Consider the following 57,671-nt stretch of genomic DNA (forward strand, 5'->3'; position numbering starts at 1 on the left):
TATTTGTTGGTTACAGCTTATTAAGAAAGTTTATCAATTTAATACAAAACACCACAGTAAAAAAATTTTCATTTTCTTGCTGTGGTGTTTTGTAATATTCTTATATGTCAGTTTTTACGTGATTATTCGAAAATCGGTGTATCTGTTGTCTCTACATATTTAGCAGAGATTGGTGTCGTATAAATTTGTTCACCGCTTTTGTTGACGAAAATCCCAAGTTCGGCTAGATCTGCCATCGTCTTTTGAATGACTTCTTTGTTCAGATCGTTATTCGCATAACTAAGACGAAAGTGATTCTTTGTTTTACCAGATTGACTGCCAAAAACCATGTCTAATTGCTTCATTTGAACTCCCCCTAATTTTTATTTAGTATCTGTAAAGCTATTTTGCAACTGTTTCAACAGTGGTGAGCTTTGTTTCTGAGATCTCATCAGCTAACAAAGTATTCAAGATTGCGGTGAAAGTGATAACATCGGCTTCTGTTAAACCTTCTTTAAGGTTGTTGAAAGAATGCTTAATTTCTGAGCCATCTGCACTAATACCTGTTGTTGCGATACTTGATTTAACCCATGCTCTACTCATGTAAAACACCTCCATTTTTATTTTGCAAGTGCTGCAGCAGCTTACACTTATACAAACGAAATGAAAAGTAAAAATGTCAACTTAATTTTATTTTTTTGTAAAGTTTAATATTTTTTATATCAAGTCTTGTTAGAAGTTCATCCCAAAATATTGAAAAAAGTAACCTAATTCTAGTTCAAAAAAATAAAGTTAATTTTCCCGAAATCAAAAAAGTGTTGCGCTTACATTAAGAAAACATATAAAAAGGGGACATTTAACTTTTGAAAACAAGATAAAAATCGTAAATCGGCAACACTATGTCATAAAATCCTACATGAATGATAGTAGTAAAATTGACATTCTAAGAATATGATTATAAAATCATTAATACATCAAATGAAAGGTGATGTTTGTATGAGTAGTATTTTTAGAAAGAAGAGTGTAGCAGAGCTCACAAGTGGTGCGACCCCACTTAGACGTACACTGCGCACTATGGATCTGACTTTTCTAGGAATTGGTGCTATTATCGGTACTGGGATTTTTGTTTTAACAGGTAAAGGTGCTTTGACAGCAGGTCCTGCATTATCTCTATCATTCTTAATTGCTGCTATCTGTTGTGGATTTGCCGGTTTATGTTACGCAGAGTTTGCATCTATTGCTCCTGTTGCTGGATCAGCCTATACATATTCCTACGTAGCATTTGGTGAAGTTATTGCTTTTATTATTGGTTGGGATTTAATTTTGGAATATGCATTAGGTGCCGCAACGGTTTCAGTTGGATGGTCTGGTTATTTCGTTAACCTCCTAGATAACATGGGAATTCATATACCAACTGTTCTTACTGCAGCAGCTGGAACAACACCTGGTGTCAGCACAGTGTTCAATTTACCAGCGTTCTTAATCGTTATCGTAATTACATGGATTATCTCAATCGGGATCAATTCAACTAAACGTGTTAACGATACAATGGTTATTTTGAAGCTTGCTGTTATCGTATTATTCATCATATGTACAGTTTGGTTTATCAAGCCGCATAACTGGGTTCCATTCTCACCATATGGTTGGTTCTCAACACATGCCGGTGCCAAAGCAGGAATTATTCCAGCGGCTTCAATCGTGTTCTTCGCATTTATTGGTTTTGACTCTGTTGCTTCAAGTGCTGAGGAAACAATCAATCCAAGTAAGACTTTACCGCGTGGTATTCTGATTTCACTTTTGATTTCTACAGTGCTTTATATCATTATGACATTGATCATGACAGGTGTTGTTAAGTATACTGTGTTCAACAAGTTCCTTAATGCTCCTATCTTGGCTGTCCTTGCTTCGACAGGTCAGACATGGTTATCAGTAATCGTAAGTATCGGTGCTATTTTAGGTATGACAACTGTTATTTTGGTTCAGCTTTATGGTCAATCAAGAATTACTTACTCGATGTCACGTGATGGACTGTTTCCTAAGTTCTTCGGTGATGTTCATGAGAAATACAAGACACCATTTAAGGGAACTTGGTTCTTCGGTATTATCACAGCTCTTGCAGGTGGTTTTATCAACTTGAACATCTTATCAGAACTTGTAAATATTGGTACTTTGACAGCATTTATCTTAGTTTCTGCAGGTGTTCTCTGGATGCGTAAGACTCAACCAGATCTTCACCGTGGTTTCCGTGCACCAGGTGTGCCGGTAACACCAATTATAGCTATTGTTTTCTGTTTAGTTTTAATTGCTGGACTTAACTGGGAGACTTGGTTAAGGTTCCTTGTATGGTTTGCAATTGGTATGATTCTATACTTCACATATGGTCGCAAACACTCATTGATGAATTAATAAATATAAATTTAAGATAAACAAAAATCACAGCATGTTAGCATGTGCTTTGTATTTTATTTAAAAGAAGGACTAGGTCAAAATTATCTCTTGACTTAGTTCTTTTTTGATCGCGTAATAATGGTATCCATAATGCAAAAGGCATAATATTCAAGCCTTAGCAACTTAGGTTATACATTCTATTGTTTAACATTCTTAAGTATTAAACCCAAATTTTAATGTAAAGAGAGGTTAATGAGTATTTATGCAAAACTTCTTCTCTAATCAATGAGATTATAATATACTTTAATATTAGATTGAGGAAGAGGAGAGAGATTGAAGTGAATAATGACAAAGAAAAGAGTTTAAGTGTCTCCATTGAGGAGCGACGCACATCAGCCTGGGATATGTTTGCAACGTGGGTTGGTGCAAATGCTAACAATGGTACGTGGTATATTGGGGGAGTTCTTGCTGCATGTGGTTTTGTTGCCGCAATGAATGTTTTGGTATTTTCGTCGGCCTTATCATATGTTTTTTTATCTTTGATTGGCTTTATTGGTTATAAGACTGGGGTATCAACGATGGGAATCAGCCGAGCATCGTTTGGAATTCGTGGTAGTTTTTTGCCATCATTGATTAATTTTACGCAATTTATTGGATGGACCGCAGTCAATACCTTTATTGCTGCGACATCAGTTAGCTATCTTTTACATGACTTGGTGGGATTGCCTTTATTCGGGCATCCAGGTGGTAATACTGGAATGTTCTTGGGAATTGCGGTAATGAGTATTTTGCATATTATTAGTATTGCAAGTGGTTCGCGTTCTGTCCAATTGATTGAACGTATCGGAATAATACTTGTATTTATTTTTGTATTCTGGGAGTCAATCGTTGTATTCAAGACAGTGTCGCTTGATCAGATTGCTGCGTGGCATGTTCCTAGTAAGTTCAAGATGAATATTGGGGCAGCAATTGATACGGTTGCAGCGTTTAACCTCGCATGGGTAACTGCCGGTGCTGATTTTACCCGTTTTACCAAGAAAAAGAGCAGTGCAACTGTAATGCCATTTGTTGGTGCATTGATTGGGGTACTCTGGTTTTCATTTATTGGTTTAGTTGCGACAATCAGCATTGCTGTCTCATCTGGTGCATATGATCCGAATAATTCTGATCCAAGTGCTATTGCAAGTAAGTTAGGACTTGGAATAATTGCCTTGCTTGTCATTATATTAACCAGTATGACCGCGAACGCCGTTAATCTGATGGCCGCAGGTTCAGCTCTTTCAAATGTTTTTCCAAGATTGAGTTTGAAGGTTTCCTTATGGATTGTGGCTCTACTTGCTACCATTGTGACCTTTATTCCAATGATCATGGGCAGCTTCTTGGATGCCTTTACTGCTTTTCTTGATTACATTGGAATGGTTCTTGGACCAATCATCAGTATTGTTATAGTAGACTATTATATTTTGAAGAAAAAAGATTACAAGGTAAACGAATTAACAAAACAAAATGGAATATACTGGTATCGCGGTGGGATTAACTGGACTGCGATTATCACATGGGTAATTGGAGCAGTCTTTTTCTTTGTTTTGCAAAAAGTTGATTTCTTAAACTTGACAGTGGGTGCTACTTTTATCGACATGCTGCTCAGTGCGGCATTATACTTTGTTTTGATGAAATTTTCTCAGAAAGGGAGAGATTAGATGCTAATCAGCAATGTTCATATTGATAATGAACAAGAATTGAAAAGTATACGGATTGAAGATGGCAAGTTTGCTGCGATTGCTGCAGATTTGCAGCCCAAAGACGGTGAAGAAGTAATTGATGGGGGAGGTCACCTACTATTACCACCTTTTATTGATTCACACATTCATTTGGATGCAACTTTGACCGCCGGACAACCAGAATGGAATCAGACAGGGACACTCTTTGATGGAATTAGAATCTGGTCTGAACGTAAGAAGAGTTTGACCATTCAGGATGTTAAAGAACGTGCCCGTAAAACAATTTATCGCCAGATCAAATTCGGAATTCAGTTTGTGCGGAGCCATGTAGATACTACGGATCCGAATCTAATTGCTCTTCAGGCACTTTTGGAACTCAGAGAAGAGTTAAAAGATGTCGTTGACTTGCAGTTGGTTGCTTTCCCACAAGAAGGTATCCTGTCATTTCCTAATGGTAGAGAACTATTAGAGCAGGCTCTTAAAGAGGGTGCAGATGTTGTTGGCGGTATTCCTCACTATGAATTCAATCACTTTTATGGTGCTGATTCACTTAAGTATCTGGTTGGATTGGCAGAGAAGTATGACACGCTGATTGATGTTCATTGTGACGAGATTGATGATCCAGCTACTCGTAATCTTGAAGTTCTTGCCACCTTAGCTTATGAGACTGGTTTGAAGAATCGTGTAACTGCAAGCCATACAACTGCCATGGGTTCATATAATGATGCATACACTTACAAGTTATTCAGATTATTAAAGATGGCAGAAATGAACTTTGTCTCTAATCCACTGGTCAACATGCACTTGGGAGGTCGTTTTGATACATATCCCAAGCGGCGTGGATTGACACGTGTTAAGGAACTATCAGAAGCAGGAATCAATGTATCCTTTGGCGAAGATGATGTGCAAGACCCATGGAGCCCTCTAGGTGATGGGAATATGCTGGATCCCGTCCATATGGGGGTCTACGCTGCACAGTTAATGGGATATGAACAGCTCCAGTCTTCATACAAATATGTGACTTATAATGCGGCTAAGACTTTGCATATTAGTGAAAAATATGGGATCAAAGTCGGACTGCCGGCAAACTGTATTTTATTAAATGGAGCGGACTTTTATAATGTATTGAATAGGCACGCGGAAGTTCTTTACAATATCAGGGGCGGTAAAGTTCTAGCTAAGACTACTCCAGCACATTCTGAGTTATTTATAAAGTAATAGATAATTTTAATTATCTCTTTGCCAAAATTAGTCAGTTAAAGTTGCCAAATTGTAAGTAAAGTTGCAATATAAGGGTATAGTTACTGAAAAGGAAGTGCAGATAGTTATGGTTGAGATGATGAATGCTGTTGGATACACAGAACATTTACCTATATCTGAGGAGAATAGCTTGTTTGACTTTAAGACAATTAAGCCAATTCCAAAAGGGCGTGACTTGCTAGTCAAGATAGAGGCAATTGCAGTCAATCCAGTTGACATTAGTACTCGTAAGAACAAGAAAGAAAAATTAGATAAGAATCATCCGAAGATTCTTGGATGGGATGCTTTGGGTGAAGTTGTTGGCTGTGGTGATGAAGTTCGTCTGTTTGAAAAAGGCGAACGTGTCTTTTATGCAGGTGCAATTGACCGTCCAGGTTCAAATGCTGATTACCAATTAGTTGACGAGCGTCTTGTAGCACTCGCACCAAAGAAGTTAACACAACAACAAAGTGTGGCAATGCCGCTAACTTCCTTAACAGCATGGGAGGCGTTGTTTGAAAAACTCCAGATATCAAGAACTAAAAGGATTGAGAATGCAAAGAAGACGATCCTGATTATCAACGGTGCCGGCGGTGTTGGATCGATTGCAACACAGCTTGCAGCTTGGGCAGGTCTTAAAGTTATTGCAACGGCTTCAAGAGAAGAGTCAATTCGCTGGACACTGGCTCATGGTGCGATCGATACAATTAATCATAGAATTGATATGCCAACACAACTAAAAGAAAAAGGAATCGATGGAGTAGATTATATTCTGCAGCTCAGTGATATCGATGGGCATTGGGCCGAGATGGCGAAGATGATTAAACCTAATGGTCGAATTACTTCAATCACAGGCAATCAAGAACCGCTTGATCTTGGTTTGTTAAAGCCTAAAAGTGTTACTTTTTCATGGGAATGGATGTACACCAAATCTTTCTACCAGTTGCCAGAAATGATTTCACAACACGAGATTCTTGAGAAAATTTCAACAATGCTGAATGATGGTGTCCTTAAGTCGACCGTGACGGAAGTATTACATGCTGTTAATGCTGAGACATTGCGTAAAGCACATGAAATGATTGAAACTAATCGAACAATTGGTAAGATTGTTATCTGCAATTAATAAAATTGCGTAGTACAAAAGCATGCTTTGGAGGGATTCTTAATGAAAAAAGCACTTATACTTGTGAGCATAAAAGACACTCAGTTGGAATATTTACGTGCTAAATACCCAACCGTTGAATTTACAACAGATGCCAGTGATTACTTGGATGCAGAGATTATACTTGGCTGGAAAATCTCTCAGGCAGATGAACTACTAAAAAGCAGGAAGCTCAAATGGGTCCAATCCAAGTCGGCCGGTGTCGACTATTTTCCACTGGAGGAATTTGCAAAGCGTAATATTAAGCTAACAACGGCTTCTGGTCTGCATTCACGCTATATTGCTGAAACTGTTGCTGCATATTTACTGATCGAGAATCGTGGATTAAGACCTATTATAAAGAATCCAGGTGCTTGGGATGAACCGGAAGTATATGAAACTTCCGAGCAAACAGCATTGATTTTTGGAACAGGTAACATCGGCAAGGAGATCGCACGATATTGTCACTTCTTTGAGATGAAAACTATTGGTGTTAATCGCCATGGAGCTGATGCTGGATTGGCAGATGATTTTGACAAGGTCATTACGATGGATGACTTTGAGTCGGCCAAGGAGAAATATAATGCTGACTATGTCATAAATATTCTTCCAGGAACCAAGTACACTAATGGATTCTTTAATAAAAACAAGCTGGAGAAGATCAAACCTGGTTACTCGTTTATTAATGTTGGTCGCGGTACATCAGTAGTTACCTCGGATTTGACACAGCTTCTGTCCGATGACTATGTTAAGAGTGCATATCTGGATGTTTTTGAAGAAGAACCTTTGAAGAAAGATTCACCATTGTGGTATTCACCTAAAATCATAGCAACTCCGCATATTTCAGGCCTGATGGCACACTTTAAGGATACATTTGTTCCTTTGTTTGATGATAATCTTGAGAAGTATCTCGCAGACAAGCCATTACACAATTTAGTTGATTTAGATGCGGGGTATTAGAGTGACTGTATTGATTTTGTTGGCTATTTATTGTAAAATTACAACATTGAATTCTTAATATTGACTGTGAGAGAATAAGTAATCTTCGGATTTTCACAAGAGAGTCGCGCTAGCTGTAAAGCGATGTCAATCTGGAGACGAATAATGGTTCTTTAGAAGTCTGAGATGGTGAGTTGAATTAGTAAATAAGCCATTATCCGAGTGATACTCGTTATTAATCTTAGATAATTTAAGGGACCAGTATGGTCTGAAGATTGGTGGTACCGCGCTTGTGCGCCCTTTCAGCTGAAGGGCGCTTTTTTAATCCAGTTAATTTGAGAAGAATAAATAATTTATTATTAATAAGGGGATGTGTTACTGATGTCAAATAAGAATAGATCTGTTCAAACCGTTGTAGCTACGGGAATTGGCGCCGCAATTATTTTTGTCTTAATGAAGTTTATCGCTATTCCAACTGGTATCTCAAATACTCAGGTAAATGTGGCTGAAGGATTTTTGCCGTTATTAGCTGCAATTTATGGACCAGTTGCGGCGGGGCTGGCAATGTTTATCGGACATGCTTTAAATGACTTTGTTACCTATGGTTCTCCTTGGTGGACATGGGTCATCGTTGACGGTTTGGTCGGAGTTGCTTTTGGTTTGTTCAAACGTCAACTAGATATCCAAAGTGGTAAAATTTCAGTTAGTAAATTAGTTCTTTTCAACGTCTATCAAGTTGTTGTTAACTTTGTTGGCTGGGTTCTTCTTGCTCCAACAGGTGATATTTTGATTTATCATGAACCAGCAGGCAAAGTATACGTTCAAGGACTTGCAACTTGGTTATTGAATAGTATCTCTGTAGCAGTTATTGGTACAGTTCTCTTGGTATTATATGCAAAAACAAGAACAAAACGTGGTAGTTTGAAGAAGGAAAAGTAAAATGGTAGAACCACTGATCAGTTTCAAAGATTTCTCATTTAAATATGATTCACAAGCTGAAGATACATTGAAACATATCAATCTTGATATTTATCCCGGTGAGAAGGTCTTGATAGCCGGTGCATCAGGCTCTGGCAAATCCACACTTGGGCGTGTTATCAATGGACTGATTCCTCACGCATATCCAGGTACGATTAGTGGCTCCTGTGTTGTTAATGGCAAAGAGGTTGCTGATAGTTCATTATTTGATCTATCTTTTGATGTGGGAACTGTATTACAAGATCCCGATAGTCAATTTGTGGGCTTGACAGTTGCGGAAGATATGGCATTTTCACTTGAAAATGATCAAGTATCCCAAGCAGAGATGAAAAAAGCGGTTTCTAAGTGGGCAAAAACATTGCAGCTCAATGAGTTGTTGAAGAATTCACCACAAGAAATCTCTGGTGGACAGAAACAACGTGTTGCAATGGGAGGTGTCTTGATAGATGAAAGTCAGGTTTTATTATTTGATGAACCGCTTGCTAGTCTGGATCCGGCAGCCGGTCTTGCCTCAATGAAGCTAATTGATGAACTGGCAACAAAACAGAGCTTGACAGTGGTGCTTATTGAGCATCGAATTGAAGAAGTTTTGCATGCGAACATTGATAGATTGGTAGTACTGCGTGATGGTGAGATTGTCGCAAATGATAGTCCGAATGCAATTCTCGAATCGGAAGAGCTTGTTGGGCTTGGACTAAGAGAACCGTTATACTTGAGCGTTCTTAGACGTGCAGGAATTGCGATAACGGATTGTCAGCAGATTGGTCATGCTGAAACGATCACTAATCCTGCAATTGCTGAGAGCTTGAAGTCATGGACTAAGGGTGCAAAACTAACATATGCTGATAAAAAAATGACAAATTTATTGGAGCTACGAGATATAAAATTTGCCTATGGTGCAGGTAAAAACGTGATTGATGGCCTTAATCTGATCGTTCACCAAGGTGAAATAATTAGTCTTGTTGGCCAAAATGGGACTGGTAAGTCGACACTAAGCAATTTGGTTACAGGCTTCTTGACGCCAGATAGCGGCAAAATATTATTTGCTGGAGAAGATATGGCTGATCTGTCAGTCAAAGAACGTTCTGAAAAAATCGGGTATATTTTGCAGGATCCTAATCAGATGATTTCTAAAACGACTGTTTTTGAAGAAGTTTCTTCTGGATTGGTGTTGCGAGAAATTTCAAACGAAGAGATTCAAACGCAGGTCAACGAAGTTTTGAAAATTTGCGGTTTATATGAAATGCGTCATTGGCCAATCTCGGCACTCAGCTTTGGACAGAAGAAACGCGTTACGATTGCAGCAATTCTTGTGCTTGATCCAAAGATGCTGATCCTCGATGAACCAACTGCAGGGCAAGATTTCAGGCATTACACTGAAATAATGAGCTTTTTGGAAAAAGTATGTGCTGAAAAAGATCTGACAGTCATCCTGATTACCCATGATATGCACTTGATGCTTGAATATACTACGAGAACGATTGTCTTGGATGCTGGACATGTAATCATGGATGATACTCCAGCAAAGGTATTGACTAGTGATAACATATTGCAGCGAGCATCTCTTGCAAAGACAAGCCTATATACGCTGGCTAGCCGCTTTGGATTACCGTCGGCGGATGATTTTGTTGCAAAGTTCATTGAGTCGGAAAGGCGGATGAGATAATGTCTAAAAACCTCTTTGTCGGCTATAACGAACGTGATACATTCATGCATCGTTTGAGTGGCAGTACCAAGTTAATTGGCTTTGTCAGCTTGTCCATCATTGGGATGGTAACTTTCGATACACGTTTTCTATTAGGTATTTTTTTGTTTTCAATAATTTTATTTTGGAAATCACAGATCAAGCTTAGCGAGATTTCCTTTATTTTGAAAGTAATCATAGCTTTTGCTGCTTTCAATATTTTCTTGGTATATGTTTTCTCACCAGGATATGGGATTTCTATTTATGGAAGTCATCACATGATACTTGGAAACCCAAATCAATTTTTTAATCTATCTTGGGAAGAATTACTCTATCTTTTCAATGTATTATTAAAATATACGTTTGCTGTTCCATTGGCTCTAATTTTCTTATTGACCACTGAACCGAGTGAATTTGCAGCTAGTCTTAATAAAATTGGGGTCTCTTATCGAATCAGTTACTCAGTGGAGATTACATTAAGGTACATTCCAGATGTTCAACGTGATTACCGAACTATTAGTTTGGCCCAACAGGCACGTGGTTATGAGATTTCTAAGAAGGCCAATCTGATAACAAGAGCAAAGGGAGCGGTTCAGATTATCTTGCCGCTGATTTTTACAAGTTTGGACCGAATCGAGACTGTCAGTCAGGCAATGTCGCTAAGACGTTTCGGGCGGCATAATAAACGTACATGGTACATGGCCCGGCGCTTTAAAATGGCGGACTACTTGGCATTTTTTGTAATTTTTCTGATTGTAATCGTTGGAGTCCTACTGTTTAAGGTCAATAATGGGCGTTTTTGGAATCCATTTAATTAATTTTTCGTCAGCTATAATATATGTTAACGGTAAAAAGAAACCTCAAGCTTATACATTGGTAAATTTTAGCCGAGGTTTCTTTTTTGATTTTAGAATAAATATTTATGAGTAATGAAAGGTAAGATAAATTATAGATAACTGCGCAGTCTTGGTGGAGAATATGTATTGACAAACGTTACAGCTTCACTAAGTGATTTTGCAAAACACAACTTGTTCAGATGATCGATACTCAAAAAATCGTTAGCTACCATTTCATTAAAGAATTGCTCGAGCAAGTCATAATAATGATCAATATTCAATAGCACACAAGGGCTAGGGTTGTCACCAATACGAGCCCATGAATATGCTCCAGCGATTTCTTCGAGCGTTCCGGCCCCTCCAGGAAGTGCAAGACAGATATCTGCTAGTTCGAGCATTCTTTTTTTACGTAGAGACATGTCAGAAACAACTTCAAGTTTTGTGATACCTACAAGGGCAGCGCCACGATCGAATAAGTTTTGCGGAATTATACCTGTGACTTTTCCACCATTATCCAAGACTGTATTGGCTAAAATACCCATCAGGCCATATTTTCCACCGCCGTAAACCAATTCATAATTATTTGAAACTATCCATTTGGCAAGTTCAATAGTTGCTTGTTTAAAATGCGGATTGTTGCCAGTTGATGCACCACAATATACTGCAATTTTTTTCAAATAAATCACCTCATAGTCATTGATTATCTTATCTTAGCATATAATACTACTATCGTATTAGCAATGGAACGTAACGATTAAATTTGCTTCAAATATTGAGGAGGAATAATAAAATGAGTTTTAAAAACATTGCAAGTGTAGCCTTTTTTGGATTTATAGGCGGAAGTTTCCGTTATTTGCTCGGAGTCTGGTTTGATTTTAACGGAACTATCATTGTTAATATTATTGGCTGTTTCTTGCTAGCATTTCTAACATACTTCTTACTTGAGTCGCAGACCCCAGCTTCCTGGATTACACTTGGATTGGGAACTGGGTTAATTGGTTCCTTTACGACTTTTTCAAGCTTTTGTTTGGATACCGTTAAGATTGCAGAGTTACATTTACATACATATATGATTGTCTATCTAATAATAAGTATCGTTGGCGGTTACTTGAGTGCCTTTTGCGGCATGAAGCTAGGTAGGTTGAGTGGTCGTAGTATGAAACGGGGGAATAGAATGTGATTTATTTTGTAGGAATTGGGGCAGCTTTAGGATCTGTTTTGCGATATTTAATTACTACAACAATTAAAAAGAATTCACGAACGATTTGGCCGACAGCAACATTGTTAATTAATTTATTAGGTTCATTTTTGTTAGGCATATTATATGGTTTATCAACGATTAAAGCTGCGTATTTAATAATAGGGGTTGGTATATTAGGAGGCTTTACGACATTTTCAACGATGAACGTAGAAATTTTAGGATTGATCGAAAGTAAAAAGCGTATATATGCATGGTGGTACATAAGTATCAGCTATATTTGTGGTATCATTTTATCTGTCCTAGGTGTTATTATGGGTAACATGGTGAAGTAACGTAAAGTAGTAACATTGGATGTCACTAAGAGAGAGCATAATTTATAGATAATCAGGGACAGGGTATTTAAAATTTAATTTTACTTCCGATACTAGTCATAAGGGACTAAATAATTATCTAATTTCAAACTAATAAATATTCATTTAAATGAGTTTGTGTGTATAATACTCTTAGGTAAAGATTTTCTCTAATCTTTGGTTATATGTGCGCCAATTTTTAGTAGGATAATATCGAAAGTTGTGTTGCTTGGACCTCTGATTTTATAATTATATCTCTAAAAGGAATGGTCAGATGACAGAATATAAGGTTCATATATTAGACGAATTGAAACAATTTTATTTAGTTTGCCAACCTATTGTAAGGATTCAAGCAAACCAATTGATTGAATCGGTTGCTGACTACGAGGTTTTGATTCGTTCTAGAAGAAATGATAAGTTTCCCTTTGAAACTTTTAGAAAATTGATTGAAAGTGAAACTTACAATGATATTTTTATTAAGTGGTTTGAGAAGGAATTTAGGTATCTGCTGCAGAAATTTCCAGATTATAAGTTTGATATCAATATCGACCCACAACAATTTAAATATCCTAGAACGTGGGTTTTTATAAATAATATTTCAGATGAACATCAAAGAATTGCCATTGAAATTACTGAAGCTATCCCGCTCAATAAAGAATTTGCGACACAGGACGAATTTTTCGAAAAGTCACCACTGCCTGTATTAAAAAAGATTGGTTTTAAGACCGTAATAGATGATATTGGTACTGGACAGAATTCACTTCAATTTGTATCCAATAATCTGCAAAACATTGACAGATTAAAGATTTCTCTAGTTGCTTTTAGGGGATTAAGAAGTGATATCATTTATCGATTTTTAGAAGCATGGTGTAATCTGGCAAACAAGTATAATTTTGAATTTGTCGTTGAGGGAATTGATAATAAGATTACCGCAAAAAATCTGGTTTCCGGTGGCCTTATCATGCAGCAAGGTTTTTTCTGGCAAGAGCCGCATGTATTAAAAAATGCTACAAAAATGCTAAAAAATATTTACTGAGTGCTTCTAGTTTGATCTAGGTGTACGCTATTTGTTGGGTGTGTGGAAAAATTTTTTAGAAGTTGTTGAAGTAAATGAAAAATTATAAGGCATTTAATTGTTGATGTCCTAACAGAAAGATTTATCAGTGATTTTGCAGAAGTTTCTAGTGGAATTTTACCATTAGAGGCTTTTTTTCGTGTATTATTGAGTTAATAGTTATCAGGAACAAGGAGTGAAACTAATGAAAATTGGGATTGATAAAATTGGTTTTGCCACATCGGATTTATATTTGGACATGGTGGACTTAGCAAAAGCGCGTCACGAAGATCCAAACAAATATCTGATTGGCATTGGGCAATCCAAGATGGCAGTAATTCGGCCAACACAAGATGTTGTAACAATGGCAGCAGCAGCAGCAAAAAAAATTATCTGCCAAGAAGACAAAGAAAAAATAAGTTATGTTATCTTTGCGACAGAATCTGGAGTAGATAATTCAAAGGGTGCCGCGATATATTTAGCTAATTTACTGGGACTTAAGCAAAATATTAGGACGATCGAGATGAAACAAGCCTGCTATGGCGCAACGGCTGCACTTCAACTTGCGAAGGGGTATGTGGCACTAAACCCTGAGAGTAAGGTCTTGGTAATCGGTGCCGACAATGCTCGCTATGGGATTAAAACGCCGGGTGAACCAACACAAGGCGGGGGCGCAATTGCCATGATTATCGGCAGTGATCCTAAGATTCTTGAACTAGAGAATGAGACCTCGGCTTACGCAAAAAATATTATGGACTTTTGGCGTCCATTGGGGCATTCTATGGCCTTGGTGGATGGTAAGTATTCTTCTGGAGTGTACCTTGATTTTTTGAAAAATGTTTGGGATGAACAACTCAAAAAAACAAACTATCAGTTGCAAGATTATGGAGCACTACTTTTTCACTTGCCATATACCAAAATGGGGCTGAAAGGCCTCAGGCAAATTCTGCAGGATGCTACAGTTGAAGACAGCACACGATTGATCAGAGAATTTGAATATGCAAGACAATTCAACCGTGAAGTTGGAAATCTCTACACAGGTTCGCTTTATCTGAGTTTTTTGTCGTTGCTCGTCAATAGTACTTCGATTAAAAGCGGTGATCGGATTGGGTTCTTCAGTTACGGATCGGGTGCACAAGCCGAATTTTTCACTGGTATTTTACAGCCTGATTATCAGAAGGGACTTGTGGGATTCGACTATTGGGCAATGTTAAATAAACGCCAGTCTGTTTCCGTTACAGAATATGAAGATCTTTTCGAAAAACATGTCTTTGATATAGAAAATATTGAACTTGATTATCAAACTGACAAATCTGCCTTTCTTTTGGCAGGTATTCACAACTATAAACGAAAATATTTAAGTCGCTAAATCACATATACTGGGGGTTTTAGGATTAGAATGTTATAATTATACTGGAGTTGCTTATTCTTATTAGAGATTGAGAAGCAAACATAAATTATAAATAGAAATTGTGATTGTAAGGGGAGATTATTTTGGCAAATAGTAATACGGTGAGTGACAGAGAGCACGTGCAAGCAACACAAGAACTCTCAAAGGCTGTTGCCAACAAGATTCGCTATCTGCAGACATTGGCAACGGCGATAGATAATAAAGATGACCGTTTGGTGTATCAATTGATCGATGGTGACCGCTACTCGGAACAGATCGTTCAAGCAAAGCATGGCAGTGCAGATACTGATAATGAGAATCTTGTAAGTGATATCGCAGCCAAATTAGGCCAGTATTTGAGTGCCAATCTCTTAGCTTATTTGGCAGAAACATACCCATTTTTTTACTTTGAACAGATTGGTTTGGGTAAATTTCAGTTTTATTTTGGCAACTGGTGGGATCGCCGACTCTTTGGTGAACTAGATGTCATCAAAGTTCAATTTATCTTCGATTCAACTGAATATGAAAAGCTGAGAAGGGCATTTGAATTAGAGGGTCAAAGCAAACGATTGAACAGTGACAAGATCAGCATGCTATCAAGCCAGGCAGATCAACTGCAAGCGTTGATTGATTCGCAAGAACAAAGAGATACTGAAAAAGAAAAAACCAGATTGCAGTTAAAGAAACTTGCACAGGAAAAGGTTATGCCTTGGGAAGCTTCCAAAGCAAAAGAAGCCAAACAGCAACTTGTTAACCAACTTTCAAACTTGACTGAACAAGATGAAAAAGCGCAAGATGCATATCGTTTGATCAAGGATAATGAGAAAAAGGTTCTTGAGTTATCGAAAGAAGACACTTTGATCGGCTATGAGAAGCAGAGCATTATTGCTAAATTTGGTAGCTTTGATGCTTTCGAAGCTCGTTGTGAATCCCTATATCGTGATTACATTGCCGATTTAATAGCGACAAACGGGAGGAAGAATACGAATGAGTAGAGAGTATGAAAAACCAACCGAAGTTTTTAAACCACATAACAGTGCAGATGTTGAACCAACTGAAAATGCCACAACCTTAAGTACTTCTGGTCGTCTAATTTCCTATAATGATCAGCTAAAAGATAGCCTTGAAAATGGATATAATTTTACAAAGTTGCTAGATCAGTTGATTACGACAACAAGTACAAATGAATTATTTGAAGCTGCACAAGCTCTTAGTACATATCAATTGGATACTGCATATTTGACTTTTCCGCAGCAGTATAGCCAGTCTGATTTCTATCTAATCTTCATTAATCGACTGTTAGCACTCCATGACAGAGAGCGTGTGATTTTACAATCATCTGACCGATACAATGAACTCTATCATGAATTTCCAGGAATTAATTCAGCTGGTTACTTCATTTTTAAACTAGAGAACACGGTTCAAGGCGGAGCATACTACACAGAAAAGACAACTGGCGAGGCTCTATTTTATTTGAATTTTGAGAAGCATGTATTGAGGTTCAATAGCCGTGCCGTGACCCAATTATTATTGGTCGAGTATCATGAAAAAATCAGCCAGGATGCTATTAAAGGCTTTGAAAATTATTTGCTTGATATTGGTAATTTCTTGAAAGAAGATTATGGCTTTGATGTAGACTTTACGCTGCTTGATCCTTCCAATAGCGCAGTTTATCAATTAGCAGATCCAAATCTTCCAAATTCAATCATTGATCGTTTATTCGTTGAAGCAGCAAATGGCGGCAGAATGCTCGAATTGGGGGAGAATAGCTCACCAATTCTTAAACTTGATAGTGGAACAGTCATCGAATTGTTTGAACAACATAATTATGAAGACGATATTGATTTGGGTTGGGGTATCAAAGTTTATGATCAGCAACACAAAATTGGTTGGTTTGATGTGCTGTTGCGCTATGAGTTCTTGAGGTCATGGTATCTTGAGAATTTGAATACGCTAGAGATACAGTCAGATGCTCTTTATTTTAATTAGAATAAGTATGAGGCTCTTTAATAATGGATATAAAAAAACTAACTGATGCAGTACGTTTTCGTGAAGTCGCTCATGATTATAGAATAGAACAAAGGATTCCCGCTAATAAGCTGATGAATGCCTATTTTGAACTGAACTATTGCATAGGAAATCTTTTTAAAAGGTCAGTCGTTACTGATAATATTGAAGATGATTCTGAGGCAATCTTGGATTTGTATTGTGAAGCACTGGTTTCCTTTTTTCAGGTAGCTAATCACAAAAAATGGACATATTTGCTATTAGTGTCTGATGAGCAGCTGCATGAACTTGAAGGCAAATGGAAAACACAATCTTTTGCAAAAATTTATCTGATTTTACAAAAGCTGCTCAATCAGAGTTATTTTGAACATCAACCCAACTCATTTCAACATGCTTGGCATATCTTCTTGAAATTCGGGGTTGTCGAGTTGAGCTTGCCATTGAATCAGATTGAAGAAAGATTTCTGAGCTTGTATGGCAAGAACAGTGCTGATTCTTAGCACGAGTTTGCAAAATAAAATTTTTAGATGGGTACAAAAAAGAAGCTAGGTCAAAATTTTGATCTAACTTCTTTTTATTTAGTATAAACTTGTTTCATAAGTCGAACTATAAATTATATAGAGTAAGGAGTACCCAACTCTGAATTTGCTAACTTTAATTTATAAAGTGTACTCATTTGAATGTTTATCTGATTCTAAAGGTACTAAATATCATTTCTTTTTCTTGTCCATAAAATCAAACAATGCACCTTCACGCAATCCATGATTCGAAAATAGTATTTGTGGAATATGTAGTGTTCGCATGATTAGAGAAATCGGTGTAAGCCCACCTACGATAACATCAGCACGTGCCTTAGCTAGTCCAGGAATCTTTTCCCTTTCGCTCTTATCCAAGTCTACCAATTCAGCAAAAATATCAAAAGCGGCATCACTGCTTAATATAAATCCATGAACATCTGGGGGATTTTCGGCATCAATTTTACGGCGTGCAATCTTTGCTAAGGTACGATTACTTCCCCCAAGAACCACAAGCTTGGTTCTATGAGCCTCTACTAGCCAATCAACGCCTGTCAAAGCTTTTTCCACATCGGTCATCGCAAGGAATAATTCAGAAGCCTTAATCTTGTTATCGAGGTTGAAAGCTTGGGAAATAGTTACAGATCCGAATGGGAGACTTATCAAATGAGCAACTTGATTTTGCTTTACCAGAATCAGTTCTGTACTTGCACCACCCGTATCCATAATTAGACACTCTTCACCGACATCTAAAGTTCGGGTTACACCCAAGAAATCTAAGTAGGCTTCGCGTTCGCCTGTGATTACTTCAAAATCGATACCGACCTTTTCTTTTACAAGTTGTAAGAATTCGGCTTGATTGGTAGCAGCCCGAACAGCCGCAGTTGCTAATGCCTCAATATGAAGGTGAGGAAGCTTCTCATAAACTTTTTCAAATTTTTCAAGAGCTTCCAGTGTTCGCTTAATGGGTTCTTCTTGGAGAACTTTTTTTTCACCCATATTTTCCGAAAGACGAACCATTTCTTTTAATTGGTGAGTAACCTTGGTTGTACCATCATCTGCGATCTGAGTTATAGTCATTCTGACTGAATTAGATCCAAGGTCAATCACCGCAAAATTAATCATTTCTTTACTCCTCCTTGCCACTACCAGAGAGACGTGCAGAACCGTCATGATGGGTCATCGGAATAAAAGTTGAGGTATTCCTTTTTTCTGCACGTTGCTGGTCTAGTAGTAATTGATTTTTTCGTTCTGCCTCTTTTATAAAGTGTTCCTGTGCATTCAGACGCGTGTGGCCACGACGGTCTATATGTGTGAAAATGTCTCCATGCAGCATACGCGTCTTTACATTATCATCCCACATTGTCCCAAAAATTGAAATGATTTTGTGTCTGATACCGTCATCAAGGGCAGGGAATAACAGCTCAACCCTGCGATTAAGGTTTCTTGTCATCATATCAGCACTAGAGAGATAGACATCTTCATTTCCTTCATTATAGAAGTAATAGATGCGACTGTGTTCGAGAAAGCGTCCAACAATTGAGTGCACTTCTATGTTATCACTGACACCTGGAATTTCTGTTTTTAAGCAGCATATTCCACGGACAATCAGTTGAATCTTGACTCCGGCCGCAGAGGCCTCATACAAGTGTTCAATAATCTTTTGATCGGACAAGGAATTCATCTTCATCTTAATGACAGCCTTGTGGCCTGATTTTGCAGCCAAGATCTCATCATCGATCTTTTTATCAATAAACGTTCGAATACGTTTGGGAGAAATATGCAATTTATGGAAATACGGTGGTTCTGAATAGCCTGAGAGCATGTTGAATAAATTAGAGGCATCAGTTCCAATATCATTATTAGCAGTAATAATACCCATATCTGTATAGAAGTTGGCAGTCACATCGTTATAATTACCAGTTCCAAGGTGAATGTACCTGCGAATTCCATCGTCATCATGACGAATAACTAAGGCAATTTTACAGTGTGTTTTTAATCCAACAAGGCCATAGATAACATGGCAGCCCATCTTTTCAAGCTGTTTAGCCCAGTGAACATTATTTTCCTCATCAAATCTGGCCTTTACTTCAACAAGCACCGTAACTTGTTTGCCATGCTGCGCTGCAAGTCCAAGATAATTAATAATTGGTGACTTGCCAGAAACACGATAAAGTGTCATTTTGATTGCTAACACATTTGGATCAGTTGCTGCCTGACCTATAAAGTTCACGACTGAATCAAAGGAATCATAGGGATGGTGCATGAATAAATCCTTTTTTCTGATAGCCGCAAAGAAATTTTTGTTATTTGACAGGGATGGTTCGATAAATGATCTGAATTTCGAATATCTCAACTCAGGATGTCCCTCTACCAAGCCAGGTAATTTCTTTAAGAAAGTTAGATCAACCGGTCCATTAACTTCATAGACTGCTTTTTTATCAACATCTAATGTTTCAATCAATCTTGTTTTTAAGCGGTTATGCATCGAATTTTCGATCTCTAAACGCATCACGCCACCGTGTTCACGTTTTTTCAGTTGGCGTTGAACTTCCCGCAGCAAATCAGAAGTGTCTTCTTCAGCAACATCCAAGTCCATATCACGAATCACACGATATGTAGAAGCATCGCTGACCTTGTATCCAATGAAGAGACTACCAATGAATTCCTTGATAATATCTTCAAGCAGCATGAAGGTATTTTCTTCATGCGGTAATCTGATAATTCTTGCGAAGACATCAGGAATCCTAACGGTTGCAAAGCGCCGGTTTTTCTTGTTATCAGTTTCATGGAGACGCACCGCAATATTCAATGAATTATTACTGATGAAAGGGAAGGGACGAGATGAATCATCAGCTAAAGGCGTCAGAACCGGATATAATTCATCATTAAAGTAACGCTGAATGAATTTATATTGTTCTTCAGTAGTCTCTGATGGAGCAATTATCTTGATATTGCTTTTTTCCAACTGCGGTATCAGTGAGCGGTTGTATGTTGTATAGCGTCGTGTAACCATCTCTTGTTCTTTTTCATTGATTTTGTCGATTTGTTCTTTAGGTGTCATCCCTGAGGCGTCGGTAGTTTTAATGTTTACAGAGTACATTTTATTCAAGGAAGCAACTCTAACCATGAAAAACTCATCGACATTACTTTGTGTAATCCCAAGAAAATTTGCACGTTCAAGCAGTGGATTCTCAGAATCGCGTGCTTCCTCAAGAACACGTTCGTTGAATTCCAGCCAACTTAATTCGCGATTTTTGAAATAACTCTGCTTATCAAATTTACTCATTGTAATTGCCTCCGTTGTTTTAAAATTGCCTTCAAACCAAATACTTTTTCAAAAAGTTTTGCCTTATTACTGAAAGACCATTGTTCTAGGGCAATATTCTGATTTGAATATGCAAAAATAATTAATTCTGTTTCGTGCAATGACACTGATATTTTGCGAATCTTTTCTTCTCGTGAGTCATCTAAAGCATCAGCAATACGTAAGAAGGAAGATAACTTAGCTACTTTCATTTGGACATCTGGATCAAGATTCCTAAAATGAGTATCATTTGAAGATGGTGATTCACTACTATGATAACGTGCTATTTCAGCAATAATCAAATTTTCAGTATTTGACAGGCCTAAGACCTTTGTAGACTGCAAGATATAGGCAGAATGATTATAATGACCCTGTTGATTGATATAGTTACCAATATCAGCGAGAATGCAGGATACCTGCAGCAACAGACGTTCTCTCTGACCAAGATGATGCAGTTTCTTTAATTGATCGAATAGATGCATAGCAATCAAAGTGACGTTTTTTCTATGTGATTTGCTTGTAAGATAACGGGTAGCCATGTTTTCAGCTGTGGTCAAGATTAATTCATCGAAGTTTTGTTTTCTTAGCCCAATGCGCTGAGCACGTTCGATTGCCAAACCATCAGAAACCGTGATATCGGTCAAAATAATATTACGTGCTTTAGTTAATTTCACGATCTTGTGTAGCAATAAAAAATATGAGGTGACACTTGTTATCACATTTTCATCAACTTCAAAATAATCCATCAAGAATTGGTCAGAAGCATTAGTGACTTTCCGATAGAGATTGTTAAATTCCTCAAGCGGCATCGTATAGGAAGTCTGATCGTAAGGAATGAATTTCTTATTAATTATTAATGCATCTTGTAAAATCAGATTGGAAGGCATTGTTTGATTTGCAAAAACATGTTTAAGATGTTCAAGCTTGCTCCCAATGTAATCATCAAGTACAGCTATTGGGTTGTTCATATTAGGCTTTAATGCCACATTAACATCGTAAAGTTGTGCCGAACCTAAATCAATATTCCAAGTAGAGGCAAACTTTTGGTTACTGAATTGTGACAAGGAAACACGTTCAGAACCTAGACTCAATAGGAATGTTAGGGATGAACTAATTTTTTTAAAATTATCTAGATGTGTAATAATAGCAGCAGCTTTGTAATAGGTTAGTTGGCTTGTGTTCAGCCAGTGAACTTTTAATGTTGTACGAACATAGATTTGCTCACCCAAGTAGCGAGCACTAATATCATCCAAAGATTGCTGGTTGCCCCAGAAACGATAATTTTTGACACCATATTCCTTTAAAATGAGTAAGAAACCATTAAGTGCCATCGTAATAGCTTGGACATTGTGTTGATATTCATATGTGTGATTACTGTAAAAATTGGACGTAACATCTTCTACGATCGAGAAATCGTTCAAATCAACGATAGAGAGCTTAAGTTGTCTAGGAGTCATATAAATGATACCGTATAGCTTCTTTACCACAATATTCACCTCAAATTTTAGTTTCTAACTTAATATTAACAATTTTTTACTTTTTTTAAAAGAAAGATTATGTAAAGAATAGGTAACTAGGAAGTCCACACACAGAAGGAACCATTTGACAAATTAATATGGCATAATAGAAATATTTTACTTGTTTGTTCAGGAAACTTTGACGACATCTTTTGGTTAGAACATTTTATAAAAATACAGGTCCAAATAATAAATTGATGTATTTTGACTGACAAAATGAACTAATCATGGTAATATTTTATAAGATATTAAAGCATTTTCAATATCAATAGTTTTACATCACCGTATGATAGAAAAAACCGTATAATAAGATAATTGATAGGAATGGGAATTTTCATGGAAAAAAAGAAATTACACGTTGCATTGTTTTTTGGAGGTAACTCATCAGAACATGCTGTTTCAAAACGTTCTGCACACAACATTTACGATGGAATGGATAAGGATAAGTATGATGTATCCGTATTTATGTTTACAAAAAATGGCTACCTTTTGGGAAACAAAGATTCAATGAGAATTTTTAATGGGGAGGATGAAGACAAAGTTGTTGCTGAAGCAACTGCAAATGTCGATTTTTCTAATCCGCTTGCAAACATTCAAAATATTTCTGAGGTAAAAGATATTGATGTTTTCTACCCAGTCATTCATGGCAATATGGGTGAAGATGGTACAGTTCAAGGCTTGTTTAGATTATTGAACAAACCATGGATTGGCAGTGGTGTTGCATCTTCGGGTGTGTCTTTTGACAAGGATCTAACAAAGCAATTATTGACGTTCCATGGTATCCGCAATACGAAATATATAGTAGTTACTCCAGAAAATCAGGCAGAATATACTTATGAAAAATGTAGTGAGAAGCTTGGGACAACGATGTTTGTCAAACCAGCTCGCCAGGGTTCTTCAGTCGGTATCTATAAGGTTGAAAACGAGGCTGAATTTGACAAGGCCGTTAGGGAAGGATTCCACTATGACTTTAAACTACTTGTTGAAGAGGCAATTGATCATCCACGTGAGGTTGAATGCTCAGTCCTAGGTAATCGCAATGCTAAGGCTTCAAAACTTGGAGCAATCAAGATACCGGAAGATGATGTCTTCTATGACTATAACAATAAGTTTGTCGATGCTTCGGGTGTTGAATTCCAGATGCCGGTTGAATTACCAGAGAAATTAACTGCAGAAATCAAGCAAATGTCGTTGGATGCTTTCCGTGTGCTGGGTAATCGTGGTTTGGCAAGAATGGATTTCTTAGTTGACAGTAATAATGTACCTTATTTTGGCGAAGTTAACACATTGCCTGGATTTACAAATATTTCATTGTATCCACAGTTATGGGCTGTGTCGGGAATCAAATACAGTGATTTGATTGATCAGTTAATTGAGTTAGCGATTGAAGAATTTAATGATAATGCAAAACTTCACTATGATTTTGTCGATCTTGGAGAAGAGAAATTACCAGAGAAAAAATAGATAATACTAATTAAAGCATAATATAAAGCGATACAGCTTGAGCAGCAATACAAATTTATGAGATTGTATTATTGCAGTACTATAAGTATTTTATGGGTGAATGCAAAACTTTGACTTATGGAGTACCAACCATATGTGATTAATGAAGAGGGTGTGTCAGTGGGGCATGCCTCTTTTTGTTATTATAAAAGAGATAATCATTTTTTTGCGTATTTTCTACATAATGAGGGAGGAATTTGATGAGGTGTTCATGGGCAACTGGAAATGAATTGCTGATAGCGTATCATGATGAGGAGTGGGGAGTTCCAAAAAAAGATGAAGAGATTCTTTTTGAGATGCTTTCGCTGGAAATAATGCAAGCAGGTTTGAAGTGGGAAGTGATTTTGAAGAAAAGAGCTGGGTTTAAAGCTGCTTTTCATAATTTTAAGATACAAAAAGTTGCAGAAATGACAGAAGAAGATATTCAGCAGTTAATGGCTAACAAAGAAATTATTCGTAATCAGCGAAAGATTCGAGCCATTATTAAAAATGCACAAACTTTGCTTAGGTTAAAAGAAGAAGGTTTTGATTTTGGGCAATACTTATGGAGTTTTGTCGGAGATAAGCAAATTGTCAATCATTGGGAGTTTGGCGAGCAGGTGCCAGCACAAACGGCACTTTCGCAAAAAATTGCAAAAGACATGAAAAAAAGAGGGTTTGCTTTCATTGGCCCAACAATTATTTATTCATTTATGCAAGCGATTGGAATGGTCGACGATCACTTGATAAATTGCGAGATAAAAAAGGACAATGGACAATGAATGTAAGTAGAAAATAATTTTATGGAAGAAAAAAGGAAGAATGCTAACTACAAAACAAGTTCTGAGCATGACAGTATTTGGTTGCTGTTAAAATTGATAATTGTAAGACATTTGTTTGTGTGGGACAAGGCAAAAAAAGAGGAGTCAGGCTAAAATTAACTTTTAACCGAACTCCTCTTTTTGTTATGCAAATATATTTCATAAATCAGAAACTTTTGTCTAAACTTGAATTTTATAGACCAGTACACATGACTAGTACACGCATTAAATTTATTTGAACAAGTTAATTAACTTTCAAACTATCTAATCTACTAATCGATCTTAATCTATCTGACTATGTTATTCAGGTTTCTTATTATCTAAATCAGTTCTAACAACAAGAACATCACAGCTTGCGGTTCTTGTGACGTATTCTGTAACCGATCCTAGGAGCAAGCGTTCAACAGCATTCAACCCAGTCGCACCGATCATAATTAAATCGGTTTTCAGTTCAGTAGGTTTGTCTTTAGCAATAATTGTTTTTGGTGCACCATATTCGATGGAATAAGATACATTTTCAACACCGTCGGCTTTAGCTTCACTAATATAATTTTCAATCTTTTTCTTAGCGGTCGCGACAACTTCGTCCACCATGCTAGTGTCGTAACTTGAAATATTTTGGAAGGCACGTGTATCAACAACATGAGGTAACTCTAAGTGTGCTTCTTTGCCATTTCTCTTAGCAACAGCAACAGCTTTCTTGAAAGCCAATTCAGCTTCCTTGGAACCATCGACAGGTACTAGAATATTTTTATATTGTTGTAACATACAAATCACCCTTTCATCTTTCAATTCTATTTTACCGCAATTTGCTAGAAATCTAAAGCAAAATGGTAGATTATAGTGAACTATTTCTCAATGTAACTAAGCATTAGAATTGGTAAGATTGGAATGATTGCTACATCAAGAATCAGAATAACAGATAGGAATATTTGGTTGTTAAGTATCAAACTCACAAAGGTCAAAAATGCCAAAATTAGTAGAAGTGTCCCAGTAATTTGGATAATGATTCTTAGATCCTTATGCTTTTCAGGATGAAAGAGCATGAAAGGTTCGTTCTTGTGTTTTAGTAGATATAAACTAATAAAAAGTAGCAATATTCCAAGTAAAAATATGAAAAAGCTTATGATTGTACTTATCATCACAATTCCTCACAAAAATATAGTATATGTTGTAATCTCTTGAAATCAAAGAAATTAGGATTTGCAAAACGAAAGAGCCATGCCAAAACAAATGTTTCAGCATAGCCCCTCCTGTCCAAAGAATAAACTTTGGAATCCGTCTAATGCCGTTAATCGTCTCTGTAGTTGAACCCGCAAACAAGCAGGTGGTTTCTGATAATTTAACTTCTAACTTCCCAAACAGTATGGGCATGTTATCCACAAAATATTTCAAAAGCCAAGGTATATAATTGTTCGGTCAACCTTACATTGTGAGACAACGCGTACATTTCAGATTATGCTTATATGTTATCATACAAGTTGCCTTTTTTCAAATGTTAACGGTTACTTTTTGCCTTTTTGCATCTTTTTTAAGCGTGCATACTGCTCTTTCAAAGCAGCTTCATAGCGACCATTATCTTTTGGCTGATAATAACTCTTATTCTTGAGTGGGTCAGGTAAATATTGTTGGGGGACCCAATCGTGCGGGTAGTCGTGCGGATACAGATAATCAACTCCGTGACCAAGTGTTTTAGCACCTTGGTAGTGTGCATCCTTTAAATGAGCCGGAACGTCGCCATAACCACCATGATCGATATCTGCGAGTGCGCCATCGATAGCCTTTATTGCTGAATTGGACTTAGGAGACAGACAGAGATCGATCACGGCAACTGAGAGGGGAATTCTGGCTTCGGGCAAACCAATTTTTTCGGCTGCAGTCACAGCCGCAACAGTTTTTGCAGCTGCTGAAGGGTTTGCTAAGCCAATATCTTCATAAGCAATGGTCAGGAGTCGACGATTAACACTGATCAAATCACCTGAAGCAAGCAAACGTGCAAGATAATGCAGCGCAGCATCCGCGTCAGAACCGCGAATAGACTTTTGAAAGGCCGAGATCACGTTATAATGAGCATCACCGTCTTTGTCTTGAACGAGCGCTTTGTGTTGCAGACATTCCTCGATAATAGGCAATGAAATATTGATTTTTTTGCTTTTATTTTCTGGAAGGGTAGACTTGACAGCTAATTCAAGCGCATTTAATGCACTACGTAGATCACCATTTGTAGCTCGGCAAAGATGACTCATTGCTTCTGGTGCTACATCAACATTCATCGTGCCTAAACCATTAACTTCATCAGACAAGGCTCGTTCAATAGCTTTTTTGATATCATTTTCAGTCAATGGTTTGACTTCAAAGATTTGTGTACGGCTTCTAATGGCTGGGTTAATTGCTATATATGGATTCTCAGTTGTAGCACCGATTAAGATTATTTGGCCGCTTTCAAGATGAGGCAGCAGAAAATCCTGTTTAGGTTTAGTCAAACGATGGATTTCATCAAGCAGGAGGATAACTGTACCACTCATTTTGGCTTCCTCAGCAACGACCTCTAATTCCTTTTTGGAATCAGTCGCTGCGTTGAGCATTCTAAATGCATATTTTGTTGAACCTGCAATAGCACTGGCAATGCTTGTTTTTCCTGTTCCAGGAGGACCATAAAGGATCATCGAGGATAACAATCTTGCATCGACCATACGTCTGATAATTTTACCAGCTCCAACTAAGTGCTGCTGCCCGACAACTTCGTCAATACTTTTTGGGCGCATACGGTAGGCTAGAGGTTTTAGCATAATCTAACTCCTTTCATGTAGATAAAGTATAGCATTATATTAAAGATTGTTGACTGTGATTAAACAAAAAAAGCCAGATTCATAAAAGAATCTGACCAAACTGACAAGAAGTCGGTTATTAAAGTTTGTTGTAGTATTCAACGATAAGAGCTTCATCAACTTCAGCTTCAAGTTCTTCACGTTCTGGTAAACGAACTAATGAACCTTCAAGCTTGTTTTCGTCAAAAGTTACAAATTGTGGACGGCCGACAATTGCTTCAAGGGCATCCTTAACAACTTGCAAGTTCTTTGACTTTTCACGTAATGAAATTACATCGCCTACAGAAACTTCGTATGAAGGGATATCAACACGTTTGCCATTGACTGTGATGTGACCATGGTTTACCAACTGACGTGATTGACGACGAGTTGTAGCTAAACCTAAACGGTAAACGATATTATCCAAACGTTGTTCCAACAAGATCATGAAGTTGTCACCATGACGACCTTGACGAATCTTGCCAGCGCGTTTGAAGAGGTTTGAGAATTGGCGTTCTGAAAGGCCATAGATCATACGAAGCTTTTGCTTTTCGCGTAATTGCAAACCATATTCAGATAACTTACGACGGTTGTTCTGACCGTGTTGTCCTGGAGCATATGGACGACGTGCTAATTCTTTACCTGTACCAGTCAATGAAATACCTAAACGACGTGATACTTTCCAACTTGGACCTGTATAACGAGACATAAAAAAAGTTCCTCCAATAATTTTTTTTGGAGTAAAATAGGCTTGTCTGCTTAGTATTCGTGCAGTTTGTTTTGCAGTGTTCACCCTTGCAGCCGAAGAGGTACTAACTGAACCGAATAGGGCAACGAACTGTTGACGAGCTTACCGCAGACTGCTGCATATTTTACACAGGGAACAGTATAGCTAAAAATCTATTATTAGTCAAGCTAGTCGCAGTGATCAAGCAATATTTCAACTAGAGAGTTCAAGGTAAGACGATCATCTTTTGTAAAACGATTCTCGCTGGGGGAGTCAATATCAAGCACTCCAAGTTTTTTACCATTTTTGATCAGTGGAACAACGACTTCTGAACGGCTTGCAGCATCACAGGCAATATGTCCCGGAAATTCCAAGACATTGTCAACTACTATGTCCCTTCCTTCCTTAAAGGCTGTGCCACAGACACCTTTGCCGATTGCAATGTGCATGCATGCAACTTTTCCTTGGAAAGGTCCAAGAATCAGTTCATTGTTCTGATGTTCATAAAGATAAAAGCCGGCCCAGTTAATGTTAGGAAAACTTTCAAAAATTAAGGCAGATGTATTTGCTAAATTTGCAATAAAATTAGTTTCATTTGTCAGCAATGAATCCAATTGTTGACCTAAAAGCGTATTTTTCATCTCAAAACTCCCATTCAAGTGTACTAATCTAGTGTAATGTCACTACTTACTATGATATAATTAAATAGATTTTAGATTGAAACGAACAATTAAGCAAGTTTTAATTTTTTTATTTTAAATAATAGTAAGATATTAGTTCTTACTGTGGGAAAACAAAAAGTGTATATACATAGGAGTGAGGACTTGATGACGTTAGTTTTGAGTGCAATTGTAATAGTCGCTGTGGTGGCTTACTTTTCTTTTTTTTATTTGCAACGGAAAAATAGTTCCGAAATCGCAATAAAAAAGGAACAAGTTAATAATCTTGTTGGGTCTTCAGTACACGAGGAGATTCTTAGCACGGAGAAAATTAGATTATCTGGGGAGTCGCTTACTCAATTTGAAGAGACAAAACAAAATTATTTATATATGATCAATCACAAATTGCCTCAGATATCTGAACATCTGGCAGAATTAGTGGAAGCAAACAGCCACTACCGTTTTTTCGAAGTTAGAAGGGAATTGAATTTACTTGATACTAAGCTTGAGAATGCCAGCAAACTGGAAAAAGAAACAAAACAAAATCTGCAGGCATTCAAAAAAAGTAATTTGGAGCACCAAAAGAGGACAAAAGAACTAGAGCAAAAGTATCAAAATCTTCGTAAGACGCTTCTTGCAAAAAACTTTTCATTTGGTCCCAGTATCGATAAACTCGAAGAAAATTTAGCTGAAATTGAGAAAACTTTCGACAGTTATAGTCAGACAACTAATTTGGGCGATTATGTGAAGTCAACTGAGATATTGAAAGTATTGAAAAAAGAAACAGCTTTGTTAGAGAATGCAATAAAAGTTATTCCTCCATTGTACCGTAGTGTAAAGAATGTTTATCCAGAGCAAATAACTGAAATAAAAGAAGTATATGACAAACTGTCTGCCTCTGGATATGGTTTTACAACAGATTTTGACAAGAAAATCTCTGAAATCCAGACATTAATTGCAACGAACATCGTTAATTTGAGTGAGTTGGAACTTGATCATGCCAAAGAAACGGATCAGAAGATTGATCAGGAAATTAATGATTCATACGATGAGCTTGAGTCAGAAATAAAAGCGAGAAACGAAGTTGAAGACAAGATGGAAACTTTTGAAAAATTCGTTTCTCATGCTCGGAAGAATCAGCGTGAATTATTGATAGAACTTGATCGTTTGAATCAGAATTATACTTTTAACCATAATGAAATGGAAAATGCCAAGCAGCTTGATGAGGATTTGAAGGTAATTGAACAAGAACTTGCAGACTACCAAGAGAAAATCAGTGATAAAGAAAAAATTGTATATTCTGTTATTAGGGAAAAGCAAGCCAAACAGATCGAAAAGCTCGAAGCTATCGAAGAAAAGCAGGCTAAGATCGGTGATAGTGTGCAGAATTTATGGAACGATGAACAAGAAGCTCATAAAGCGGTTCGACAATTTGATTTTGACATCCACAGTATGAAGCGTGACCTTGAAAAATTGAATTTGCCTGGATTATCTAAAGAATATTTAGACTACTTTTATGCTGTAAATGCGGAAATTGATGACTTAGCCGACAAGCTTGATCAAGTTAAGATTGATATGGATGAAATAACCAAGCTTTTGATCGATACTCAATCTGATTTGGATGTACTTAACGAGAAAACAAACGATATAATTGATAGCGCATCTTTGACAGAGCGTTTGTTGCAGTATGCTAATCGATATCGTTTACGTTATCCAGAAGTTGCTCAGTCTTCAGACAAAGCATATCATCTTTTCAATCAGAGTTATGACTACGCTGGTAGTTTAGAGTTAATTGCAACTGCTGTTGATAAAGTTGAGTCTGGGGCATATAAAAAAATCGAAGACGAGTATTATGCAAATAAGACGTCTACAACCAGCAAATGAGCACAAAGTAATCTAGGTACAAGTTAAGAGATTTTTGGGGGCCGGGTCAAAAGTTAACTTTTGACCTGGCTTCTCTATATTATTTCGGATAATGCGTTCTCGTTACATAATTCAAAATATTCTGTCTAAGCTATTACTCGTAGCAAAGTCTCGCTATGTTAGTAATTTTGAACCATTACTCAGGTTTTGGACAGTGAGAATATATTTTTTAAATATCTAAAATTTAACTTTGTTTTCAGCAGCATATATTGTAAAATAACTTGCGAGTTTTATTTTCAAAAAAATATAAAGTATTTGAAATAGGAAGGATAGAAATGATTTATTTTGATAACAGTGCAACAACTAAAGTTGCACCTCAAGCTTTGGAGACCTACACCAAAGTCAGTAACCAAATCTGGGGAAATCCATCTTCACTCCATGCTTCAGGTGAGAAAGCATTTGGGTTATTGGAACAGGCAAGACTACAAATTGCTAATTTGATGGGTGTCAAGCAAGATGAAATCTTCTTTACAAGCGGTGGCACCGAGGGCGATAACTGGGTCGTTAAGGGAACAGCAATTGAAAAAAGAATGCACGGCAAGCACCTAATAACCTCAAGTGTTGAACATCCTGCTGTATTAAATTCAATGGCTCAATTAGAGAAACTAGGTTTTGAGGTAACATATTTGCCAGTTAATGAGAAGGGACAGGTTTCTGCTAAAGAATTGAAAGCTGCGATTCGACCAGATACGATTTTAGTCTCAATTATGGCTGTCAATAATGAAATAGGGGCAATTCAACCAATCGATGAGATTGCAGGTGTGTTACGCAATTATCCCAAGATTCATTTTCATGTTGATGCAGTTCAGGGCATCGGCAAGGGAATTCAGCAGATGATCATGAATGATCGGGTTGATTTTGTAACATTCTCAGGCCATAAGTTCCATGCTCCAAGAGGAATTGGATTCATGTTCAAACGGCGCGAACGCAAGCTGGCATCATTGATGAGCGGTGGCGGGCAAGAGAAAAATTTGCGCAGCGGAACGGAAAATCTTCCAGCAATAGCTGCAATGGCAAAAGCCTTAAGGTTATTGTTAGAAGGGGAGAAAGATAAGGTTCAAAAACAACTTGAAATAAAGAAATTTATTTATGATTACGTCACAAAATTCCCTAAAGTCACGATGTTTTCGCGCATGACACCAGACTTTGCGCCACATATTCTTTGTTTTACTATTGACGGTGTTCGGGGTGAGACAATAGTACACGCTTTTGAAGAACACGGCATTTATATTTCAACGACAAGTGCATGTTCATCTAAAAAACACGTTGTATCAGGAACTCTAAATGCAATGAATATTCCTGAGAAGATCGCAACTTCAGCAATTCGTATTAGTCTTGATGAGCATAACAGCCTAGCAGAAGCTCAAGAATTTGTCGATGTTTTTGAACAGTTGTATCATCAATTTGAAAAGATCAATTCGTAGAAATGAAAGGAAGTAAAGTGTGCAATATACAGAAATAATGGTTCGCTATGGCGAATTATCAACCAAAGGAAAGAACAGAAAAAGCTTCATTGATCGTTTAGGCTTTAACACAAGAGAAAGTCTTCATTCTTTCCCTAAGCTGGCCATTAAGGCTAATAGAGATCGAATGCATATCCAATTAAACGGCGAAGACAGTACCGCAGTGATGAAACGATTGAAGCAGGTTTTTGGTATTCAGAATTTCTCACCATCAGTCAAGGTTAAGCGTGATGTGGAACTTGTTAAGCAAAAAGCTGTTGAAATGATAAAAGAACAGTTTGAAGAAGGCACAACTTTTAAAATTAACACTCGTCGTTCAGATCATGACTTTGAACTGGATACTAATGCAATGAATGATTTACTTGGTGGATATGTACTCGACAATATCCCAGGAATCAAGGTCAAAATGAAGAAACCTGATATTACGTTGCGCGTGGAAATTAGGAGTAATGGAATATTCTTATCCAGCAAGACAATCAACGGTGCGGGCGGACTTCCAGTTGGAACTGCTGGAAAAGGGATGTTGATGCTCTCAGGTGGAATCGATTCACCTGTGGCAGGTTATCTCGCAATGAAACGTGGAGTTGCAATTGAAATGGTTCATTTCTTCAGCCCACCTTATACAAGTGAACAGGCTTTGAATAAGGCAAAAGAGCTAACTTCAAAGCTTGCTCCGTTTGTTGGGAGTATCAAATTCATACAAGTTCCTTTCACGGAGATTCAAGAGACGGTCAAACATGATGTACCATCAGGTTATTTGATGACCGTCCAAAGACGCTTTATGTTACGCTTGGCAACTTTGATTGCGAAAAAACGTGAAGGACTTGCAATTTTTAACGGTGAGGCACTTGGTCAGGTGGCATCACAGACCCTCGAAAGTATGGTCGCAATAAATGATGTGACAACCCTACCAGTATTACGTCCAGTAGTTTCAATGGACAAGAACGAAATTATTGAAATCGCACAAGAAATCGATACATTTGATCTATCAATCATGCCATTTGAAGATTGCTGTACGATTTTTGCTCCGCCAGCCCCTAAGACAAGACCACGTTTGGATAAGGCAAGACTCTACGAAGCACGCTTAGATGTTGATGGATTGATAGAAAGGGCAATGGCAGGGATTAAAATTACTGAAATTAAGAGTGATCAGAAATTCTTGGCAGAAACCAGCGATAGTTTTGCCGAACTTCTATAATTAGGCTTGACTGCTCTATGTATTCAAGCTATTATATACTGCATAAGCGAGGAACAAGAGGGTTTCATGGATTCTAGTTTTCAGAGAAGAGGCTGATTGCTGAAAGGTCTCTAGCTGGGTTTGAAATTGTAGCTTGTAAGCTGTTGGACTGAAATGAATTCTATGAGTTCATGCGTAGGTCTGACCGGACATGTTCGTTATCATGGAATTAAGAGGGGTTAAAAGCCCAACTTAGGTGGTACCACGGTGAAAGTCGTCCTAATTTTTTAGGATGGCTTTTTTGTTTTATAAAAAGAAAGGAATGAGAATATGACAAGAGAGATTGAAATGTCGACGAAATATGAACCACAACAAGTTGAGACTGGTCGTTATAAAAAATGGTTGGAACAAGGAGTATTTAAACCGAGCGGGGACAAAAAAGCAAAGCCATATTCAGTTGTTATTCCACCTCCCAATGTAACTGGTAAGCTGCATTTGGGACATGCTTGGGATACTACATTGCAAGATATGATTATCCGTCAAAAAAGAATGCAAGGCTTTGATACTCTGTGGCTTCCAGGGATGGATCATGCAGGAATTGCAACTCAAGCCAAGGTTGAGGCACGTCTTGCTGAACAGGGAATATCTCGCTATGATCTAGGCCGAGAGAAATTTATTGAAACTGTTTGGAAATGGAAAGATGAGTATGCAGATATTATTCATCAGCAGTGGAAAAAACTTGGATTGTCTCTTGATTATGATCGTGAACGTTTTACTCTTGATGATGGGTTATCCAAAGCAGTCCGTAAGGTATTCGTTACACTGTATAAAAAAGGCTTGATTTATCGCGGTGAATACATTATTAATTGGGATCCTAAAGCCAGAACAGCGTTGTCAGATATTGAAGTTATTCATAAGGATATAAAGGGTGCTTTTTACCATGTTAAGTATCCATTTGCCGATGATACAAAATTCAATGGTAAGAACTATATCGAAATTGCCACAACTCGTCCTGAAACAATGATGGGTGATGTTGCGGTTGCGGTCCATCCAAGTGATGAGCGCTACAAGGATATTGTCGGGAAGACACTGATTTTGCCATTACAAGGTCGTAAGATCAAAATTATTGCTGACGAGTATGTTGATCCGGAGTTTGGAACAGGGATGGTTAAGATTACACCAGCACATGACCCTAATGATTTTGCCGTTGGTAACCGTCATGACTTGGAAAGAATCAATACCATGAATGAAGATGCATCAATGAATGCCAATGCTGGTAAATATGAAGGCATGGATCGTTTCGAAGCACGTAAGGCGATTGTTGCTGATCTTGATGCCGGAGGATATCTGCTGCGAGTTGAACCAATTACTCATAGTGTTGGACATTCCGAGCGTACAGGTGTTCAGGTTGAAGCTCGTTTATCGACGCAATGGTTTGTGAAGATGAAACCATTAGCTGAGGTTGCATTGGCAAATCAAAAATCAGAACAAAGAGTGAATTTTGTACCCGGTCGTTTTGAGAATACCTTTACACAGTGGATGGAAAATGTTCATGACTGGGTTATTTCACGCCAGCTTTGGTGGGGGCATCAGATTCCTGCGTGGTACCACAAAGAAACTGGAGAAATTTATGTTGGTGAAGAAGCTCCAAAAGACATTGAGAACTGGGTTCAAGATGAAGATGTGCTGGATACTTGGTTTTCAAGTGCATTATGGCCATTTTCTACGATGGGCTGGCCAGATGAGGACGCTGCTGACTTCAAACGTTACTTCCCAACTGACACATTGGTTACAGGTTATGATATTATTTTCTTCTGGGTGTCAAGAATGATTTTCCAAAGCCTCGAATTTACAAAAGAACGACCATTTAAGCACGTACTCATCCATGGATTGATACGTGATGAGAATGGTGTCAAAATGAGTAAATCATTGGGAAATGGGATCGATCCTATGGATGTGATCGATAAGTATGGTGCAGATGCATTGCGCTGGTTCTTATCTAATGGTTCTGCTCCTGGGCAAGATGTTCGGTTCAGCTACACAAAAATGGATGCTGCATGGAACTTTATCAATAAGATCTGGAATGCCAGTCGTTTTGTTATTATGAATCTAGATGATGAGACAACAGGGCAATTGCCTGCAAGAAAACAATGGAAGTTATCAGATAAATGGATCATCAGCCGTCTGAATGAGACAATCGGTGAAGTAACACGTTTATTTGATAGTTTTGAATTTGGTGAAGCTGGAAGAGCACTTTACAACTTCATCTGGAATGATTTCTGTGATTGGTATATTGAAATGTCTAAGGAAGATTTGAACGGTACGGATGAACAAGCAAAGAAGGATACGCAAAACATTCTGTGTTACGTACTTGACCAAACCTTAAGATTGCTGCATCCAATCATGCCATTTGTTACAGAAAAGATTTGGTTGGAAATGCCACATGAGGGCGAGTCACTTGTGACAGCAAAATATCCTGAGTATAATGCTGCCGATGTTGATGAAGCTGCTCAAAGTGAGATGGAGAACTTGATTGAGTTGATTAAAGCAGTTCGTAATAGTCGCGCGGAAGTTAATGCTCCTATGTCAAGTGCAATTGAAATCTTGATTAAGACATCCAGTGAAAAAACAAAGAAGATTTTTGAAGCTAATATTGATTATATTGAGCGTTTCTGTCATCCAAAGAAATTAGAAATCAGTGCTGACGTTGTTGCACCCGATTTGGCAATGACTTCTGTTATCACAGGTGCCGAGGTGTACTTACCACTTGCAGATTTAATCAATATCGATGAAGAAATTGCTAGATTGCAAAAGGAAGTTAAAAAATTAGAAGGCGAAGTTACTCGTGGAGAAAAGAAACTGGGTAATGAACGCTTTGTTGCAAATGCACCCGCTGATGTTGTTACTCAAGAAAGAGAAAAACTTAGTGAGTATAAGGCAAAATTGGAAGCAACAAAAGAAAGAATTGCAACTTTAAAGAAAAACTAGGATATAAGGTATAAATTTATATTAATATGCAAAGAGAGAATCCAAAAAACATTTACTACATTTTTTGGTTCTCTTTTTTTGTATGAATCAATGTTTATACTCAAACCTATTATTTTTAGCATAATTTTAATTGTACTAATTTAGGTATAAAAATATATAAAATCACAAAATAATAATTATTTGTTCACGGAAAATTCATACACTCTCTCTACACTAAAAGTAGTAAAATAGTTGCACTTTTTAAAGTGCTTTTTGGTATGAAGGAGAATTTTGTTTATGAGTTTAAAAAAAGCATTGCATTGTTGCATTAGAAGGACTCAATTTTTTATTGACTTACCATATGAGCAAAAGACTGGGAAAGAACTTAGGAAAAGTGAATTAAGGGCAGTAGTTACTGGCGCAGTAAAATTAGTCAGTCTGTGGGCAAAAAGAAATGATTATTCACAAATAAAATATGATCTTTCTATGACAATAATTTTGAAGAATGAGGCACCATACATTAGAGAATGGCTTGCGTATTATATTTCAATTGGTGTCGAGCATTTTTACATCTATGACAACGATAGTCAAGATGATTTAAAAGAAATAATAGACTCATTTGGAGATAAGGTAACTTATGTACGTTTTAGTGGTATTGGAAGACAAATGGATGCATATAATGATGCTCTAAATAAGTATGGCAGATACTCAAGGTATATGGGTTTTTTGGATGCAGATGAATTTATTTATTTGAAAGAGGGACAATTGAATTTTGTTGATTTTTTACATAATTATTTTGCTGATCCGCATGTTGGAGGCTTTGTAATCAATTGGCAAATTTTTGGTTCTTCTTTTTTGAAAAAGAAACCTCATGGATTGGTAACCAATAATTTTGTATATCGGGCCAAGAAAGATTTTAAGAAGAACTTTCATGTAAAAACAATTGTGGATCCTAGAAAAGTAGCGGGATTCTTTAATGATCCGCATGGTGCCTATTACTTACCTGGCTATTACGCAGTAAATGAAAAAAAGCAAAAGGTGGATGGACCATTCTCTCACAGTGTAAATACGGATAGGATTCAAATTAATCATTACTTTACTAAATCAGAAGAAGAATTTATACAAAAAAAATCACGTGGGCGTGCGACTAAGAATTCACAAAGAACCATGCAAGATTTTGTGGATCATGACAAAAATGACATTCTTGATGACTCAATGAGAATATACAATCAGCGAAATAAACTTGAGTAAAAAAATGCATACAATGTTTTCCTCCATGTAACCAAGTTAGCGGTTATCTGGGGGAATTTTTGTTCAAACAGATGAAAATTAAAAGAGATAGAACCATCTTTTTTTTAGATTAATGCAAAAGTTGTTTGTTCTAATAAGTCCTTTAATGTACAATAAATCTGAGAGTAAGAAGGGTTGAAAGTAATGGCATTTGATGATTATGAACAGGCGATTTCCTTTATTCATGGAAGAACAAAGTTTAAGAAAATTCCAACTCTGGCTAGGATGAGATTATTTCTAAAGTATTTGGGTAATCCTGAAGCGGGCTTAGAAGTAATTCACGTAACGGGGACGAATGGAAAGGGGTCAACCGTAGCTTTTTTAAGAGAATTATTGGAAGAGCAAGGACTAAAAGTTGGAACCTTCACGTCGCCATTTATTGTCAGGTTCAATGAAAGAATACAGATTAATAAGCAAATGATACCTGATAACAAACTGCTGAACCTCGTTAATTTTATCGTACCGATCGTTGCACAATTGGATGAAGAGTTAGCTGATGCTGAGGGAGGACCAACCGAGTTTGAGATTGTTACCGCATTGATGTTCTTATATTTTTCACAAGAAAAGGTTGATATTGCAGTTGTTGAAGTTGGTATTGGGGGGACCTTTGATTCAACTAACGTAATAAGTAAACCGCTTGTGTCGGTCATCACAACGGTGGCTCATGATCATGCAAAATTATTAGGTAATTCTCTGGCACAGATTGCAGGGCACAAGGCAGGAATAATTAAAGAAAATCGACCAGTTGTGGTTGGAAATATCCCTGAAGAAGCACTTGATGTAATTAAGAAGAAAGCAAAAGAAAAAAATGCAAAATTATATACACCAAGTGAGAATTATTCTTTTAAAGAAGCTTCAAAAAAAGCTTTGTGGGGTGAAGTTATTGATTATGATGGCTTTGGTTTAACAATTAATGATTTGCGAACTTCACTTATGGGAGAATTTCAGCGTGAGAATGCGGCGGTGGCACTCAGTGCTTTTTTGATTGTTTCAATGCAAAAAAAGTGGCACGTGAATAGCAAAGAAATTCGTTTGGCTGTAAAAAGGGCAACTTGGCCAGGCAGATTTGAAGCTGTGAGTGAAAAACCCCTAGTTGTACTGGATGGAGCCCATAATGTTGCAGCAATTGATATGATTGCAAAGACAATTAGAAAAAATTTCAAGAGCCAACATGTTTACATAATTGCCGCAATGTTAGCTGATAAACGGCCACGTGAGATGTTCGCCCAATTGAGTCAATTGCCCAATACGACAATATATGGAACAACATTTGCAGGCCCGCGACCGGTGGCTAAAGTCAAGGATGTTACTGTGAAAAGCGAAGGAATTGAATATTCTAAGAATTGGCAGGAAGCCTTGGTTAAAATTGTTGCACAGATGTCAGAAGAAGATATAATTTTAATTACTGGATCTTTGTATTTCGTTTCTGAAGTAAGACACTATTTTTTAGATTAGGTGAGGACATTTAAGATGAATGTAAAGTTAGTAATTTTTGATATGGATGGCTTAGTGGTCGACTCTGAAAAGATTTATTTTGCTGCGAATAAAAGAGCGGCAAACAAATTAGGAATGCAATATTCGATGGATTATTATCGACGCTTTATAGGTTCGGGCAACGATATGATGTATTCAGAGATGAGTCGTGATTATGGCAGCAGAGAGTTGATTTCTGAATTTATTAAATTAAGTAAACAACAGGTCTTTGATGTTATTAAAGAAGAGGGATTACCACTGAAAAAGGGTTTTTTAGAATTGGCATCTTATCTACGCGATGCACGTATTCCAAGTATTCTAGCATCAAGTAACGATCGAAGTGCAATTGATTATTTCTTAGATATTGCTAAAATCGGTCAATACTTTTCAGAAATAATTTCAGCAGATGATGTGGTTAAGGCCAAACCCGAGCCTGATATCTTCGAACAAGCATGGGCAGCGTCAGGTCAGCATAACAAGAATGAGGCGGTAATTCTTGAAGATTCGTATAATGGTGTTTATGCGGCAAACAATGCACATATCCCTGTAATTATGGTTCCAGACTTGATCCAGCCAACAAAAGAAGTTGCTGAGAGAACGCAGGTAGTTTTACCAAATTTAAATGAAGTAAAAAGCTATTTTGAAAAATAAGATGAATCCCTTTTGTTTACGTAATTAAAAACGAAAGGGGTTTTCTTATGCTGACAAACAGATACAATGAAGAAGAAATAATACAAAGATTGACTAAATATAGAGGATCCAGTATAAGTCAAAAAGAACTTTTGTTTTTACTTATTTGCGGTTTTTTGGGAAAAGAAAATGCATCAAAAAAAGTTAATCAGTTTTTTTTACAATATACAGACTTGCGTCAGATAAAAGATCTTTCTGACATAGAGTTGATGGAGATTGTTGAAAGTGAGCATGATGTTCAGATGTTTAGAGCCCTTTGCGAATTCGCAGAGAGGCTCAATAAAAGACCAAAACTGACACTAGGAAAAATCTATACGAGTCAGGAAATAGGCGAGGAGATGTCACTAGAACTAGGACTGTATCTGCAGGAAGTATTATTTGTAATATTATTAGACACAAAGAATCAAATAATTGCAAAAAAAATTGTTTTTCAAGGGACCTTAGATACCGCTACAGTACACCCACGTGAAATTTTTCGTTTTGCATTGCAGTACGCTGCTGCCAGAATAATAATTGTTCATAATCATCCCAGTGGTGATACTGTACCTTCAAAGAATGATCTGCAGTTGACTAAGAGAATCGAAGAGTGCGGGAATATGATTGGTATAGGATTGCTTGATCACATTATTGTAGGATCATCACAATATTTGAGTATGCGTGAAGAAAAAATTCTTTCTTAAAGATCGCCTTGAATTCCTTGTTCAAGTGGGATGAATATGCTAAACTTTTCATTAGTTAATTATCAAGAAGGATGTGTTTATTTGCTTACAGGTACAGTTCATTTTTTCGAAAAGGATGAAGGATACGGCTTCATTACCCCAGATGATAATGAACAAGATATTTTTGTTCATTTTTCAGCAATTAAGACTGAAGGGTATAAGACGCTAGCTGAGGGACAGAGAGTCGAATTTGCTGTTGCCATGGGCAAACGGGGTCCGCAGGCAGTTAATGTCCATTTATTACAATAAATGATTGTATAAATAATGATTAAGAATATTGAGAGTTAAAGACATTTTGTGTATCATTTAGTATGCTATCGAAGTAAGCAATTTTTAGTAAACGCCATTTAATTCTTATGGTATAATTGAACTATTATTGAAGAACTGCGTTATTTATTAAAATGAGGCAACGTGAAGGGATGAAATATATTGTTCGGAATCGGGACGAAAAATATTGGTATAGACTTAGGTACAGCAAATACAATCGTGTATGCTGAAGGTAAGGGAATTGTATTGCGTGAACCCTCAGTTGTAGCTAAGAATACAAAAACAGGCGAAATTGTTTCAGTTGGATCTGAAGCACGGGACATGATTGGACGTACGCCGGCAAGTATTGTTGCAATTCGTCCAATGAAAGACGGTGTAATTGCAGACTATGATACGACGGTCGCAATGATGAAGTACTATATTCAAAAAGCTTTGGGTCGTAAGACAGGCAAGCCATATGTGATGGTTTGTGTTCCTAGCGGCGTAACCGAAGTAGAAAAAAGAGCAGTGATCGATGCTACACGTGTTGCCGGAGCACGTGATGCTTATGTTATTGAAGAACCATTTGCAGCAGCTATTGGTGCGGGTCTTCCAGTTATGGATCCAACCGGAAGTATGGTCGTTGATATTGGTGGTGGTACAACAGATGTTGCGACCATCTCATTAGGTGGAATTGTTTCTAGTCGCTCAATTAGAATGGCCGGTGATAAGATTGATGATGCTATCATTTACTATGTTCGTCAGCATCATAATCTATTGATTGGTGAAAGAACAGCTGAAAAATTGAAGATGGATGTTGCATCGGCTTCAGTTGAGGCTGCAAAAGAGTTGGATAGTCAGACAATTCGTGGTCGTGATTTATTAAGTGGGCTTCCAAAGACAATTGATATTGAAGCTGTTGATGTTGCGCAATCAATTCAAGAGGTTGTGCAAGAAATCATTTCTGCAATCAAGGAAACATTGGAAGAAACATCTCCTGAGATCGCTGCTGATGTAATCGACCATGGGATTGTTCTTACCGGTGGTGGTGCACAATTGCGTCATTTGCCTGAAGTAATTGCAGATGCTACAAAAGTACCTGTATTTATTGCATCGGAGCCATTAGATTGTGTGGCTATCGGTACTGGTGAATCTCTAAAGAGTATTGAAGTAATGAAAAAAAGATAATAGAGACGATTGAAGCGTGTCATGTTGGGAGGTTGGGAGTATTCGTCCAGCCTCTTAATTTTTTGATACGTCTTTGAGTGTAGTGGAGGAAATAATGCAAAGATTTTTTTTCAATAAAAGACTTATCATTGTACTTATTACATTGATTATCGGATTTGTATTAGTAGCATTTTCAGTGACTGTTAGAAATAATAAATCAACGCCGCCAATTATCCAACAGTTTGGTAACGATGCTGCGGGTCTTGTTGATAGAGTTGTAAGCTATCCGATAAGTGCGGTCGGAAATGTTGGTGGAGCAGTTGAAGATTTGCTTAATACTTATCAGGAAAATCAAAAACTAAAAAAGCAAGTTGATAGTTTGGCATCTGAGAAGGTTTCTAATCAGACAATTCGTAAAGAAAATGCTGCTTTAAAAAAACAACTGAAGTTGAATAAGTCTTTGACAAATTATACTGCAGTTACATCTTATGTTATTGCAAGAACACCTTCTTCATGGCAAAATCAAATAATCATCAGCAAGGGTTCATTAGCTGGTGTTAAAAAGAATGCTGCCGTGTTATCTGACAAAGGATTGGTTGGCCGGGTTACTGAAGTAAACAAGACAAATAGTAAGGTCGAATTGATCAGCACAACGAATGATGACGCTGATCGCTTTGCTACAACAATCATCACAGATGATGGTTCAGTCAATGGATTGATTACTAGCTACAATGCCGATACTAACAGACTAATAATGGGGCAAATTGATTCTCAAAAAACAATGAAGAAGGGTGACAAAGTCATTACTTCTGGTATGGGTGGCAACTCTCCTCAGGGAATCTATGTTGGAACTGTTATGAAAGTTGAAAAAGACGATTATGGATTGGCCTCAAAAGTTGAAATAAAACCTGCGGCAGATTTGACGAATCTTAATATAGTTACTGTTGCAAAAAGAACGGATTAGAAGGTGGTTTGATGAGAGTTTCAAAAATACGATATTATTACCCCTTGGGTCTGTTCATAGCTCTTTTTCTAGATGGAACTTTAAGCAATATTTTTGCGGGTAACTTTTTTACGGCTAATTTGTCCATTGAAAGTCGCTTATTTCTGCTTTGGGTTGTAATGAGTGTCTTTTTTGCAAAAGTTGAACATCCATTTTTTTGGGCAATTGCGGTTGGATTAACATTTGACTTGTTTTTCACGGGTATAATTGGACCATTTTTCATGTTAGTCCCACTTATTCTTTATTTGACTAGAGTGATGTATAGTTTTTTTACACCATCCTTTATTGTGGTACTATTAATATATCTGATAGATATTGCACTCTTTACACTTTTATTCTACTGGATTAACGTACTGATCGGTTTTACGAGTGTTTCGCTTGCAAGCTTTATCAGTGGTACACTTGGACCCACATTAGCCTTTAATCTGGCAGTATTTGTAATATTATATTTGCCAATTAAAGGTCTGATGGAGATGTCCTCAAGATAGGGGGTGGCGTTTAAAATGCAAAACGTTGTTTTAAAAGGTCATAAAAACGGCTATGTGATAGCAATTCGTGCAGATTCCAAGTTTGAAGATGTTCTTGCTGAAGTAACAACTTTGTTTGCAGATTTGCAGAAGGATAAGAAGCGTGATTCTGCACAGCCAATTTCTTTTAATATCACCACAGGAACACGGCTGTTAAGTGCCGAAGAAAAGAAAAAGATTGAGGATGTTGTAAGTAATTATCCGCTCTTTTCGATACATAAGTTTACTTCTGATGTTATGCTTGTTCAGGATGCTATTGAGATGGTCGAGAGTAAAGTTGTACATCTTAATGCAAATACTGTGAGAAATGGTCAAATTGAATATATCAAAGGTGATGTCCTATTCATAGGCAATTTGCATCGTGGAGGGATTTTGAGAGCAACTGGGAATGTATTTTTACTTGGTAATTGTGAAGGAATCATACATGCTGGTTATTTAAGCGATGCACAGGCAATTATTGCTGGAAATGTTTCAAAAGCCCAACAGGTCAGGATTGCGGATGTGGTCGATATCATTTCTGATGATGAAGAAAAAATGGCAAGAGATAGTGAAGTCGTAGTTTACGTTAATGACTTGCACGCACTTGATTACACTGAACGTGATCAAGTGAAAGTGATTAGACCAAAATTATTTGCACATATGGGAGGTTACTAAAGATGGGCAAAGCGATTGTTGTTACTTCTGGAAAAGGTGGGGTAGGAAAGACAACTACTTCTGCTAATTTAGGAACCGCACTTGCACTCTCTGATAAAAAGGTTTGTTTACTTGATTTGGATATTGGATTAAGAAACCTTGACGTTATTTTAGGCTTAGATAATAGAATTATTTATGATATTGTGGATGTTGCCAAGGGAAGAGCGAAGCTGCATCAGGCTTTAATCAAGGACAAGCGCTTTGATGACAAACTATTTTTATTACCAGCAGCACAAAATGCTGATAAATCAGTGCTTGAACCGGATGAGGTCAAGGCAATAGTTGATGAATTAAAACCAGACTATGACTATGTTCTGATCGATTGCCCCGCTGGAATCGAACAAGGATTCTTGAATGCTATTGCTGGGGCGGATCAAGCAATTGTTGTTTCGACACCTGAGATTTCGGCCGTTCGTGACGCCGACCGTGTGATTGGACTGCTTGAAAAAGCAGGTTTAAAAGAGCCACCACAACTGGTTATAAACAGAATAAGAACTCACATGATGAACGATGGGCAGGTCATGGATATTGATGAGATAACACATCATTTATCTATTAATTTGCTTGGGATAGTATTTGATGACGACAAAGTGATCAGTACATCTAATAAGGGTGAACCTATTGTTTTAGATGAAACTAACCCAGCTGCACAGGGATATCGTAATATCGCACGGAGACTGCAAGGCGAGACGGTACCTTTGATGAATATCAAAGAAGTTGAAAAGAAGGGATTTCTTCAAAATATTTTTTCGTGGTTTAAGAAAAAGTAGAATTAATTTCTAATGTGAGAAGAGCGGAGCCAATTATTATGGCTTCGTTTTTTTATTGTGCTAATAAAAATGACAAATGAATCAATGAAGAGTAAAATTTTTCATAGATATCTTGTTTTTTGCGCAGTAATGTTAAGCAAAAATCAGAAAAGGGGAAGTAGATGTCCATAACATTAATGATTATTGAAGTTGTTTTTTTATTGAACCTTGTTTTTGCAATGTTAACAGTTTTTAGGGAAAAACGTGAAATCTCAGCCACATGGGCTTGGCTCTTGGTTTTACTGTTATTACCTGTAATAGGGTTTATTCTGTATTTATTCATTGGGAAAAAGCTTTCACGAAACAAAATTGATGATATTAGAACACAAAAACAAATTGGTATCGATCAGCTGGTTAGCCTGCAAAAAGAACAGTGGGATGAAAAAGAATTACTGCCAGCAGATGAGATAATTGATACGGCACGCGAGATGGTTCATCTTTTTCTAGAAACCGATAATGCTATTTTAACCAAGCATAATAAGGTTGAAATATTGACAGATGGTAAGGAAAAGTTCAAAAGGCTGTTTGAGGATATAGCGGCTGCAACCGACCATGTTCATGTAGAGTATTACACGTTTTACAACGATGAGATTGGGAACCAACTTTTGCATCTGCTTGAAAAGAAAGCGGCTGAAGGTGTCAAGGTACGAGTCATTTATGATAGTTTTGGTTCACATGGTACAACCAAAAAGTTTTTTGCTAAGTTAGAAGAACTTGGTGGTCGTGCAGAAGCATTCTTTGGTTCAGGTCGAAGTTTCTCTAGTTTTCGTTTGAACTATCGTAATCACCGTAAGCTAGTGATTATTGACGGAAAAGTTGGCTATATTGGCGGCTTCAATGTTGGAGATCAATATTTAAGCAGAAGCAAGAAGTTTGGTTATTGGAGAGATACTCATATTCGTGTTCAGGGAAATGCTACTGATTCTATGCAGTCCAGATTCTTCATGGATTGGAACGCTACTGCTCCAGAAAAGGATCGTATTGATTATCAAGAAAATTATTTTCCGCTGGTCAAGCGCCAGGGAAAAACGAGTATCCAGATTGTTTCAAGCGGACCTGATAATGACATTGAGAAGATTAAACTTGGATATATTAAGATGATTAATAATGCTACTGAATATATAATGATTCAAACTGCTTATCTGATACCAGATGATCCCATTTTAGAAGCTCTTTCATTAGCGGCATTTTCGGGAATTAAAGTCAAGATTATGATTCCCTCAATGCCAGATCATCCTTTCGTATATCGTGCAACACAGTATTATGCGAAGTCATTAATTACAAATGGTGTAGAGATATACAGATACGATAATGGTTTTTTACATTCAAAAACATTGGTTGTAGATGATAAGATTGCTTCTGTTGGTTCTGCAAACATGGATTATCGCAGTTTTAAGTTGAACTTTGAAGTTAATGCCTTCTTGTATGATCAAGAGATAAGTGAACAGTTAAGTAATATTTTTAGGGAAGATATGAAGAAATCTACAAAATTAACGATTGAAGATTTTAAGGAGCAATCAATGTGGTTGAAGTTCAAACAGTACTTTTCAAGACTTTTATCTCCGATTTTGTAGAAGTTATGTATTAGTAAGAAATAACGCGAAATGAAGCTAGGTCAAAGGATAATCCTTGTTTCGACCTAGGTTATATTTTGTTTGAAAAAACAGATGGAGAAAATTGATGAGTAAGAAAAGAATTTTTGGGATAGTATTTGGATTATTAGTTGTTGTAGTCTTGGTAGGAATTGGTGGTGCAAGTGTGTATCTCTATAACTTTGCTTTTGAACCGCAAAGTCATCTCAATTCAAAGATTCCTGCTAAGAAGGCAAGTCGACTAGCTGCTGATAAGAAGTGGCTGAAAAATGTAAAGCAAAAGAGTTGGAATGAGATTTCCGCTAGTCAAGATCTAAAATTACATGCAGCTTATGTTCCTGCAAAGGAAAAAACAGAAAAGACAATTATAGTGGCTCACGGGTATCAGGAAAATCATAAGGACATGGCTAGTTATATCCGGATGTTTCATGAACTTGGATACAACGTTTTAGCACCGGATGATCGTGGGGCAGGTGAAAGCCAAGGAAAATACATTGGTTTTGGATGGCCAGATCGTTTGGATTATGTAAAGTGGATTAGGAAGGTAATTGCAAAAAATGGCAAAAACTCTGAAATAGGTCTTTTTGGTGTTAGTATGGGTGGAGCAACGGTCATGATGGTTAGTGGTGAGAAGTTGCCTAAACAAGTCAAAGCAATCGTTGAAGATGCTGGATATTCAAGTATTGAGAGTGAATTGACGTACGAGCTCAAGGCACGCTTTAATTTGCCAAAGGAACCATTAATCACAACTGCGGCCTGGTATACTGACTTTAAAGCTGGGTTTAATTTTAAAGCAGGGAGTTCGTTAAAGCAGTTACGCAAGAATAAACTGCCAATATATTTTATCCATGGTGGCGAAGACACGTTTGTTCCTACAAAGATGGTCTATCAAAATTATGCAGCTACCAAAGGAACAAAGAAAATATGGGTAGCTGCAAAGGCTGGACATGCAATGACTTACTATGATTATCCAACTGAATACCAGGAAAAAATTAGTCATTTCTTTACAGAATATTTGAATTGATAATTTTGATAAAAAAAGAGTGTGATCTTCAGCAGGTTTGAGCCAAAACTCAAATTTTACTGATTTATATCACACTCTTTTTTGTATGCTCATATTACATTTTTACCAAAAAATAATTTGTTCGATTTTTAAATCTTGTTTTAATTGTAAGAGACTGTTGTCATCAATGGGAGTAATTAAAGGTGTGATCTTGGTTGGATAATTTGCTGCAGTGACAGGTCGTAACATTGGATCAGTGTAGTTATTTTCAGCATCGATTATCTCTAACTTTGTATCAACTTGCTGGATGACTGCTAAATTTTGTTCATCTTTTGAGAAGGAAGTTAGGAATTCATCATCTGGGAAGAAGAAGTTTAGAAGTTCAGCATATTCCCTTTGCCAGAGAATTATCCTATCATGTTCTCTGGCGGTCTCGTTATATTTAGCAAGACGCTCAGGATTCAAGGGTGAGAATAGAACTTTTGCAGGAGCGTCAGCTGATACATGTGAAATGAATTTGCCAAATTGTTTTTGGATACCCGTTTCACTAATGATTGTATGAGAATTATTTGTGTACATTTTCGCATCCAAGTAAAAAGATGATGGCTGATTTTGCCGAATAACTTTTTTCCAGTTTTTGAGCCGCTTGCTATGAGCACCCTTGTTGGTGAATGAATGACAATAAAAAATAGATTTACTTGGTGAGTTGATAAGAAAGGCGAGTGAGCCATACAAGGAATCATCATTTTTGTAGGCAGTTATTTCAACTCCATCGATCCTTTGCGGGTATTGTGCTGGAATTATTTTTGGCTGGCTCTGCAGCTTGTCGATGAAGCCAAACCGTATTAATTTTTGAATTAATGTGTAAAGTTCTTGTGATAAATAAAATCTGATTTTTTTGTCAGATGTTCTTAGAGCGTTGATATTGTTTTCACTATAATGTGTGATAAAGACATATTTTTTAATAACAGTTTTGCGAACATCAAACTGAATGTTTTCGAAAACAAATTCTGAATTATTTTCTGACATATTGAATTCTCCTTAGATAAATATGAACAATGCTAACTTTTTAGAAGCAAATACTTTGAGTCTTCAGATATAACGTGTACAATATAGTTGAGACATAGTAGTTAAGATATGGTAAAAAAACGAATGGAGGAACTGAAATGTATTTAAAAATCACTCCGGAAGCACAAGCAAAATTACGAAGTAAGATAGGCGACGCAGATGTTAAGGTCTTGCTAGACTTTGACGATGGTGTAGGTGCCCTGTCACGCGTGGGCACATGTACTTTAGCATCTGTTTTCCGTGTACTTCTAGTTGACCCAGCTGTCGATTCACATGACTATGATGAAAGCATCGACACTGACATGGGTCCAATTGCTATCAAAGGCTACAGTAAAATGTATATGGACGAAGACATGACCTTAGAATTAAATGAAAAGACGCAAATGTTACGTCTTAAGGGTGCCAACTCTGGTGAGTTAACCGCTGCTGTTAATGTTGAGCGCTTTGAAGTCGGAGTCTAACTCTGACAGCTGAACTGAATTCCTTGATTTGAATAAAGTGACAAAAGCCTGCATTTCTTGATTAGGCTCTTGTCACTTTTTTTATCATAAATTAGCGTCGGTTTTAAAATCAAGTGGTGAGAATGCAGTCGCTTCAGTAATCAGTTGGGCAGTTAGTTCTTCAACTTTTCTGCTTGCGTAGAGAGCATTTTCATTTGAATATTTTGTGAGGAGCTCACCTTTGTTTTCTGATTTTACATCGCTTTGAATATGCTGATCAATTTCGCGAATACGCTTGTTTAATTCAATCCTAACTTCTTTTTGCATAGTCTTTAGCTTTTGGCCAAACTCTAGGTAATTACTATCAACTAAAATACCAAGCAATTTGTATTCCCAATAAGCTGAGTCTGAACTGTATGTCGCAGCTCCTTTTTTATAAGATTCTGGAGTATCGTTGATTGCTGCGTAAAAGGGAACGAAGATACTTTGTGCAGTGACTCCCAGTGCAAGCCATTGTATTCCTGCAAGTTCAAGTGGGAGATTAGGTCGAATTTGGAGAATATGTGATTCCTGCGTCTTTGCTAGGCTAATTGGACGGAACTTGTGCTTTAAATCAGCGGGACCTTGTCCAATTGGATCATAATCTGTTCCCTGAAAGTGCGATCCGAGAATGAATTCAACATCTTCGCGGCTTATTAGACGATTAGCTTTGCGGATGAAAGGAAGCTCTTGACTCATTGGATTTTGTTCAATTTCAGGATTTAAATATTTTTGACCATACCATACACGCGGGGTACTATAGATCGCATCGCTTAAATCTTGCGTTCCAAAGATATTACGGAAGTTGAAAGAATCTGTGGCAGTGTTTAGATTATTCAGCGAAACAAATTCTGTAATACCCGTTGAATACAAGAAGTTATCCTTATCAGAAAAGTCGATTTCTTGGATTGCTAACTGATTGGCAACCACCGCATAGGAATCGTCAGGTATCCGTTGTGCTACCCAATGATGACCTGTTGCAATCTCCATGTACCAAGCGTCTTTTTGATCGGCAAATAAAATACCATTTGATTCACTTGCCCCTTTTTTTTCAACTATTCTACCAAGGTATTGGACACCTTCTCGAGCCGAATGAATATATGGTAGTGTGACTGTAATCATTGCTTCTTCACCGATTCCATCAGAAATTAGCGGATCAGCTCCGAGAACTCGTTCATTCGCATATGCGCTTTCAGTAGCACTCATAGCAACACCATACTCGTTAAAGCCATCCTCAGCAAAGATACCGTACTTGTCGGTCCATTCGGGAGTAGCAGTGTAACGTCCGCTAGTTTGGGGCAGTTCCATCGTAAAACCATTGTCTGGCGAAACAAAGACCTGTTTATCGTTATGATCAGTGTGAGGGTACACTTTAAAATGTTTTGGCCATGCCGTTTTTGCATCTTCGTTTCGTGCAATCATGATCGAGCCATCAATGCTTGCTTTTCTCCCTACGAGCATACTTGTACAGGCTGAAAAACTCTGTTCTTTAAATGACAAATTAATTCCTCTTTCTTTTTCTAAATTATTTCGTTAAAATGATTCTAGCATAGCAGAGCTTTTTATTGTAAGAAAAAGTTGCTGCTGTGTAAATTAATTTGAAGTGGAGAACTTAGTCGTGCTTTTAAATAAAATACCAGATCAAATAAAGAGAATCGCAATTATTTTTTGGTCATCAATCCTTTTGGCATGTGCTTTAAATTTATTTTTGATTCCAGGCAACATTTTTGGCTCCGGTCTTAATGGGATAGCGCAATTAATTTCATCCTTGTTGGTAAAAATCACAGGCATAAATATTGATACTGGATACTTTATATTCTTACTGAATGTTCCAGTTGGGATATTGGGTTGGTTAAAGGTTGGTAAAAGTTTTACGTACTATAGTGTTTTGACGGTCTTATTAACCACTATCTTAGCCATTGTCATACCTGTTATTCATTTGACTTCAAATCTCCTGATGAGTGCCTTATTTGGAGGAGTCATCACAGGTGCTGGAGTTGGATATGCCTTGAAATTCGGTTTTTCAACAGGTGGGATGTATATTATTGCAGTTGTACTTAATAAGACAACCGGTAAATCCATCGGAAGTTTAATGATGATAACGAATATGATAATTATTTTGACTGCTGGTGTTTATTTTAGTTGGCAAAGTGCATTATATACAATCATTTCAAATTATGCGATGACAAGAGTCGTTGATGGGATCCACACATCGCATCAAAAACTTACTGCTTTCGTGGTTACGAAACACGCAGAGGCAATCATCCCGGAGGTCAAAAACTCGCTGATTCGTGGTGTGACAGTTTTACAGTCAAGCGGTGGGTATTCAGACAGCAAAAATCAAACCTTGATGATAGTCTTGACTCGGTATGAACTGTATAAATTCAAGCAGATTATAGAGCAAACTGATCCAACTGCATTTATAAATTTTGTCAATACTGCTGATGTTGCGGGGAACTTTGCAGATGAAAAGCAGCAGGATGAAATCAAGAATAAGTTGAGCAATTAATAAGAAAGGGAAACAATCTTTTTTAAATAGCTTTTTTAGGATTTTTAATTGCTTTCCAATGTTATTTCTGCTTTAATATAACTATCATTTGTTTTGTTGAAAAGAGGAAAATTTATGCCAATCGTACATATTGATTTGATTGAAGGCCGTACACAAGATCAACTTAAACACCTCGTGGAAGATGTCACTAAAGCTGTTAGCAAAAACACTGGAGCACCAGCTGAACATGTCCACGTTATTCTTAGTGAGATGCAAAAAAACCGCTATAGTGTAGGCGGAGTTCTCAAAAGCGATGAATAATTAGGTGTGTATGAAGGGCTGGGGCAGTATTCCCGGCTTTTTTGTTTAATTAGATTTTTTTGAAAAGAAAGGATGTTTGAAGTTGACAAGTTTATCGGATGAAATAGCAACAAATGAAGCAGGACATTTAACAATCGGTGGGGTCGATACTTTAGAACTTGTTTCTAAATATGGTTCACCTTTGATAGCATACGATGTCTCAAAAATAAAAAGTCAGATAAATCACTTCAAACAGGCTTTTATTGATGCAGATGTTCCTTATCGAGTGACCTATGCAAGCAAGGCCTTTTCTGCTGTTGCTATGTACCAACTTGTTGCGGGTGAAGGTCTAGGCTGTGATGTGGTTTCTGGGGGAGAATTAGTAGCTGCGTTAAAGGGTGGTATGCCGGCAAAAAGGATTGAATTTCACGGGAACAATAAATTGCCAGTTGAACTGGAGATGGCAGTTGATGCTCAAATCGGTTGTATTGTGGTTGATAATTTTCAAGAAATAGCATTTCTGGATAAGATCCTAAAAGAAAAAGACACAACAATTTCTGTAGTTGTACGTGTTGCACCAGGAATTGAGGCTGAGACACATAAGTACATTTCAACCGGTCAAGAAAATTCGAAGTTTGGTTTTGATGTACACAGTGGTCAAGCTAAGAAAGCACTAAAAGAGTTGATCGATAATCCTAGAATGAATGTCCTTGGAGTGCATTGCCATATCGGTTCTCAAATATTTGCTGCGAGAGGTTTTGTAATGGCCGTGGATAAAATGGTTTCCTTATTGAAGCAGTGGAATGAGGAGTTTGGTTTTTCTGCCAAACTACTAAATCTTGGTGGGGGTTTCGGAGCACGATATGTTGATAGTGATCAACCTTCACCTGCAGAGGATTTTGTAGAACAAATTATTGCAGAGGTTAAGAAGAAAATATCTGAAGCTGATCTTGAATTCCCAGAAATTTGGATCGAGCCAGGACGTTCACTAGCTGCTGAAGCGGGCACAACTTTATATACGGTAGGCTCACGCAAGGATGTAGAAGGAGTTTGTCACTTTGTTTCAGTTGATGGAGGAATGGGAGATAATATTAGACCAGCACTTTATCAGGCAAAGTATGCTGCAATTCTGGCTAATAAACCACATGCATTGAAGGAACAAATCGTTACCGTAGTAGGAAAGTATTGTGAGTCTGGTGACATCCTAGTAAAAGATGCCTTGCTGCCAATCACTCATCCAGGTGATATTTTGGCAGTTCCATCGACGGGAGCATACGGATATACGATGGCAAGCAACTATAATCGTAACCCGAGACCGGCCGTAGTCTTTTGTGAAAATGGCGAATCTAAATTGATTATTAGAAGAGAGACTTACGAAGACTTATTAAATTATGATTTGGGTCTCTGATTTTCAATCCTTTAAGAAATGTTATAAGAAACTTGAGCACTAGTTCGATTGTTTAGAATATCAGCGGGAAATAAATAGTATACATTTATACAAAAATAATAATAAGCAAGTTTGGCATAGAGGAGCCAGGTCAAAAGTTAACTTTTGACTTGGCCCTCTTATTTATTTCAAATAAATAAGTTCCATAAGTTAATTTTAAAAAGTGGAAATTCATCGTTTTGAATGAACTTAACAAGATTAAAAAAATTATACTGTAAACGTTTTAATTTATTATTTTACATAACAAATAACAAATTGTGACAGGATATTTACATTAGTACGGTAGACTCTAAGTTGAGGGAGATGATGTAATGGAATATAGTGCTAAGAAAAAATTATTTTTAGTTTTAGCGATTATTTGTGTAATTTTACTTCTTATTGCAAGTTTTGGCGATTTGGCAATCAGTAATACAATAATAAATTACAATAGTATTTTTGGAACGATTTTTCAAACATTTGGAGAATTTCCAGTTTATTGTATTTTTGTTTTATGTGGTGAGATTGCGATGGCATATGCTTTGAGACATCTTGACGAAATGTTGTTTTCAAGTGTTCTATTTATTGGAGGTCTCAGTCTTTCATTATGGCAGTTGAAACAGTATCTTAATGAGATTGAAAGTTATGCTTTATCTGCACTCAGCAATATTCATTCAGGTAAAGATATGGGGTTAGCAAATAGTGATGCTGCAACAGCAAAACTTTCAGTAGGAATTGCTATTGCCTTGTGGTTGGTTGTCTACATAATCATCACGGCTTTAATTCAATATTGGATGGCCAAGAAGGATAATACACAGCTTACCCGTTACTTGATTGTAGCTGTTTTTGCATCATTGACAGTTTGGTTTGCCTTAGAGGTCAACCTGACTTTGAAGGATGCTTGGGGTCGTGTTCGTCCTTACGAACTGAGCGCTTCTCAAAAGGAATTTACACCTTGGTTCCATCCAAATGGTGTTAATGGACATAAGTCTTTCCCTTCAGGTCATACAATGGCAGGAACGTTGTGTATTGTATTTTCTTGGTTTGCAACACAGCCGAAGTGGCATAAACGTCTTTGGGTCACAGGAATTGTCTATGGAATCTTACTCGGGGTATCGCGTGTAATCATCGGAGCTCATTTTCTTTCTGATGTAACATTCTCGTTCTTCCTAACTGCAACAATCATTTTTGTTATGCGTGAATTGTATGATCGTCTTTTGAGTGATGATTTAAAAATGTAGTTTAAGCAGCATTAGAAAAAACTTGATTTAGTAAAAGCAGTGGTTTTTATCTTAATTCTAAAAAAATAAAAGGAATGGGGCAAAATTTAGATTTTGCCCCATTCTGTTTATTTATTTCCAGATAAGTGTACATCCCATAAGTCAAAATTTTAGTGATTTATGAAACACTATTTGTTTATTTTGAATTAATTATTCGGCTAAACCAAGATATTTTTCAAGATAATTTGCTAAACCATCTTGTGTGTTATCGAATTCAGTTACATCATTACTGATTTTTTTAAGTGCATCTGTTCCATTCTTCATAACAACACCCCAGCCAGCATAATCGATCATCTCGTAGTCGTTATGTTCATCGCCAAATGCGACAATATTTTTACGGTCAATATTATAAGTATTAGCTAGAAGTCGAACTCCTTTTTCTTTAGTGATGCCCTTAGGAGCTAGCTCTAAAATTGGGTTTGCGCCACCCCATACACCAACCTCAATGTAGTCACCATAATTTTTCTTCAGTTCAGAGATGATTTTTTCTTTAGCGTTTTCCTCGACCAAAAGTGTAACAGAAGCTGGATCAGTTGCCAGATTATCCTCGTTTAGAAGCTGTTGTGTACTTAACGAAGTAGGGAAGAATCCATCGGTTACAGGATTAACACTGTCTGCCAGCATCATTGTTTTTGCTTCGGCTGCAATTAATTTAATTCCCAAGTTTTCTTTATTTTTTAATAAATCAAAAGCAATCTCGCGTGAAAAAGTATCTTGATATTCTTTACCCCAACTTCTGTAAGGAATGTGGCCAAGTGCACCATTGAAATTAATCATGGGTGTTTTTATTTGCAGTTCGTCGTAGTATTTTTTTGAGATACGATATGGTCGGCCAGTGACAATTGAGACAATGTGTCCAGCCTTACATACTTTTTGCAGAACACTGATAGTTTTTGAACTAATAAGTGAATCTGCATTCAGCGTTGTTCCGTCTAAATCTAATGCAATTAGTTTTTGTTCCAAATTAACACCTCATTCATGAAAACTCGTAGAATTTAAGATACCATAAAAACACTAATTTTACTAGAGTTTGGTATAAGCAACGGTGTATAATTGGTACATAATTATATGGAGGCGATAGCACGATGATGATTGTTGAACCAAAAAGCATCAAAAATATTCCTGTTCTAGAGGTTGTTTTAGCTGATAGGAAAGAGGATAGTCTACCGCTGGTAATTTTCTATCATGGTTGGACTGGTTGCAAGGAGCGTGTCTTAACGCAAGGATATGAAATCGCAAAGAGGGGATTTCGTGTTGTTTTACCAGATGCCCTTTATCATGGTGAACGAGAAGTAGATGGCCCCGCAGAAAACCATCAGTTACAATTCTGGCAAATAATTGCGAACTCTGTTAAGGAATTTCCAACTTTGATTAGTTTTTACAAAAAGGAATTTGGCATAAAGGATAACAAAATAGGGGTTAGCGGATTGTCAATGGGAGGGATCACCACCTGTGCTCTGTTGAGTATTTATTCGGAGATAACTGCCGCGGTATGTCTGATGGGCTCGCCGCGTCCTGTAGAATTTGCAAAGACCTTGTTGGACAGGATTCCAGGAGTTCAAGATGCAGATCCCGCATATGTTGAAAAAGAACTTGAACAATTATCAATTATTGATTTGTCCATGAATCCACAAAAAATTGCTGGAAGGCCTGTACATTTCTGGCATGCAACTGGGGATCGAATGGTTCCTTATAAGCCAACTAAGGAATTTTATGATAGGATTAAAGATCATTCGTATGCTGAAAATGTTAGTTTTACCACCACTCAAGGTGGCAGCCATAAAGTTTCTCAAGCAACAACCGTAGAAATGGCAGAAAAGTTTTATGAATATTTTAACTAAACTTAAAGCGGGGGATACAGCATGACTAGTAGAAATGTTGAAGATGTAAAAGATGAGATTATTGAAAAGTTAGAAAATGTAATTGATCCTGAATTGGGTGTGGATATTGTGAATTTGGGCTTGATTTACGAGATAGACCTTGACTCAGCTGGTTCATGTGAAATAAAAATGACACTGACAACGATGGGGTGTCCGTTAACCGATGTTTTGGCTGAAATGATTGAGCGTGAACTCCAGCCAATTGCTGAAGTTAAACAAGTAAATATTAATTTTGTGTGGGAGCCAGCATGGACGATTGACAAGATGACAAGGTATGCCAAGATGGCTTTGGGGATTCACTAAAAAGGCTAGGAGACAAAATAATTGTTAACTAAAAGACTGTTCTTACTTTTATATACCGCTGTGTTTGCCATAGCAAGTGTGTTTCTTTTTGTAAAAATTCAACAGAAAAGTTTAATAATTCAATTGGATAATCATAATTTGTCTGCCGCTGCATATCATGTTACCTTGAGTAAAAAAGAGACAATTTGGGATGTTACGCAGACAATTAAAAAAAGTAAAAATATCAAAAATGTGCAAATCCATTTTCAGGATAAAAAAAATAAACACCTAACTTATTTTTACGGTACCGGTTCTTTTGGCGTTCCACCAATGATTAATGGTAACTTTTTTGGTACTGGAACTTTTGACTCTGAGGTTGAAGTAGCAGTTGTTGGAAAGAATTATGAGAAGAAGCTGTATGAACCAAAAGACCAAGAATATTTAAAAATCGATAACAAGTATGTGCCTGTATTAGGCGTTATGGGTGACAAGTATTCATCTCAATTGGATAAGCAGATTTTTATAGCGTTAAGTATTGAAAAGAGCAAACGTTTGATTGCCAATAACTATCGGATAATAGTTGATGGGAAAAAGGCATTAGACAAAAATATGTTGAAGTCTGTATTAGGAGCCAAGAAAGTTGAACATTTGGCACAGAGACACTTTTTGATCAATCAAGATTCATGGATACTAGATCATTTTCAAGAGTTGTTAATGTTGTTTGCACTGTTCGGGTTGCTCGTATTTGGGGTAATCGTTTGGATAGTAAGCAATAAGAGACGGTATCGTAATCTTCTGGATCAGGGGAAAGAACCTCTGCAACTGTTATTTGAAGAGTGGGAGTTCTTTGCTCTTCTATCAGGTTTAGGAACAGTTTTTGGTGTGATGGCTGGTATGTTTATTACTGAATTGACTAACTATATCCCATTACTGATCTATAATACAAGCAGTTTTATTCTGATAAACATCATATATATCCTGCTATTA

General features: G+C 37.1%; 56 protein-coding genes, 1 other RNA gene and 1 other annotated feature (2 of these 58 cut by a window edge). Of the genes, 42 read left to right on the top strand and 15 right to left on the bottom strand.

Annotation, left to right across the window (positions count from 1 at the left end; genetic code table 11):
- Positions 1-24 carry the 3' portion of a sulfite exporter TauE/SafE family protein gene (locus IV36_RS01580; protein WP_010077727.1) on the top strand. Its footprint begins 750 nt before the window's first position, so only the last 24 of its 774 coding nucleotides appear in the window; the start codon falls outside the window, past its left edge; the stop codon is at positions 22-24.
- Between the two features lie 98 nt (positions 25-122).
- On the opposite strand, the gene IV36_RS01585 is transcribed toward IV36_RS01580, so the two are convergent.
- Positions 123-344, bottom strand: coding sequence for a DUF2922 domain-containing protein (locus IV36_RS01585; protein WP_056990431.1), 222 nt, complete (start codon positions 342-344; stop codon positions 123-125).
- 37 nt (positions 345-381) lie between these two features.
- Positions 382-582 (bottom strand): DUF1659 domain-containing protein, encoded by a 201-nt coding sequence (locus IV36_RS01590; protein ID WP_056990432.1) that lies wholly within the window; start codon positions 580-582, stop codon positions 382-384.
- Positions 583-975: 393 nt separating this feature from the next.
- Between IV36_RS01590 and IV36_RS01595 the strand changes: the two genes are divergently transcribed.
- The 8 genes from IV36_RS01595 (at position 976) to IV36_RS01630 (ending at position 10,887) form a co-directional block, all read left to right on the top strand.
- The gene (locus IV36_RS01595; RefSeq protein ID WP_056990434.1) at positions 976-2,385 is read left to right on the top strand and encodes an amino acid permease; all 1,410 of its coding nucleotides are present in this window, start codon (positions 976-978) and stop codon (positions 2,383-2,385) included.
- A 320-nt stretch (positions 2,386-2,705) separates the two neighbouring features.
- Positions 2,706-4,067: a cytosine permease gene (locus IV36_RS01600; RefSeq protein ID WP_056990436.1), complete on the top strand. Its 1,362-nt coding sequence runs from the start codon at positions 2,706-2,708 to the stop codon at positions 4,065-4,067.
- Positions 4,068-5,306: a cytosine deaminase gene (gene codA, locus IV36_RS01605; RefSeq protein ID WP_056990438.1), complete on the top strand. Its 1,239-nt coding sequence runs from the start codon at positions 4,068-4,070 to the stop codon at positions 5,304-5,306.
- 109 nt (positions 5,307-5,415) lie between these two features.
- Positions 5,416-6,450 (top strand): zinc-binding alcohol dehydrogenase family protein, encoded by a 1,035-nt coding sequence (locus IV36_RS01610; RefSeq protein ID WP_056990440.1) that lies wholly within the window; start codon positions 5,416-5,418, stop codon positions 6,448-6,450.
- Positions 6,451-6,492: 42 nt separating this feature from the next.
- Complete coding sequence (locus IV36_RS01615; RefSeq protein WP_056990441.1) at positions 6,493-7,428, top strand: NAD(P)-dependent oxidoreductase; 936 nt, start codon at positions 6,493-6,495, stop codon at positions 7,426-7,428.
- A gap of 360 nt (positions 7,429-7,788) precedes the next feature.
- Positions 7,789-8,346 (top strand): ECF-type riboflavin transporter substrate-binding protein, encoded by a 558-nt coding sequence (locus tag IV36_RS01620; protein WP_056990443.1) that lies wholly within the window; start codon positions 7,789-7,791, stop codon positions 8,344-8,346.
- Position 8,347: 1 nt separating this feature from the next.
- Complete coding sequence (locus IV36_RS01625) at positions 8,348-10,051, top strand: ABC transporter ATP-binding protein (protein WP_056990446.1); 1,704 nt, start codon at positions 8,348-8,350, stop codon at positions 10,049-10,051.
- Positions 10,051-10,887, top strand: coding sequence for an energy-coupling factor transporter transmembrane component T family protein (locus tag IV36_RS01630; protein ID WP_056990447.1), 837 nt, complete (start codon positions 10,051-10,053; stop codon positions 10,885-10,887). The genes IV36_RS01625 and IV36_RS01630 overlap by 1 nt, the downstream gene beginning before the upstream one ends.
- 128 nt (positions 10,888-11,015) lie before the next feature.
- Here the strand turns inward: IV36_RS01630 and IV36_RS01635 are convergent, their stop codons facing one another.
- The gene (locus IV36_RS01635; RefSeq protein WP_056990449.1) at positions 11,016-11,582 is read right to left on the bottom strand and encodes an LOG family protein; all 567 of its coding nucleotides are present in this window, start codon (positions 11,580-11,582) and stop codon (positions 11,016-11,018) included.
- 113 nt (positions 11,583-11,695) lie between these two features.
- On the opposite strand from IV36_RS01635, the gene IV36_RS01640 reads away from it, so the two are divergent.
- The 7 genes from IV36_RS01640 (at position 11,696) to IV36_RS01670 (ending at position 17,407) form a co-directional block, all read left to right on the top strand.
- Complete coding sequence (locus IV36_RS01640) at positions 11,696-12,085, top strand: fluoride efflux transporter FluC (protein WP_003688977.1); 390 nt, start codon at positions 11,696-11,698, stop codon at positions 12,083-12,085.
- The gene (locus IV36_RS01645; protein ID WP_003688975.1) at positions 12,082-12,438 is read left to right on the top strand and encodes a fluoride efflux transporter FluC; all 357 of its coding nucleotides are present in this window, start codon (positions 12,082-12,084) and stop codon (positions 12,436-12,438) included. Before IV36_RS01640 ends, IV36_RS01645 begins: the two co-directional genes overlap by 4 nt.
- A 292-nt stretch (positions 12,439-12,730) precedes the next feature.
- Positions 12,731-13,492 (top strand): EAL domain-containing protein, encoded by a 762-nt coding sequence (locus IV36_RS01650; protein ID WP_056990450.1) that lies wholly within the window; start codon positions 12,731-12,733, stop codon positions 13,490-13,492.
- Between the two features lie 223 nt (positions 13,493-13,715).
- A complete protein-coding gene (locus IV36_RS01655) occupies positions 13,716-14,879 on the top strand; it encodes a hydroxymethylglutaryl-CoA synthase (protein WP_056990452.1) in 1,164 nt (387 codons plus the stop codon).
- Positions 14,880-15,004: 125 nt separating this feature from the next.
- Complete coding sequence (locus IV36_RS01660) at positions 15,005-15,895, top strand: hypothetical protein (protein WP_056990454.1); 891 nt, start codon at positions 15,005-15,007, stop codon at positions 15,893-15,895.
- Positions 15,888-16,889, top strand: a complete 1,002-nt coding sequence (locus tag IV36_RS01665) for a hypothetical protein (protein ID WP_056990456.1) — start codon at positions 15,888-15,890, stop codon at positions 16,887-16,889. Before IV36_RS01660 ends, IV36_RS01665 begins: the two co-directional genes overlap by 8 nt.
- 23 nt (positions 16,890-16,912) lie before the next feature.
- Positions 16,913-17,407 carry a hypothetical protein gene (locus IV36_RS01670; RefSeq protein WP_056990458.1) on the top strand — a complete coding sequence of 165 codons (495 nt, stop codon included), beginning with the start codon at positions 16,913-16,915 and terminating at the stop codon, positions 17,405-17,407.
- Between the two features lie 210 nt (positions 17,408-17,617).
- Here IV36_RS01670 and IV36_RS01675 read toward each other — a convergent pair whose 3' ends face one another.
- From IV36_RS01675 to IV36_RS01685, 3 genes are read right to left on the bottom strand one after another with little or no spacing between them, the layout of a single operon-like run.
- Entirely contained in the window at positions 17,618-18,547 is a 930-nt protein-coding gene (locus IV36_RS01675; protein ID WP_056990460.1) for a Ppx/GppA phosphatase family protein, read from the bottom strand.
- 4 nt (positions 18,548-18,551) lie between these two features.
- A complete protein-coding gene (locus IV36_RS01680) occupies positions 18,552-20,711 on the bottom strand; it encodes an RNA degradosome polyphosphate kinase (RefSeq protein WP_056990462.1) in 2,160 nt (719 codons plus the stop codon).
- Entirely contained in the window at positions 20,708-22,216 is a 1,509-nt protein-coding gene (locus IV36_RS01685) for a hypothetical protein (protein ID WP_056990464.1), read from the bottom strand. The genes IV36_RS01680 and IV36_RS01685 overlap by 4 nt, the downstream gene beginning before the upstream one ends.
- A gap of 366 nt (positions 22,217-22,582) precedes the next feature.
- Between IV36_RS01685 and IV36_RS01690 the strand changes: the two genes are divergently transcribed.
- A complete protein-coding gene (locus IV36_RS01690; RefSeq protein WP_056990466.1) occupies positions 22,583-23,710 on the top strand; it encodes a D-alanine--D-alanine ligase family protein in 1,128 nt (375 codons plus the stop codon).
- 239 nt (positions 23,711-23,949) lie between these two features.
- Positions 23,950-24,510: a DNA-3-methyladenine glycosylase I gene (locus tag IV36_RS01695; RefSeq protein WP_056990468.1), complete on the top strand. Its 561-nt coding sequence runs from the start codon at positions 23,950-23,952 to the stop codon at positions 24,508-24,510.
- Positions 24,511-24,849: 339 nt separating this feature from the next.
- Here the strand turns inward: IV36_RS01695 and IV36_RS01700 are convergent, their stop codons facing one another.
- From IV36_RS01700 to IV36_RS01720, 6 genes are all read right to left on the bottom strand, one after another.
- Positions 24,850-25,317 (bottom strand): universal stress protein, encoded by a 468-nt coding sequence (locus IV36_RS01700; RefSeq protein WP_056990470.1) that lies wholly within the window; start codon positions 25,315-25,317, stop codon positions 24,850-24,852.
- Positions 25,318-25,397: 80 nt separating this feature from the next.
- Positions 25,398-25,691, bottom strand: coding sequence for a hypothetical protein (locus IV36_RS01705; RefSeq protein ID WP_056990472.1), 294 nt, complete (start codon positions 25,689-25,691; stop codon positions 25,398-25,400).
- A gap of 129 nt (positions 25,692-25,820) precedes the next feature.
- Positions 25,821-26,010, bottom strand: a non-coding RNA gene (gene ssrS, locus IV36_RS11835) — 6S RNA.
- A gap of 44 nt (positions 26,011-26,054) precedes the next feature.
- On the bottom strand, positions 26,055-27,338 hold the full coding sequence (locus IV36_RS01710; RefSeq protein ID WP_056990474.1) for a replication-associated recombination protein A: 1,284 nt from the start codon (positions 27,336-27,338) through the stop codon (positions 26,055-26,057).
- A 118-nt stretch (positions 27,339-27,456) separates the two neighbouring features.
- On the bottom strand, positions 27,457-28,065 hold the full coding sequence (rpsD, locus tag IV36_RS01715) for a 30S ribosomal protein S4 (protein WP_003688938.1): 609 nt from the start codon (positions 28,063-28,065) through the stop codon (positions 27,457-27,459).
- 206 nt (positions 28,066-28,271) lie between these two features.
- Positions 28,272-28,724, bottom strand: a complete 453-nt coding sequence (locus IV36_RS01720) for a GAF domain-containing protein (protein ID WP_056990475.1) — start codon at positions 28,722-28,724, stop codon at positions 28,272-28,274.
- Between the two features lie 186 nt (positions 28,725-28,910).
- On the opposite strand from IV36_RS01720, the gene ezrA reads away from it, so the two are divergent.
- The 16 genes from ezrA to IV36_RS01800 all read left to right on the top strand — a co-directional run bounded on the left by ezrA (position 28,911) and on the right by IV36_RS01800 (position 47,505).
- Positions 28,911-30,626, top strand: coding sequence for a septation ring formation regulator EzrA (gene ezrA / locus IV36_RS01725; protein WP_056990477.1), 1,716 nt, complete (start codon positions 28,911-28,913; stop codon positions 30,624-30,626).
- Between the two features lie 314 nt (positions 30,627-30,940).
- Positions 30,941-32,089 carry a cysteine desulfurase family protein gene (locus tag IV36_RS01730; protein ID WP_056990479.1) on the top strand — a complete coding sequence of 383 codons (1,149 nt, stop codon included), beginning with the start codon at positions 30,941-30,943 and terminating at the stop codon, positions 32,087-32,089.
- 19 nt (positions 32,090-32,108) lie between these two features.
- Positions 32,109-33,326, top strand: a complete 1,218-nt coding sequence (gene thiI, locus IV36_RS01735) for a tRNA uracil 4-sulfurtransferase ThiI (protein ID WP_056990481.1) — start codon at positions 32,109-32,111, stop codon at positions 33,324-33,326.
- A gap of 40 nt (positions 33,327-33,366) precedes the next feature.
- Positions 33,367-33,590 (top strand) — a binding site (T-box leader).
- Between the two features lie 45 nt (positions 33,591-33,635).
- Positions 33,636-36,293, top strand: coding sequence for a valine--tRNA ligase (locus tag IV36_RS01740; RefSeq protein ID WP_056990483.1), 2,658 nt, complete (start codon positions 33,636-33,638; stop codon positions 36,291-36,293).
- A 276-nt stretch (positions 36,294-36,569) separates the two neighbouring features.
- Positions 36,570-37,523, top strand: coding sequence for a glycosyltransferase family 2 protein (locus tag IV36_RS01745; protein WP_056990485.1), 954 nt, complete (start codon positions 36,570-36,572; stop codon positions 37,521-37,523).
- 183 nt (positions 37,524-37,706) lie between these two features.
- A complete protein-coding gene (locus IV36_RS01750; RefSeq protein WP_056990487.1) occupies positions 37,707-39,017 on the top strand; it encodes a bifunctional folylpolyglutamate synthase/dihydrofolate synthase in 1,311 nt (436 codons plus the stop codon).
- Positions 39,018-39,032: 15 nt separating this feature from the next.
- Entirely contained in the window at positions 39,033-39,686 is a 654-nt protein-coding gene (locus IV36_RS01755; protein WP_056990489.1) for an HAD family hydrolase, read from the top strand.
- Positions 39,687-39,733: 47 nt separating this feature from the next.
- Positions 39,734-40,405, top strand: a complete 672-nt coding sequence (locus tag IV36_RS01760) for a JAB domain-containing protein (RefSeq protein ID WP_056990490.1) — start codon at positions 39,734-39,736, stop codon at positions 40,403-40,405.
- A gap of 81 nt (positions 40,406-40,486) precedes the next feature.
- Positions 40,487-40,693 (top strand): cold-shock protein, encoded by a 207-nt coding sequence (locus IV36_RS01765; RefSeq protein WP_056990542.1) that lies wholly within the window; start codon positions 40,487-40,489, stop codon positions 40,691-40,693.
- 180 nt (positions 40,694-40,873) lie between these two features.
- A complete protein-coding gene (locus IV36_RS01770; RefSeq protein ID WP_056990492.1) occupies positions 40,874-41,878 on the top strand; it encodes a rod shape-determining protein in 1,005 nt (334 codons plus the stop codon).
- A gap of 94 nt (positions 41,879-41,972) precedes the next feature.
- Positions 41,973-42,821, top strand: coding sequence for a rod shape-determining protein MreC (gene mreC / locus IV36_RS01775; protein WP_056990494.1), 849 nt, complete (start codon positions 41,973-41,975; stop codon positions 42,819-42,821).
- Positions 42,822-42,832: 11 nt separating this feature from the next.
- The gene (mreD, locus tag IV36_RS01780) at positions 42,833-43,348 is read left to right on the top strand and encodes a rod shape-determining protein MreD (protein WP_056990496.1); all 516 of its coding nucleotides are present in this window, start codon (positions 42,833-42,835) and stop codon (positions 43,346-43,348) included.
- A 15-nt stretch (positions 43,349-43,363) separates the two neighbouring features.
- Complete coding sequence (locus IV36_RS01785; protein WP_056990498.1) at positions 43,364-44,041, top strand: septum site-determining protein MinC; 678 nt, start codon at positions 43,364-43,366, stop codon at positions 44,039-44,041.
- Positions 44,042-44,043: 2 nt separating this feature from the next.
- Positions 44,044-44,850 (top strand): septum site-determining protein MinD, encoded by an 807-nt coding sequence (minD, locus tag IV36_RS01790; RefSeq protein WP_003687026.1) that lies wholly within the window; start codon positions 44,044-44,046, stop codon positions 44,848-44,850.
- Between the two features lie 161 nt (positions 44,851-45,011).
- On the top strand, positions 45,012-46,463 hold the full coding sequence (cls, locus tag IV36_RS01795) for a cardiolipin synthase (protein WP_056990500.1): 1,452 nt from the start codon (positions 45,012-45,014) through the stop codon (positions 46,461-46,463).
- A gap of 106 nt (positions 46,464-46,569) precedes the next feature.
- The gene (locus IV36_RS01800) at positions 46,570-47,505 is read left to right on the top strand and encodes an alpha/beta hydrolase (protein ID WP_056990501.1); all 936 of its coding nucleotides are present in this window, start codon (positions 46,570-46,572) and stop codon (positions 47,503-47,505) included.
- A 102-nt stretch (positions 47,506-47,607) separates the two neighbouring features.
- Here the strand turns inward: IV36_RS01800 and IV36_RS01805 are convergent, their stop codons facing one another.
- Positions 47,608-48,513, bottom strand: a complete 906-nt coding sequence (locus IV36_RS01805) for an MBL fold metallo-hydrolase (RefSeq protein WP_056990502.1) — start codon at positions 48,511-48,513, stop codon at positions 47,608-47,610.
- Between the two features lie 137 nt (positions 48,514-48,650).
- On the opposite strand from IV36_RS01805, the gene IV36_RS01810 reads away from it, so the two are divergent.
- Positions 48,651-49,013 carry an iron-sulfur cluster biosynthesis family protein gene (locus IV36_RS01810; protein WP_056990503.1) on the top strand — a complete coding sequence of 121 codons (363 nt, stop codon included), beginning with the start codon at positions 48,651-48,653 and terminating at the stop codon, positions 49,011-49,013.
- Positions 49,014-49,097: 84 nt separating this feature from the next.
- On the opposite strand, the gene IV36_RS01815 is transcribed toward IV36_RS01810, so the two are convergent.
- A complete protein-coding gene (locus IV36_RS01815; protein WP_056990543.1) occupies positions 49,098-50,492 on the bottom strand; it encodes a C69 family dipeptidase in 1,395 nt (464 codons plus the stop codon).
- A gap of 157 nt (positions 50,493-50,649) precedes the next feature.
- On the opposite strand from IV36_RS01815, the gene IV36_RS01820 reads away from it, so the two are divergent.
- The 4 genes from IV36_RS01820 to IV36_RS01835 all read left to right on the top strand — a co-directional run bounded on the left by IV36_RS01820 (position 50,650) and on the right by IV36_RS01835 (position 54,483).
- Positions 50,650-51,540 (top strand): YitT family protein, encoded by an 891-nt coding sequence (locus IV36_RS01820; RefSeq protein WP_056990504.1) that lies wholly within the window; start codon positions 50,650-50,652, stop codon positions 51,538-51,540.
- Between the two features lie 96 nt (positions 51,541-51,636).
- Positions 51,637-51,840, top strand: a complete 204-nt coding sequence (locus tag IV36_RS01825; RefSeq protein WP_261974520.1) for a 2-hydroxymuconate tautomerase — start codon at positions 51,637-51,639, stop codon at positions 51,838-51,840.
- Between the two features lie 82 nt (positions 51,841-51,922).
- The gene (lysA, locus tag IV36_RS01830; protein ID WP_056990505.1) at positions 51,923-53,227 is read left to right on the top strand and encodes a diaminopimelate decarboxylase; all 1,305 of its coding nucleotides are present in this window, start codon (positions 51,923-51,925) and stop codon (positions 53,225-53,227) included.
- Positions 53,228-53,577: 350 nt separating this feature from the next.
- Positions 53,578-54,483, top strand: coding sequence for a phosphatase PAP2 family protein (locus IV36_RS01835; RefSeq protein ID WP_056990506.1), 906 nt, complete (start codon positions 53,578-53,580; stop codon positions 54,481-54,483).
- A gap of 189 nt (positions 54,484-54,672) precedes the next feature.
- Here IV36_RS01835 and IV36_RS01840 read toward each other — a convergent pair whose 3' ends face one another.
- On the bottom strand, positions 54,673-55,485 hold the full coding sequence (locus tag IV36_RS01840; protein WP_056990507.1) for a Cof-type HAD-IIB family hydrolase: 813 nt from the start codon (positions 55,483-55,485) through the stop codon (positions 54,673-54,675).
- Positions 55,486-55,607: 122 nt separating this feature from the next.
- Here IV36_RS01840 and IV36_RS01845 point away from each other — a divergent pair, with 122 nt between their 5' ends.
- The 3 genes in view from IV36_RS01845 to IV36_RS01855 are tightly spaced (at most 21 nt apart) and all read left to right on the top strand, a layout consistent with a single transcriptional unit that may run on beyond the window.
- Entirely contained in the window at positions 55,608-56,363 is a 756-nt protein-coding gene (locus IV36_RS01845) for an alpha/beta fold hydrolase (RefSeq protein WP_056990508.1), read from the top strand.
- 21 nt (positions 56,364-56,384) lie between these two features.
- Complete coding sequence (locus IV36_RS01850) at positions 56,385-56,705, top strand: metal-sulfur cluster assembly factor (RefSeq protein WP_056990509.1); 321 nt, start codon at positions 56,385-56,387, stop codon at positions 56,703-56,705.
- A 21-nt stretch (positions 56,706-56,726) separates the two neighbouring features.
- A protein-coding gene (locus tag IV36_RS01855) for an ABC transporter permease (RefSeq protein WP_056990510.1) crosses the window boundary here: on the top strand, positions 56,727-57,671 show its 5' portion. 36 nt of this gene lie beyond the right edge of the window; only the first 945 of its 981 coding nucleotides appear in the window; it begins with the start codon at positions 56,727-56,729; its stop codon lies off the right edge, out of view.

Origin of the sequence: Liquorilactobacillus mali (genome assembly GCF_001437155.1) — a bacterium.
Lineage (GTDB): Bacteria > Bacillota > Bacilli > Lactobacillales > Lactobacillaceae > Liquorilactobacillus > Liquorilactobacillus mali_A.

What these genes read in the sequence shown, in the direction of transcription:
- rpsD (WP_003688938.1), bottom strand. Translation starts at nt 28,065, where the DNA reads ATGTCTCGTTATACAGGTCCAAGTTGGAAAGTATCACGTCGTTTAGGT.
- minD (WP_003687026.1), top strand. Translation starts at nt 44,044, where the DNA reads ATGGGCAAAGCGATTGTTGTTACTTCTGGAAAAGGTGGGGTAGGAAAG.
- IV36_RS01690 (WP_056990466.1), top strand. Translation starts at nt 22,583, where the DNA reads ATGGAAAAAAAGAAATTACACGTTGCATTGTTTTTTGGAGGTAACTCA.
- IV36_RS01595 (WP_056990434.1), top strand. Translation starts at nt 976, where the DNA reads ATGAGTAGTATTTTTAGAAAGAAGAGTGTAGCAGAGCTCACAAGTGGT.
- IV36_RS01625 (WP_056990446.1), top strand. Translation starts at nt 8,348, where the DNA reads ATGGTAGAACCACTGATCAGTTTCAAAGATTTCTCATTTAAATATGAT.
- IV36_RS01785 (WP_056990498.1), top strand. Translation starts at nt 43,364, where the DNA reads ATGCAAAACGTTGTTTTAAAAGGTCATAAAAACGGCTATGTGATAGCA.
- IV36_RS01650 (WP_056990450.1), top strand. Translation starts at nt 12,731, where the DNA reads ATGACAGAATATAAGGTTCATATATTAGACGAATTGAAACAATTTTAT.
- ezrA (WP_056990477.1), top strand. Translation starts at nt 28,911, where the DNA reads ATGACGTTAGTTTTGAGTGCAATTGTAATAGTCGCTGTGGTGGCTTAC.
- IV36_RS01850 (WP_056990509.1), top strand. Translation starts at nt 56,385, where the DNA reads ATGACTAGTAGAAATGTTGAAGATGTAAAAGATGAGATTATTGAAAAG.
- IV36_RS01730 (WP_056990479.1), top strand. Translation starts at nt 30,941, where the DNA reads ATGATTTATTTTGATAACAGTGCAACAACTAAAGTTGCACCTCAAGCT.
- IV36_RS01670 (WP_056990458.1), top strand. Translation starts at nt 16,913, where the DNA reads ATGGATATAAAAAAACTAACTGATGCAGTACGTTTTCGTGAAGTCGCT.
- IV36_RS01705 (WP_056990472.1), bottom strand. Translation starts at nt 25,691, where the DNA reads ATGATAAGTACAATCATAAGCTTTTTCATATTTTTACTTGGAATATTG.
- IV36_RS01745 (WP_056990485.1), top strand. Translation starts at nt 36,570, where the DNA reads ATGAGTTTAAAAAAAGCATTGCATTGTTGCATTAGAAGGACTCAATTT.
- IV36_RS01585 (WP_056990431.1), bottom strand. Translation starts at nt 344, where the DNA reads ATGAAGCAATTAGACATGGTTTTTGGCAGTCAATCTGGTAAAACAAAG.
- IV36_RS01615 (WP_056990441.1), top strand. Translation starts at nt 6,493, where the DNA reads ATGAAAAAAGCACTTATACTTGTGAGCATAAAAGACACTCAGTTGGAA.
- IV36_RS01810 (WP_056990503.1), top strand. Translation starts at nt 48,651, where the DNA reads ATGTATTTAAAAATCACTCCGGAAGCACAAGCAAAATTACGAAGTAAG.
- IV36_RS01620 (WP_056990443.1), top strand. Translation starts at nt 7,789, where the DNA reads ATGTCAAATAAGAATAGATCTGTTCAAACCGTTGTAGCTACGGGAATT.
- IV36_RS01800 (WP_056990501.1), top strand. Translation starts at nt 46,570, where the DNA reads ATGAGTAAGAAAAGAATTTTTGGGATAGTATTTGGATTATTAGTTGTT.
- IV36_RS01755 (WP_056990489.1), top strand. Translation starts at nt 39,033, where the DNA reads ATGAATGTAAAGTTAGTAATTTTTGATATGGATGGCTTAGTGGTCGAC.
- IV36_RS01630 (WP_056990447.1), top strand. Translation starts at nt 10,051, where the DNA reads ATGTCTAAAAACCTCTTTGTCGGCTATAACGAACGTGATACATTCATG.
- IV36_RS01845 (WP_056990508.1), top strand. Translation starts at nt 55,608, where the DNA reads ATGATGATTGTTGAACCAAAAAGCATCAAAAATATTCCTGTTCTAGAG.
- IV36_RS01640 (WP_003688977.1), top strand. Translation starts at nt 11,696, where the DNA reads ATGAGTTTTAAAAACATTGCAAGTGTAGCCTTTTTTGGATTTATAGGC.
- IV36_RS01750 (WP_056990487.1), top strand. Translation starts at nt 37,707, where the DNA reads ATGGCATTTGATGATTATGAACAGGCGATTTCCTTTATTCATGGAAGA.
- IV36_RS01680 (WP_056990462.1), bottom strand. Translation starts at nt 20,711, where the DNA reads ATGAGTAAATTTGATAAGCAGAGTTATTTCAAAAATCGCGAATTAAGT.
- IV36_RS01760 (WP_056990490.1), top strand. Translation starts at nt 39,734, where the DNA reads ATGCTGACAAACAGATACAATGAAGAAGAAATAATACAAAGATTGACT.
- IV36_RS01700 (WP_056990470.1), bottom strand. Translation starts at nt 25,317, where the DNA reads ATGTTACAACAATATAAAAATATTCTAGTACCTGTCGATGGTTCCAAG.
- IV36_RS01665 (WP_056990456.1), top strand. Translation starts at nt 15,888, where the DNA reads ATGAGTAGAGAGTATGAAAAACCAACCGAAGTTTTTAAACCACATAAC.
- cls (WP_056990500.1), top strand. Translation starts at nt 45,012, where the DNA reads ATGTCCATAACATTAATGATTATTGAAGTTGTTTTTTTATTGAACCTT.
- IV36_RS01710 (WP_056990474.1), bottom strand. Translation starts at nt 27,338, where the DNA reads ATGCTAAAACCTCTAGCCTACCGTATGCGCCCAAAAAGTATTGACGAA.
- codA (WP_056990438.1), top strand. Translation starts at nt 4,068, where the DNA reads ATGCTAATCAGCAATGTTCATATTGATAATGAACAAGAATTGAAAAGT.
- IV36_RS01590 (WP_056990432.1), bottom strand. Translation starts at nt 582, where the DNA reads ATGAGTAGAGCATGGGTTAAATCAAGTATCGCAACAACAGGTATTAGT.
- IV36_RS01610 (WP_056990440.1), top strand. Translation starts at nt 5,416, where the DNA reads ATGGTTGAGATGATGAATGCTGTTGGATACACAGAACATTTACCTATA.
- IV36_RS01675 (WP_056990460.1), bottom strand. Translation starts at nt 18,547, where the DNA reads ATGATTAATTTTGCGGTGATTGACCTTGGATCTAATTCAGTCAGAATG.
- IV36_RS01695 (WP_056990468.1), top strand. Translation starts at nt 23,950, where the DNA reads ATGAGGTGTTCATGGGCAACTGGAAATGAATTGCTGATAGCGTATCAT.
- IV36_RS01805 (WP_056990502.1), bottom strand. Translation starts at nt 48,513, where the DNA reads ATGTCAGAAAATAATTCAGAATTTGTTTTCGAAAACATTCAGTTTGAT.
- mreC (WP_056990494.1), top strand. Translation starts at nt 41,973, where the DNA reads ATGCAAAGATTTTTTTTCAATAAAAGACTTATCATTGTACTTATTACA.
- IV36_RS01815 (WP_056990543.1), bottom strand. Translation starts at nt 50,492, where the DNA reads ATGCTCGTAGGGAGAAAAGCAAGCATTGATGGCTCGATCATGATTGCA.
- IV36_RS01835 (WP_056990506.1), top strand. Translation starts at nt 53,578, where the DNA reads ATGGAATATAGTGCTAAGAAAAAATTATTTTTAGTTTTAGCGATTATT.
- mreD (WP_056990496.1), top strand. Translation starts at nt 42,833, where the DNA reads ATGAGAGTTTCAAAAATACGATATTATTACCCCTTGGGTCTGTTCATA.
- IV36_RS01720 (WP_056990475.1), bottom strand. Translation starts at nt 28,724, where the DNA reads ATGAAAAATACGCTTTTAGGTCAACAATTGGATTCATTGCTGACAAAT.
- IV36_RS01740 (WP_056990483.1), top strand. Translation starts at nt 33,636, where the DNA reads ATGACAAGAGAGATTGAAATGTCGACGAAATATGAACCACAACAAGTT.
- IV36_RS01655 (WP_056990452.1), top strand. Translation starts at nt 13,716, where the DNA reads ATGAAAATTGGGATTGATAAAATTGGTTTTGCCACATCGGATTTATAT.